This is a genomic window from Acinetobacter bereziniae (assembly GCF_016576965.1).
Taxonomy (GTDB): domain Bacteria; phylum Pseudomonadota; class Gammaproteobacteria; order Pseudomonadales; family Moraxellaceae; genus Acinetobacter; species Acinetobacter bereziniae.
Window position 1 is genome coordinate 288,358 of sequence record NZ_CP066119.1, and the last position, 57,671, is coordinate 346,028.

The following is a 57,671-nucleotide window of genomic DNA, read 5'->3' on the forward strand; positions in this document are numbered from 1 at the left end:
CAACAGCAGTAATTAATGAACCGAAGTGTAGAGGACCTGTGGGCGAAGGTGCAAATCGTCCTTTATATTGGTCATGCTTCCTCCCTTCCTTAACATCAGGAAGGGTCGGGGAGGAATGTGCAGACACAGTGTTTAACCGTTGTTTTGCTTCTCTTTGATCTCTGCAAGTGTTTTACAGTCGATACATAAAGTTGCAGTAGGACGTGCTTCTAAACGACGTAAACCGATTTCGATACCACAAGTTTCACAGAAACCATAGTCATCATTTTTAATGGCTTCGATAGACTGTTCGATTTTGCGAATCAATTTACGTTCACGATCACGAGTACGTAATTCAATTGCAAACTCTTCTTCCTGTGTTGCACGATCGTTTACATCAGGTAAAGAAGAAGATTCGTCTTGCATCGTATTTAAAGTGCGATCCACTTCCGACATTAACTCTGCCTTCCAAGCCAGCAAAATTTGACGGAAATGTTCGAGCTGCCCCTCAGACATATATTCTTCATTTTTCTTTGGCTGATAAGGCTCGATACCGAATAGACTTGCTGTAGTACCGTTTTCATTGGTCTTTGGCTTGGCTTTGCGTACACGCTTTGCAGACTTATCATCCATCATTGCTGTTTGCTCATCCAAGACTTGATTTTGGTTGTCATTCGCCATAAAGGGCATTCCTCATCATATACGTACTATCTATACGCAAAAAATATGGTGATATGCAAGTATTTTTATCACTACCAACAGAATGAATCTATCGGGGGCGTCATCATATAGATTTTTTTACAAAGATGAAAGTCACCTCGCCCTGAATTCGACTTTCTGCATATCTTGTTGGACGAATAACTTAATGGAAAAAAAACAAAATGAAAAGCTAGTAACCTGAAATTTCTTCATTAATTGTAACATTGAAGTGGTCAAGTCGATGTACATAGGTCTCAAACTCACCATTGGCTTTTAAATGTAAGCAACGGTAACCAGGTGCAATTGGGTCAAATGAAAACTCTTGGCTAAGCGGTTTAAATTGGACACAGGTGGCTGGTGTAGAAATAAACTGTATGCCATTCCACTCGTTATAAGACTCTTGATGTACATGCCCATGTAATAATAGCTTGATATTGTTAAATGGTTCGAGCACTGCTTTTAATTCATCGGCATTTTTTAATTTGTGTTGATCTAGCCATTTTGAGTGCATTTCAAAAGGATTGTGATGACAGGCAACAATCACAAACTTGTCTCGAAGTTGCTCTAAGCGTTGTTTTAGGCGAACCAATTGTTCAGGTTGAATCTTTCCATCTGTACGCCCACTCACTGTACTGTTAAGCAGAATAATGCACCATTGATCAAGCTCAATCACTGTGGGTTCTGGTTCAGGTACATGAAAGGGGAAAAAACTCAGATTGTCATGATTTCCTGGGATATGATAAAAATCAATGCCAAAGCCCCGCATATAATTTAAATAGCGTGCATAGGTTTCCGGATAAGCTGCTTGGGCCAAATCCCCAGTATGTAGAATCAAATCAGCATTTGGAAAGCGCTGCTGAACATCTTCCATAACGGCATGAAAGCTTTCCTCAGGGTTGATCCCGACAAACTTTGCATCAGGCTTATCCATTAAGTGTGTATCTGTGATTTGTATGATCACTTTATCTTTATCGGTTTGCTGCAATATCTTTGATTGCATGTCTTTCCCCTAGACATTTTCAAGTGTACGCAAGTGCTGTTGTAGCCATTGTAAAGCCATTATCACTGGTGCATTTTTTAAACGATTACTTTGTAATAATATACTAAGATCTGCATAGTCGATGATATGAAGTTGAATATTTTCACCTTCATCGGGCATTCCAAAAATACCGCCTTCGGCAGGCAACTCCGCTTGAGCAGTATAAAGATGAAAAATTTCATCACATGCGCCAGCCGATGGATAGAAACTAAAAAGAGCTTGAATATGTTCAAGCTCACAGCCAGATTCTTCAAGACTTTCTCTTCGAATACAGGTTTCTGGAGATTCATCACCATCCAATACCCCTGCAATAATTTCTAATTGCCAAGGTGAAATTGGGTCATCAATTGCACCAACGCGAAATTGTTCAATCAGTGCGAATTTTTGTCGTTGATCATTATAAATCAAAACACCCGCGGCTTCTTTGCGACGAACTAACTCACGTTGGATGTTTGATGTATATTCGGTTTGGTTAAATAATCGGTGCTGCAAGCTGACTTTTTCGACTTGAACAAAGCCCTGAAAAGCATATTCTCGAGATTTAATTTTTACATCGTTATGGGTGTAAGTTGCTTGCTGAATGATGTTCATGTGTGTAGTTAGGATGAAACATATTCACTTCATCCTAACTGAGAAATAGGCAAAGGCAAAAGTTTTTTTTAACTTTACACTTTGTGGTACAACTTTTGTCCTTGCTCATGATAGACAGATTTCATGGTTTTAAGACCATCCTCTATCACCGTTTGGCTTGAAGTGGCTTGCTCAGCATGTTGCTGATTTTGTGCGTAGTCACGAACATTTTGGGTGATTTTCATCGAACAAAACTTCGGTCCGCACATGGAGCAGAAATGCGCTGATTTATGTGCTTCTTTCGGCATAGTTTCATCATGCATAGAGCGAGCGGTATCAGGGTCCAAACTCAGATTGAATTGATCCTCCCAGCGGAATTCAAAACGTGCTTTAGAGAGCGCATTGTCGCGTACCTGTGCGCCTGGATGACCTTTAGCTAAATCTGCTGCATGTGCGGCGATTTTGTACGTGATGATGCCGTCTTTGACATCTTTTTTGTTGGGTAATCCCAAATGCTCTTTTGGTGTGACATAACACAGCATTGCTGTACCATACCAACCAATCATTGCCGCGCCTATCGCAGAGGTAATGTGGTCATAACCAGGTGCAATATCCGTTGTTAGTGGTCCAAGTGTATAGAACGGTGCTTCCTGACAAACTTCAAGTTGCAAGTCCATATTTTCTTTGACCATATGCATTGGAACATGCCCTGGACCTTCAATCATCACTTGAACATCATGTTGCCATGCACGATGGGTGAGTTCACCCAAGGTGCGTAATTCTGAAAATTGTGCTTCATCATTGGCATCTTGGATACAGCCTGGACGTAAACCATCACCTAGACTGAACGAGACATCATAAGCTTTCATGATTTCACAGATTTCATCGAAATGCGTATAAAGGAAATTTTCTTCATGATGCGCCAAACACCATTGCGCCATAATTGAGCCACCACGTGACACAATCCCCGTCAAACGATTTGCGGTTAATGGAACATAGCGCAATAACACACCTGCATGAATAGTAAAGTAGTCCACGCCTTGTTCAGCTTGTTCGATCAAGGTGTCTTTAAAGATTTCCCACGTCAGGTCTTCTGCAACCCCATCGACTTTCTCAAGTGCTTGATAAATCGGAACAGTACCAATTGGTACAGGAGAGTTGCGAATAATCCATTCACGTGTTTCATGAATATTTTTACCCGTCGACAGATCCATAATGGTATCTGCGCCCCAACGCGTTGCCCATGTCATTTTTGCAACTTCTTCATCAATCGATGAACCCAGTGCAGAGTTACCAATATTGGCATTGATCTTAACCAAGAAATTACGTCCGATAATCATCGGTTCACATTCTGGATGGTTAATATTTGCAGGAATGATGGCGCGACCTTCAGCGACTTCTTTGCGCACAAATTCAGGCGTGATTTCCATCAGATTATGTGCACCAAAATTTTGTCCTGCATGTTGACGCATATCGACGCCTTCACGTTGACGTTGATTTTCACGAATCGCAATATATTCCATTTCAGGGGTAATGATTCCTTGCTTGGCATAATGCATTTGGCTGACATTATGTCCTGCTTTGGCGCGACGAGGCTTTTGAATATGTGCAAAACGGATTTCAGCTGTACGAATATCTTTGAGGCGCTCTTGTCCGAACTTAGAAGTTAGGGTGTTTAAGCGTTCAGTGTCGTTACGTTCAGCAATCCATGTTTCACGAACATTGGGCAAACCTTGATTGAGGTCGATCTTGACATTCGGGTCGGTATAAACCCCTGATGTGTCATAAACCATCACTGGTGGATTTTTTTCCCCACCTAAACCTGTAGGGGTATCGGTGAGTTCAATTTCACGCATCGGAACCTGAATGTCAGGGCGTGAACCTTGAATATAGACTTTTTTAGACGCGGGTAAAATTCGAGTGAGATCTTTGGCTTCTTGCTCATGTTGAGCCAATTGATCAGCAGGGGATAGATTCGTTAATTGGTTCATTACAATGATCCTTATGAATGACATCAACGAATCAAGCACGACCAAAAACGGTGGCAAATTTAGTCTATTTGATGCAACACAATGACCATAAGCATGGCGCTGTATTTCTAAAAAAATAGATAAACTTTGGGCTGTCAGTTTTTAGATGCTTGATTCCTACGCAGGTCTTAACCTGATCAGGTTCAACGGTACTTTAGTTTAAGTTTTGGCAAGGAGATGCAAAACTGACTAAATCTCAGCGAGGAATTACTCGCGCTCCGTCAAGCGATGTTTAAATATTAGCATGTTCTCATCGGGAATGTGATGACATACTCCTATCAAATTTAATTATTTTTTTGAGCAAGAATTTCTTCAACCTGCTTCCTTATTTTTTGTTCAAATGCTGTACGTTGCTCTTGAATGTTTTGTTGTTCAGGGGTTTCATCTTGAGTATTTTCTCTAGATGGCTTTGGCATTTGTTGCCAAAGCGTTTCACTCTTATTGATCAAATTTAGGAAGCTTTGTGCAGTCTGACGGCTTGCCGTTTGGCTTTTGGCAACTTTCTCAATGGCTTTCATGGCTTCTTCATCTGCAATTTTGTCATCATCAAACCATAGGGTACGGGTATTGTCATCGCCTTGAAAAAGAGCACGACGATATTGTTCAATGTTTTCTGAAACTTGAGGTTTATAATGGTTTTTAGGGTAGTCTTTATTGAATTTTTCCCAAAATAATAAGCGGTTGGCGACTTCATTAAAACTAATTGCCAATCCAGCATCCAGTATATAGTTTGCTCCTGTATACTCTTTACGGATTTGTTTAAAATAAACTTGATCTGATTTTTCTAAAGAGGGTGCAAAAATATCGAGATCATATTGTGGATTTCGGGTAAACGTATATTCACCTTCACCCACATAAAATTTTTCTAAATATAAGTCTTTTGCATGATCTACCAAGTATTTCTCACTCGGTTTTAACTTTTTATATAGTTCTTGTTTTTGCTTTGCTGTCATAGACTGACCTTCTGCAAGAGAATCAGTCAAATATTGGAATACTTGAGGTGAAGCATCCATCACAAGTTTCTGATAAATGTCTTCAGATTTTGCTTGCCATTGATAACGAGTTTTTAAGGGTACAGTTGATAAACAGTTTCTAAACCATTGATTGAGATCATGCAAATCCTCAGCAACCACTGTTTTTTCTAACTTTTGAATACTTGAATCGATTTGGCTACAATCTTGAGCAGGTCCTTTAGGACGAGAGGCTTCAGTGGCATCAATCTCAGATGTAGATGTTTTAACGGCTTCAGTTTTTTGATTATTTTCATGTTTTTGACAAGCACTGAGCAAGGTAAAAATAAAAATAGCAGCAAATGGAACACTTTTTTGTAGAAAGTTCATGGTATGACAATTGTTGTGAGTTTTTTGAATAGTGAAAGGATAATAAAAATTGAGCTGAAAAGAAATCTATGTATTAGAACAAATTGCATCACTAAAGCAGTCTTTTTTGACATGTTTAAAATCAATTGGACTTAAATTTAAATATTGATTGAGTTGAGAAAGTGCCAATAATTGAGGGCGATTTTCTAATTTTAAGCGTTCTTTTTCACTGATTTGAATTTTTTGTTGGCGTTGTTCAGGCGTCATTTGTACGAATTGTATAAATTTCTTGGCTTGGACTGAAAGCTCCCCTTCATTTGTTTTAGACAAATGTTCGATGACCAACCAACTTGAGACATCTATATCATTTTGATTTTCAAAATTCATCGAAATGGGCGAGCCTTCTGTACCTAAAAATAACAAGCTGCTGTAAGCATTTTTTAAAAAGCGCGCGTCATGTAGAAAAATGGTATTTGGATACGTCACAAGATATTCTTGCCAAAATTTAGCGCGCTTGGCAATTTCATCAGGCTCAAGGTTCAATTTATTATTTTTGAAAAGCGGTTGCGCATTTTGCTCTGCCAGATTTTCGATAAATACTTGTTCAGGTGCTTGCAGATAAGGTGCAAAAACTTTTGCCAAATACTGCGGGCTTCGGCGATAGTTGATTGCATCCTCAGTCTGGTCTGTTAACTCAATATAAGCCTGTCCTTTATGGCGCAATAAATATTGATCGCGCAAATTGAGTTGTTCAAATTTATTCTGCTGAATGGTGGGATATGCTGCCTGATCTAACACATAGTTTTCAAATGCTTGCTGTTGTTCTGATGTTCGATCTATTTGTAGAAATTGTTGGTACATCTTTTTGGATTGATGCATGAGTTCCATTTGTTCTGTAGATTTTAACAAAGGTAAGCACATGCGAATGTCTTGATTCACCTGTTCAATCGCTAAAGTTGTTCTTTGCGGATTAATTGCCAACATTTCATTTTTTAGATTTTGACAAATTTGCGTCAGATCAGGAACAGGATTTTCTGTTTTTGGTGCTTCCTTTGACTCTTGTACGATATCCGTTGTTGGTTTTTGACACGCGACCACCACCAAGCCACTCAAAACTACGAGTATGCTCGAAATGAGATAATGAATAGGGTTGCGAGGAAATTTCATTAGACCGATATAACAAGGAAGCTCAATGTGGTACTTTGCTATTGTCGCTGAATCAAAGCTAAATAAATGAAATATTTTGTAGTTTTGTGATAATGAAACGTTACGATTTTAACGGAAATGGCAAATTTTTTCATGGCTATGCAGCGTTCATTTATTGAATAATTTGCCTAAAAATAAGCCTGCGGTTTATCTTAAATTAAATGTCAGTATATATAAATTATATAAAGTGAGTGCTATGATTTGAGCTAAATCTTGAAGATGAAAAATCAACATTGCTTCAATGAAAGTTCATCTAAAAGAAAAATACTTGTCATAAAATGTTCATCATTGCTATGGTTTAATATTAAGTCTAAAAAGTCGCATTTGTTGCCTGTGGAGTATCAAACTTTGAGCCCAAGTAATCCTGTATTAAACCATCACATTTCTTCACAATTCAATGAAGATCTACAGGATGTAAATACCAAATTTATGACCATGGGTGGTTTAGTAGAGCAACAAGTGGCAAATGCGGTGCATGCTTTGTTAGATACCAATGCCAATATGGCAATAGATGTGCAGTTTCAAGACAATACCGTCAACCGTTATGAACGTGAAATCGATGAAGCACTGACCTTGATTTTGGCACGTCGTCATCCCGCGGCAATTGATTTGCGCATGGTGATTGCGATGAGTAAGGCAAACACGGATTTAGAACGGATTGGTGATGAAGCCGCAAAAATCGCCCGTATTGCACAGACATTGTGCGAAGAAGGTGAGTCACCTCGTGGCTATATGGAAACACGCCATATTGGCAATCAAGTTCGTGTCATGATTCATGATGCTTTGGATGCTTTTGCCCGTGTCGATGCTGAACAAGCATTAAAAGTTTTGTTGGCAGATGCAGATATTGACCGTGAGTATCAGTCGGCAACACGTACACTCATGACGTATATGATTGAAGATCCTCGACATATTAGTCGTGTTATTAATGTGATGTGGGTATTGCGCTCATTGGAGCGTATTGGTGATCATGCACGTAATATTTCAGAACAAGTCATTTATATGGCGAAAGGTTTTGATGTGCGTCATACCAACATTGAAGAAATTGAACAAAAAGTTCAAGGAAAATAATTTAACGTAGCCTAAAGACTTAAACAAAAAGACCTGGATTATTCAGGTCTTTTTGTTGGGGCATCGGTTTTGAAAAAACGTCAACTCAACGAATTAAACTTGTGCCAAGGCTTGCTCTAAATCTGCAATCAAATCATCAATATGTTCAATGCCTACAGATAAGCGAACCATATCAATACTGACCCCAGCCGCTTTTAATTCTTCTTCATTGAGTTGGCGATGAGTCGTGGTTGCTGGATGACATGCCAAGCTTTTGGCATCACCAATGTTGACTAAACGAGTAAAGAGTTGTAGGGCATCAATAAAACGAGTTCCACCTTCACGACCATCTTGTACTCCAAAAGATAAGATGGCAGATGGTTTACCTTTGACATATTTTTGAGCTAAGGCATGTTGTGGATGGTCTTTTAAACCGGCATAGTTGACCCATTGCACTTTAGGATGTGCTTGCAAGTATTCTGCAACTTTTTGTGCATTCTCGGTATGACGTTCCATACGTAAACTGAGCGTTTCTAAGCCCTGTAAAATAAGGAAAACACTGAGTGGGCTAATCGCAGCACCAGTGTTACGTAAAGGCACAACACGCGCTCGCGCTATATATGCGGCTTCACCTAAGGCTTCTACATAATTGACACCATGATAACTTGGATCAGGTGTATTTAAGACTTTAAAACGTTCAGGATATTTACCCCAAGGGAATTTCCCACTGTCTACAATGGCGCCGCCAATGGAGTTGCCATGACCACCAATGTATTTCGTCAAAGAATGTACGACAATATCAGCACCATGTTCAAAAGGCTTGAGCAAGGCAGGGGTAGCAACAGTATTATCAACAATGACAGGAACGCCGTATTCGTGCGCGATTTTGGCAATCGCCTCAAGATCGATAATATTGCCCAATGGGTTGCCGATTGATTCAACAAAGACCAGTTTGGTTTTTTCATCAATCAGGTTGCGCAGTGCTTCAGGATTTTGGTAATCAAAAAAACGTACTTCAATGCCTTGTTTCGGCAAAGTATGCGCAAATAAATTGTATGTTCCACCATATAGCGTCGATACTGATGCAATATTATCACCAGCTTCGGCAATGGTTTGAATCGAATAGGTGATTGCTGACATGCCCGAAGCCAATGCTAAAGCACCGATTCCACCTTCAAGTGCAGCCAGACGTTGTTCAAGCACAGCTGTGGTTGGATTCATAATACGGGTATAAATATTGCCTTGAACTTTGAGATCAAATAGATCTGCACCATGCTGGGTGTTATCAAAGGCATAGGATGTCGTTTGATAAATTGGAACAGCAACGGCTTTGGTTGTTGCTTCTGGTTCATAGCCTGCGTGAATGGCAAGTGTTTCGTCTTTATAAGTCATATTCCGTCAACTTTTTATTAAAATTCAATAGAGTGTAACAAATAAATATATGAAGTAAACAAGGGTTTCTATATTTTAAAATCATAAAAAAAGATAAAGACAAAGTCTTAGCGATGTGCCGTTTATACAGAATTGAATATGTAAATACCGAATATCGCTTAGTTGAGTCACTGTCATGTTGATGTCACTTGCCGAAATTAGTATTGGAATTTCCATTAAATCAGGCACTAAGTACAATGAATAAAGCACAGATAAGTAAACTGACAATTCGTAAAACCACTTTAACTTTAGTTTTATGTAGTTTATTCGGCTTAACAGCATGTTCAGATGATGATAATAAAGACTCAACCAACAGCAAAACACTTACTCAAAGTATAAGTTTAGCCTTTGGCGATGAGGCTTGTGTGATGGGAGGAACACGTGTTCAAAGCGGGGTAGATAGGAATGGAAATGGTAAACTGGAAGCCAGTGAAGTCACAAAAAATGAGGACAGTTGTAAACCGAATTTATTTGCTCAAGGCGTCGCATTACCATTTACTGTACTCGCACGACATGATGCAAATGGCACGACCATTGATAGTAGCTTTGATATTCGTCAAGGTGGTTTTGGTTCTGATGCCACTGCTCACCCGACAAATAAAAAGCAATTCTATGCTTTGACAGATCGAGGACCGAATGCTGACTTTACTGACAAGCTGTATGGTGCAGGTAAAGTGTTTGCGATTCCCAATTATGTTCCCAAAATTGGTTTGTTTGAAATTCAGGACAATGGCACCGTCAAACTAATCAAAACCATTAATTTGAAAGACCGTAATGGTAAAGATATTTCAGGTTTACCCAATACCTCAGCTTTTGGGGGGACGGGAGAAACCCCTTATGATGTGAATGGTAAAGTGATTACTGTAGATCCAACCAAACCGTTTGATGCAGTGAATAATCCCATCAAATTGGATGATTATGGCTTAGATAGTGAAGGGCTAGTTGCACTTCAAGATGGCACGTTTTGGGTCAGTGATGAATATGGTCCACATATTGTACATTTTGATGCCAATGGCAAGGAAATCGGGCGAATTAATCCATTCAAAGCAGATCAACGTAATCAATGGACGCTACCTAATGAATTTAGTTATCGCCGTGCCAATCGAGGAATGGAAGGGCTCACCATTACACCAGATCAAAAAACTTTGGTGGGCATTATGCAGTCGACCATGAGTTTGCCGAATAAAAGTGTCAATAAATCAACATTGACTCGTATAGTGACCATTAACCTTGAGACAGGTAAGGTTGCACAATATCTCTATCAGCAAGAACTTCCTGAGAACTCCAACTCTGGGATTATTGCATTAAGTGCAACACAATTTTTAGTGCTGGAACGGGACGGTCTTTTTTATAAAGACACCACAAAGGTAATTAAAAATGTTTATCGTATTGATTTAACTCAAGCCACCAATTTAGAAGATATTAAAGATCAAAAGGATTTCAAACAGGATGACAAGATCGGTTTAACGATCGCGGGTAAAACACTGGAAGAATTCCAGTTGGAAAAAGGCTGGGATGGTTTAAAAGCATTGAATATTGTTCCAGCACCCAAAACATTGGTACTCGATATGGGCAAAGCGGTGAAATATCCACATGACAAAATAGAAGGCATATGGTTGATTAATAACACCACTTTAGGTGTATTAAACGATGATGATTTAGGATTGTGGAGTAATGCAAAAGGAATGGAGCAAAAATACCTGGATACAGCGCGAACAAGAGTCGATATCAATACCTTATACATCATGGATAAATTGAATTTGAAAGGGCAATAAGCACTTTGAAAGAGTTGTCAAATTGACGGCTCTTTCAATCTTATGTGTTGAATAACAACAAGCATTAAAATAAAAACGATACTCATACCTTGGTGCAATGTATAGCCACCAGTTTTAGTCCTGTACAAGCCTTAATTTGGTTGTCATCCAACCAACACATCCAGACTGCATCTACAGTTTATATCGCAATATCAGGCGAACTTTGATTTCATATCTCGTTTGAATAAAACTCAAGGTCGAACTCTTTTGAAGAACGAATCTGAAAAAGCGTGTTTGAAAATATCTCCATCTAATTGGACAAATCTGAACAAAAATAGATAAATTCAGCGTATAATTAACAGCATTTATTTAAGGATTTGTCCGCATTTCATCTGTGGATTGCCTTGTAAGTTAAAACAAACAATGAATGCTGTGAAACGAAGAAAACCGTAAACATGTTTTTGAGTTTTATCGCGCAGACTGAGTGAATTTGAGTTGCAAGTGGATATAAACAAAACCATGTTTTTGTTTATCAAGTCGCTACAGATGACATTCGAGTAAAGCCTATTCGCATTTTGCGAATTTTTATTCATTATAGAGGAGTCCTACGTGGCCCAATATATTTACACGATGAACCGTGTGTCGAAGATGGTTCCGCCTAAACGCGAAATCTTAAAAGACATCTCTTTATCATTTTTCCCAGGTGCCAAAATTGGTGTGCTTGGTTTAAACGGTGCTGGTAAATCTACTTTGCTCCGTATTATGGCTGGCGTAGATAAAGATTTCTCAGGTGAAGCTCGTGCACAACCAGGTATTAAAATCGGTTATCTAGAGCAAGAACCACCATTAGATCCAAATAAAGATGTCCGTGGTAACGTTGAAGATGGTTTACGTGAGCCATTGGATGCCTTGGCACGCTTAGATGAGGTTTTTGCTGAATACGCAGCAGAAGATGCCGATTTTGACGCACTTGCAAAAGAGCAAGAGAAATTAGAAGCAATCATTCATTCTTGGGATGCCCATAACCTGACCAATCAAATGGATCAGGCAGCCGCTGCATTAAATCTTCCTGCTTGGGATGCAGATGTAACTTTGCTTTCAGGTGGTGAGCGTCGTCGTGTTGCACTATGCCGTTTATTGCTGTCTAAGCCAGATATGTTATTGCTGGACGAACCGACGAACCATTTGGATGCAGAGTCTGTATCTTGGTTAGAACGTTTCTTGAAAGACTTTGCTGGTACAATCGTGGCGATTACCCATGACCGTTATTTCTTGGATAACGTGGCAGAGTGGATTCTTGAGCTTGACCGTGGGCATGGTATTCCATACCAAGGTAACTATTCGTCTTGGTTAGAGCAAAAAAATGCCCGTTTAGAGCAAGAACAAAAGCAAGAAGAATCTTTTGCTAAAGCATTGAAAAAAGAACTTGAATGGGTTCGTTCAAATGCCAAAGGTCAACAAAAGAAAAATAAAGCACGTATGGAGCGTTTTGAAGAGCTTAACTCGCGTGAGTTCCAACAACGTAATGAAACTTCAGAGATTTATATTCCACCTGGTCCACGTCTAGGGAATAAAGTGGTTGAAGTTGAAGGCATCAGTAAATCTTTTGATGGTCGTTTATTGTACGAAAATCTAACCTTTACTGTGCCACCTACAGCGATTGTGGGTATTGTGGGTCCAAACGGGGCAGGTAAAACCACCTTATTCCGTATGATGACAGGTGAGCAGCAACCTGATACAGGTACTGTGACACTGGGTGAGTCTGTTAAAGTCGCCTATGTTGGTCAGATTCGTGACACCTTAGACAACAATAAAACAGTCTGGGAAGAAGTTTCAGGCGGTTTAGATATCTTAAGAATCGGTGAATACGAGATTGCTTCTCGTGCCTATATCGGTCGCTTTAACTTTAAAGGTCAAGATCAGCAAAAACGTGTTGGAGAATTATCTGGTGGTGAACGTAACCGTTTACAACTTGCTAAGATTCTTCAAATGGGCGCAAACGTGATCTTACTGGATGAGCCATCAAACGATTTGGATATCGAGACTTTACGTGCGCTAGAAGATGCGATTTTAGTCTTCCCAGGTACAGTGATGGTGGTATCGCATGACCGTTGGTTCCTCGACCGTATTGCAACGCATATCTTGTCATTTGAAAATGAACAGCCAGAGTTCTACGAAGGTAACTATGCTGAATACGAAGCGTATCGCTTGGCTCGCTTAGGTGATGCAGCTGTGCAGAAGCGTACTAAATACAAAAAAATTGGTGGCTAAACACTGACTTTACTGTAAAAAACCAGCTTTCGAGCTGGTTTTTTATTGCAGGTAAGCATGGTGAAGTTGATTTTGCGCTTCGATATGCCCTTGATTGGCTGCAAGTAACAACCATTTTCTGGCTTTATATTGATCAGGAGACAGTCCCAGTTGACCCTGTAGATAAATCATTCCGAGTTTATATTGTGCTTTACTATAACCTTTCAATGCGGCATGTAAAAAATACCAAATCGCATTACGCTGATAGGTATAAACGCGCTCATGACGATGTAAATCATAATGCACACTATAGTGATTATTCAGGGCGAGATGTTCATAACTGGTTGCACGATGATAAATATGCATGGACTCAGACATCCCAAATAAGACATGCCGATGTGTATAATCGTATGAATAAGTCATGAGCTGATTAATCCTCCTTATTTATTTTTATTAACTCCATCATCAACTACAAAATTTAACGCTTATTTCAATCAAGATTAAATGAAATAAAAAGAATATGAAATACCTTGTTTTCATGATTTTTTTTCATAGTAAAAATACTGGAAAAATATAGGAGTTTCAGTAAATAGGGTTAATTCCCTGATTTATATTGAAGGATGGGCTTATTTTAAGACGCTGATATTAAAAATGGAAATGTGACTATTTTCATTTATTTTATCATTACTGAGTGAATTCTCTATTTAAAAATCATGACAAATAAATTGTAAAATTTTATTTGAAAATAAATATTATTAATTGATTTCTTTATGTTGTTTTAATTTAGACTTAATAAAGGTGATATAAAACCATGAATAACTCATCACTTTAGAATGCTTTCATTTTCTTATTCAATAGAGCATTCGAAATAAAATAAGCGCTCAATACAACCCTCTCCCAGTGGAAGAAGGCGTTTTCAGCATGATGCAGTATGTTGATTGAAGTATGAGATTATTTATATAGTTTTTAATCTAGATAAAACGTCATTCATCAAAGACGCATTTCAATCCCTTGTTCTGCGAGATATTGTTTTGCTTCAGGAATCGTATATTGACCAAAATGGAAGATTGAAGCTGCCAATACCGCATCTGCTCCACCTTTTAAAATACCATCTGCAAGGTGTTGTAAATTACCTACGCCACCAGAAGCAATCGTTGGAATGGTGACACGATCATTAATTTGACGCATGAGACCAATGTCATAACCTGCTTTGGTTCCATCAGCATCCATAGACGTAACCAATAGTTCACCTGCGCCGTATTCCGCCATTTTTACTGCCCATTCAATGGCATCAATCCCTGTAGGTTTACGTCCACCATGAGTGAAAATTTCCCACTTATTTTCCGCAGTTTTTTTGGCATCAATCGCAACGACAATGCATTGTGCGCCAAAGCGCTGAGAAGCTTCTTGTACAAACTCAGGGTTAAACACGGCAGCGGAGTTAATACTGACTTTATCAGCGCCTGCATTTAACAATAGGCGAATATCTTCAACTTTACGCACACCGCCACCGACAGTTAAAGGGACAAATACACTTTCCGCCATACGTTCTACAGTGCGATAAGTCGTATCACGACCATTGGAGGTTGCAGTGATGTCTAAAAAAGTAATTTCATCGGCACCTTGTTCATTATATCGTCGAGCTACTTCTACAGGATCACCTGCGTCACGAATATCAAGAAATTGAACACCTTTCACCACACGACCATTATCTACGTCTAGGCAAGGAATAATACGTTTAGCGAGCATAATTTTTTCCAAAAAATAACAGTCGATGATGAAACTTCGTGACTTAGCTATAGCACCACAATAGCCGAAGCGGTTATTCTATCAAACTTATGTAAGTTTTTTCGCAGGTTTTCTATGTCGGTTTATACCACTTTGAGTTTACAAGAAGTTCAGGTCTTTGCAGCACCTTATGGATTAGAGGTGGTTGAGCAGAACCCAATTCAAGGCGGTATCCAAAATACCAACTATTTTATCATTTGTCGTGATGGAACACAGTTTGTTTTAACCTTATTTGAAAATATGGATGCGCAAGCGGCAGGTGAGTTGATCCCTGTATTAGAGCATTTAGGCGAATATGGGCTGGCTGTCCCTGTACCACTCAAATATGAAGGTCAATCTATTCATACGTTGAAGGATAAACCTGCGCAGATTGCACCACGTATGATCGGCAAACATCCTATGCCATCAAGCATTGCTCAAGTTGAACAGATTGCGATGGCTCAGGCAAAGATGCATATCGCATTAAAAGATTTTCCACTACAGCGCAAAATCGCCCGCGATCATGACTATTGGTACAACGTGGCGAAACAAATCAAACCGACTTTAAGTACAGCCGATAAAGCGGTACTTGATAATCTCTTGGGATTGTATCAAGCATTAACACAGATGTATCCAAATAGACCTAAAGGTTGGATTCATTCAGACTTGTTTCGCGACAATACGCTGTTTGAAGGGGACAACCTCAAAGGAATCCTTGATTTTTATGAAATGAATCAAGATGAATTGTTGTTTGATATTGCCATTACATTAAATGATTTTTGTACAGAATATCCTGAAGTTACTTTAAATGAAGCCAAGGCAATGGCATTTTTAAATGCTTATAGTTCAGTTCGTCCACTGACTGAAGATGAAAAGGCATGTCTAGAATTATATTTGGCAATGGCGGCAGGACGCTTTTGGATGATGCGTTTGCAGATTGCACAAATCAATGCTGAATCAGCTCGAACAGGGGATGATATCTTGCAGAAAAATCCACAAGAAATGCGTAATATGTTGATTGAAAGATTGAAATTTGTAACAGCTTAATAAATGTGTGGGATAAAAAATGCGTGATCAAGGTCGGTTAGTTGAGTGGTTTGATGACAAAGGCTATGGCTTTATTCAACCCAATGATGGACTAAAAGAGCGTGTATTCCTGCATATCAAAGACTTTGCGCAAAAAGGTCCACGTCCCATAGTGGGCTGTGCACTTGAATATGTGGTGCAGTTAGATGGACAAGGACGTTATAAAGCCAAGCAAGTGACTTATTTGAAAGCAACTCAAACTGTTCATGCCAAAACAAATCGAACCAGTCAGAATAAACTGAATGCCCAAAAAGCCTCCTCATTACAGCCGATGCAAATCATATGTATCGTTTATATAGTGGTTTTGGCAATCTTAAGCATAAGTGGTTTATTAAATGGCATGATTCTGTTTTTTGTCAGTATTATCAATGTCATGACTTATTGGTTCTATTCGCAGGACAAAGAAGCTGCACAAATGAATCAGCGTCGGGTGCCTGAAAATACCTTACATATTTTAGCCTTTTTAGGCGGCTGGCCTGCTGCATGGTTGGCACAACAACGCTTACGACATAAAACACAAAAACAACCTTTTCGAAAGATCTATTTCTGTACCATAGTCTTTAATATTTTATTGATTTTATGGTTAATTTCACCTTTAAATGTATTCCACATTTAGTGTGAATTCGCCAAGTTTTAAAAAAGGGCTTGCGATGAGTAATTATGTCGATTCAAACAATAGTAAATCTCTCACCTTAATCTTATACATTCTTTACATTATTGCGATTTTCTCCGCTGGAATTCTAGCAATTGTTGCATTGATTATTAATTACGTAAAATTAGATTCTGTTCGAGGTACGATTTTTGAAAGCCATTTTAAGTGGCAAATCAGAACATTTTGGTGGTACTTGATCTGGACCATCGTTGCATTTATTCCATTTCTTTTTCTCTTTTTCACGATGGATAATGTCAACGCATTTGCAGGTGTAGCACTCGGCGCTACAGTGTTTTGTGGTGTGACTTTATTTCTTTCTTGGATATGGATTGTTTATCGAGCGATTCGAGGGATTATCGTTTTGAATGATGATCAAGCTTTACCGCTATAAACCTGACTAAAAATTGAAAGAATGACTGAAGTAAAAAAACAGCGCTTACCTTGAAACGCTGTTTTTTTTATATGGTGTGAGTACTTTTTTGATGTTGTTTTCTGTTTAAAAATCGAGGTCTCCATTCGCTGAGGATAATGCCCGAAACCACAAGTAATCCACCAAAAAGTGCAACTAAGGGAAGGCGTTCACCTGCAATTCTGCCAAATAATGCCGCCCATACAGGTTCGCCAGCATAGATCACTGCTGCTTGAGATGGATCAACTGAACGTTTTGCCCAGTTCATGGTCAGTTGCAATATAGAACTGGTCAAGCCTAATCCTACAGCCAGTATAAGCAGTTCCCACGAAAAGGCGGGGATATGATGTTCTCCAACGAAGGGCATTGATGCAAAAGATAACACTGAGGCAAAAGCCAACTGAATGACAGTCACTCGCTGAATGTTCACTTTCCCTGCAAAGTAACCAATCAAAATAATTTCCATTGCAATCGCAAAAGAACCGAGTAGGGTTACAATTTGCCCTGTATTGAGATTGATTTGGTTGAAGCCATTGCCTGTTAAGAAAATTAACCCGATAAATGCCAGTAAGACACCTAACCATGTCATCACGTGAGGTCTTTTACGAAAAATCAGCCAAATTAAGATGGGTACCAAAGGGACATACAACGCCGTTAAAAATGCAGACTCACTACTGCTGATGGTTTGCATTCCTACGGTTTGTGAGCCATAACCTCCAGCAATCATGCTGCCAATCAGTGCTCCAGCAATAATTTCTTTTAGATGAATGCCTCTGAGATATTTATATGACAATAATCCGACAGCGATGGTTGCCGCTGCAAATCGGCAACCTACGAAGAACATTGGAGAACTATAATTCAAGGCATGATGCACAACGACAAAAGTACCTCCCCAAATCATAGTCATGATGATCAGGGCAATCTGAGGTATTTTCGATTTTAAAAATAAAGCAAAGGGAGAGGATGACATAAAGAACAAGAGGGCAAAAGAAAGCATCGCTATTTTACGCGAAAGCACAGAATTATGCTGATGTTAAGTTTGGTAATAAATGAGAGGTGATCATTAAATTGTCACCTGAAAGCGTTATACTTTAACTATTAAAATATGCATAAAGAGAAATAAGCCATGGTCATTGAACAAGCTTTATTTCATATTATTGAGGGTCAGCAATCGGCTTTCGAAAAGAAATTTTATGAATTATCCGACATTTTTAGAAATGCACAAGGGTGTGAAAAATTTAAATTGATTCGTGGAATAGAGAATAATCAACAATATATTCTACAAATTCACTGGACTGATTTAAAAGCACACACAGATGTTTTTATGAAAACAGAAGAATTTAAACATTGGTTTAATGCTTTAAAACCCTTTTTAGCACAAAAAATAGAAATGCAGCATTTTGAGAATACATTAGTCTAGATTTTTGTTGTGATTGAAAGAATAAAAAAGAGAACCTTACGGTTCTCTTTCTACAAATTAACTGAAGTTAGAATGCTTGGTCATCCAACAATAATTGAGCTTCACGTAGATTGAGCGTGCCTTCATAGATTGCTCGTCCAGTAATTGCACCTAAAATACCTGGTTGACCTTTTAAGTTGCGTACATCATCTAAGTTAGTAACACCACCTGATGCGATGACAGGAAGACCTGAATATTGTGCAAGATTAACAGTCTGCTCAACATTGACACCTTGCATCATGCCATCACGTGCGATGTCTGTATAAACAATGCTTGATACACCTGCATCAGCAAAACGTTTTGCAAGATCAGTCGCTTTTACATCAGTCACATTTGCCCAGCCATCTGTAGCAACCATACCGTTCATTGCATCAATACCGACGATGATATGACCTGCAAATTTTTGACATGCTTCTTCGACAAACTCAGGGTTTTGAACGGCTTTGGTTCCAATGATCACAAAAGACACACCTGCATCTAGGTAATGCTCAATCGTCTCTAAAGAGCGGATACCACCACCAATTTGAATCGGTAGTTCAGGTTGCGCTTTGGCAATTGCTTCAACCACAGGTTTATGGATTGGTGTACCAGCGAAAGCACCATTTAAATCAACCAGATGTAAACGGCGTGCACCTTCATTTACCCAATGTTGTGCCGTTGCAACTGGATCATCAGAAAATACAGTATCGTCTTCCATACGACCTTGTTTTAAACGTACACATTTACCATCTTTCAGGTCTATTGCAGGGATGATCAGCATGCTTTCGCTCCTTGCCTATTCTCATAGAAATTCATTGGCGTTCATCTTAGCAAAAACTTGATCAATTTCTAAGTGTCAGTTGGGGCTTTTATTTTCATTGATCCCCAATTCAGTCGTGATTTTGATGATATCAGCTGGGATTAAATTTAAATCGAGAAGTGCCTTAAAAATAAGAACTGGCGCATAAGCGTCTGCTGCGGCGTACAGAATTTGAGGAATGGTCAGATTCTTTTTCGCCCAGTTCGAGGTGCTTATTGATTTACTTTTAGGAAAATGAACCTGAAATAGGAGCGCCATCGCATTTTTAATGCCTAATGGACTGGTCATTCCGAAGCTTGAGAAAAGTTTGGAAAGCTCAATCACACGATGTAGTTCTACCCCTTTTTTACGAAATAAATGTAAGTCATTTTTTAGACCAAAGCCCACTTTGAGTTGATTTGTGTTTTCTAAAAAGGGTTTTAAAAAGTTTAGAATTTCAGGCGAAACCTGAAATAAATAAGCTTTCTCCGCAGTGGCAAGTTGAATCAAATGAGGTCCTGTCTGAACTTCACCTTTTGTAAAAGTTGGCTTTGACTCTGTATCAAAGCCGAGTAAAGTCGCTTTTGCTAATTCTTCTGAAATTTCATGACACTGTTCCAGCGTATTAATCACCACAATTTTATTTAAAGGCAAATTTTCAAAACGTGGAAAGCTTAGAATTTGTTCCTTGCTTGGGATTTGTTGGCTTTGATCATTCACAAATTTTAGCTCTCAGTTTTCAGGGGTAGCTGAAATTTCATAAATTACTTGCTTTGTCGACTAAAATTGAGCAGGTAAGGCATAAAAAAATTTAACGATATTGTGTTATAACAAACTTTGAATAAAAGATGATAGTTTTGTGAGATGAAATTACAGGAATCAAGCAGATGGTAGAAAAAGAGGATGATCTTTTTATCGAAGGTGCAAAACGTTTAAAGCAATTGATTCAAGATAAAAATATAAAGGCCAGTGATATTGTCAATGTGCTGGAAACTTCAAAAGGTACAATGAGTAAATGGCTACATAATTCTACACCTTCAAGCGCACAAAGTTTAATTGAATTGGCACGTTTAGTGGGTATGACTGAACGTTGGAATATGGAAGCTAAACAGCAAGACAAAACGGAACTTGTGAGTAAGGCATATGCTGAATCTGAACTGGATTTAAGCCATGCCACCATGGAGCAGTTAATCAATGAGATTAAAGATCGTTATGCCGCTTTAAACTTAAAAGCAGAGATTAAAATCAATGTTGAACCGTTAGAAGGTGGCTTTGTTACCAAAGATTAACGTGATGGTTGCATCACGTGATGAGATCCTTCAAATTCGATTTGCGGATCAGTTTTCGGTGGGGGAGAGATCGCCAAAATATAGATGACCACGATGGTTAAGATGGGGGTGAAAATGATTGAGATCAGTGCAACGGTTTTTTCCCAAATAGGTGTTAATCTACTGCTACCGTATTGATTATCATGAAAAGAGCCAGGTGTGACAAAGATTAAAAACAAAAAAAGCACCTGTACAATCGGGATCAAAATCAACACACTCCACCAACCAGAACGATTAAGATCATGCAGTCTACGAATGATGAGTATAAAAAATGTATAGATACATGAGATGTGTAAGGTCGCCCATAAAAACAAAGCCAAAGGTTCAATTTGCTTAAAATCTTCGTCGGTATTCAACATCTGTAATGAGATATAAAGATTTAGGGAGCATAAAATAAGGGTGAGAATGGTTAACCATGCAATGAGTGATAAACGCCCAAAACGTCCATTGGGATGAAGCAGTGCATCATTGATAAGCGTGTTGTTTTTCATCTATAAGCCATTGAATCAATAAGTATTAAAGTTTTTATTGGAGTGTGTCTAAAAGACCAAGTAGTCAAAAGTTTAAAACTTTATTTTTTGTAGCAATTTGAGTTATCAGAGCCAATTTAAATTGGCTCTGATTTTTTTTATCTTGAGGTGTTAAATATTCCATTCCACAAAGTTTTTCAGCAATTGTAAACCTGCTGTATGGCTCTTTTCTGGATGGAATTGTGTAGCAAATAGATTTTCTTTATGAATTGCGGTACAGAACTGCAAACCATAATCACATGTTGCTGCAATCAGTGTTGAATCTTTAGGTTCAACATAATAGCTATGCACGAAATAGAAGCGTGCATCTTGTTCGATATTTTTCCACATTGGATGGCTAGGATCAGCTTGGTGGACTTGGTTCCAGCCCATGTGAGGAACTTTTAATCCCTCCATATCTGGAAAATGTTTGACCATGCCATCAAAAATACCCAGCGCTTGAGTGCCACCATTTTCTTCAGATGACTCAAGTAAAGCCTGCATACCGACACATATTGCCAGCACAGGTTTATTGAAGGCAGCTTGACGTACAACTTCATCGATTCCTGCTTCATGCATGCCTTGAATGCAGTCACGCATTGCTCCCACACCTGGAAATACAATTTTATCTGCTTGAGCAATCAGCTTTGGATCATTGGTCACATCTACAGTTGCACCGACATGTTCGAGTGCTTTAGCTGCTGAATGAAGGTTTCCCATGCCATAATCAAGAAGGGCAATACGGGTCATTACAAGGTTCCTTTGGTAGAAGCAACAGTATTTTCAGCGCGAGGATCAACTTCGCATGCCATACGTAGTGCGCGAGCAAACGCTTTGAACACACTTTCGATCTGGTGATGGCTATTTTTACCTTTTAAGTTGTCGATATGCAGGGTCATTAAGGCATGATTAACAAAGCCTTGGAAAAATTCTGAGAATAAATCGACATCGAAGCTACCAATTCGTGCACGAGTAAATGGAATATCCATCCACAATCCTGGGCGACCTGATAGATCAACAACGACACGGCTTAAAGACTCATCAAGTGGTGCATAAAAATGACCATAACGTTTTAAGCCTTTTTTATCGCCAAGCGCTTGTGCAAAGGCTTGTCCTAGCGTAATCCCACAATCTTCTACGGTGTGGTGATCATCGATTTCCAAGTCGCCATCACAATGAATATCAATATCAAATAAACCATGACGCTTGATTTGATCAATCATATGGTCTAAAAAGGGAACACCTGTATTGAGCGTGCCTTGACCAGTACCGTCAAGATTCACACGAACTCGAATTTTAGTTTCGTTGGTGTTTCTTACCACTTCACTGATACGTTGCGCCATAGACACGTTCCTCAAAAAACGTCAAAAATTAAAAGTTTGATGTAAAGATGTTTCGCTGTGACGAAAGTGACAGCATATTAGATTGCTCAGGAGGGTTAATCAATGCCTATTACCGTACATGCTAAAACTTCACTAGAAAATGAAGAAGTTCGCGATCAGCTTGAGCGATTATATGACACCAGCCCCGAATTTGGGGATGGTCATGACGCCATAGAACAACTTGAGCAAAACTTGGCTCATTATACCCTACTTTATGTCGCAGAATTTAATACAAAGATTATTGGGGCATTATGGTGTACTGGACAAGGTGAAAGCAGAACTTTAGAAAATATTGTGGTACATCCAGCCAATCGAGGGCGAGGAGTTGCTGAACGTTTGGTTGAGGAAGTTTGCCGAATTGAAGAAGAAAAGGGTGTAAAGAACTTTGAGCCAGGTTGCGGTGCAATACATCGTTGTTTAGCACATCTCGGTAAAATCTAAGCGATTTGAGTTTTCTGAATGCCTAAAGCAGCTTGAGTCATTGCTTTTGCTTGCTTTGCTCAAAAACAAGTTGCTCAAGAACAAGGGATGGTGAAATGGTTAGTTTTAAGTGCATTTTGCACAGATTCAAAAACGGAATATGCGCAAATTGGTTATGCTAATCGAGATCATTCAAACAATGTATGGCTCAAATATGTGTGAAAAAGCATCCATTAGCGCGTAAATAGGCTGATTTTGTTGTAAAAATAGACTGTTGAATGATTTTAATGCTTTCTATACTTGACGGCTTATGGATTAAATTGTTTAATACGCCCCATCGGCGTGATAGCTCAGTAGGTAGAGCAACGGATTGAAAATCCGTGTGTCCCCAGTTCGATCCTGGGTCTCGCCACCATATTTAAAAATCTTTAAGATTTCAATCCCTGATCCCATCAGGGATTTTTTTTTGGGTAAAAAATATTCGCTTGAATAAAAAAGTCATGATTTTTATTGACTATTGAATACAGATACGGCTTAATACACCGCATCGGCGTGATAGCTCAGTAGGTAGAGCAACGGATTGAAAATCCGTGTGTCCCCAGTTCGATCCTGGGTCTCGCCACCATATTTGAAAAACCCCAAACATTGTTTGGGGTTTTTTATTGCCTATTTTTAGCGTTCAATGTCATTGTGAGCGTTCTAGAAAATAAACCGATTAAAATACGGTGCAGAGGAATGATTTTAATTGTCTTACAAAATGCCTTGAGCTGATGTGGAAATGACGTAGAATAAATTTTTATAAAACGAATAGATTGTTATAAAAAAACAATGAAAGATTTATTTTCATCAGGCAGTGCGCTTTATCAACAAGCACGACCCAGTTATCCACAGGATGTGGTTCAGGAAATATTAAATCATGTTCCTGAGCGTAGCTTTGCATGGGATTGTGGTGCAGGTTCAGGACAATTCACTCAACTACTGACTCCTTATTTTGATCATATTGTTGCCACCGATTTGAGCGAAAAACAACTACAGCTTGCACCTTATTTTGATAATGTTAGCTATCAGGTTCAATCGGCTGAACACACCTCATTTGCAGCTCACAGTTTTGATTTAATTTCGGTAGCGCAGGCAATTCATTGGTTTGATTTTGACGGGTTTTATAAAGAGGTTCAAAGAACACTTAAACCGCAGGGAATCCTTGCTGTCATCGGATATGGTTTAATTCAAGTTGAGAATAAAGTCATTCATTCCATGATTCAAGATGTATATTTTAAAAAATTAAACGGTTATTGGGATGCTGAGCGCCGTTATATTGACGAAGAATATCAGACGATTCCATTCCCATTTGAAGAAATAACCGTTGCCAGTTTTAAAATGCAGTATCAATGGTCAGCAGCACAACTGTTAAAATATTTATCGACATGGTCGGCAATTAAACATTATTGTGAAAAAAATCAAGATCATCCCTTACTTGAACTGGCTGAACAACTAAGTAGTGAATATGAAGATTTAAAAATAGAATTTCCTGTATTCTTGCGCCTAGGTCGAGTGAAACAAGTCAAGAAAAAGTGTTTTATGAAAAAATAGAATAATGATCTCATTTTATCTTGGATTACAAGATATATGGCTAACAATATACTTAGTTATATATTATTTAAAGATAAGATGATTCAATGAAATTTATATCTCAAGTTACGGGGCTGGCAATTGCTGGGGTTTTATTTAGCTCGAATTCTTCTGCGACAACAGGCTATTTTATGCATGCCTATGGTGTAAAAGCCCAAGGTAATGCAGGTGTATCGATCGCTCAATTTCAGGATGCACTCAGCATCGCTAATAATCCAGCAGGTTTAAGTTGGGTTGGAAACCGTATTGACATTGGGGTGAGTATTTTTTCACCTGATCGTTCTGCAAACATCACTGCAAATCAACTGCCGAATGCGAATGGCTCATATGATGGCAATGGACGAGCGTATTTTGTATTGCCAGAAATTGCTTTGAATCATCAAATCAATGACCAAGTGGCATTAGGTTTAGCAGTGTATGGCAATGGTGGCATGAATACAGGCTATCAGGATAATCCGTTTGCTGCATTTGGCAATAGGGGCACGGCTGGGGTCGATTTAACGCAAGTTTTTGTCTCTCCTGCGGTATCTTGGAAATATGCTGCAAATCAATCTGTGGGTGTTGCAACGAATATTTTATATCAACGTTTTGAGGCAAGGGGAATTCAGGGTTTTGCTGGATTTTCTTCAGATGCTTCAAACCTCAGTAATCGAGGAAAGCAGAGTGCTACAGGTCTAGGAGCACGAGTGGGCTGGTCAGGCATATTCTTCAATGATCGCTTAACTTTAGGTGCGAGTTATGCTTCAAAAATCAATGCTGATCGTTTTGATCAATATCGGGGATTATTTGCTGAACATGGAGATTTTGATGTTCCTGAAAACTATGCAGTGGGTGCAGCATTAAAAGTAAGCCCTCAATTCACCATTGCAGCAGATGTACAACGGATTAACTATTCAGATGTGAAATCTGTTGGACATTCATTTGATGTTGGGCAGCTACAGCAGGGGCAGCTTTTTGGTTCTCCACAGGGTCCTGGATTTGGTTGGAAAGACATCAATGTCTATAAATTGGGGGTATCTTATCAAGCACACCCTCGACTGCTTTTAAGGGCAGGCTATAGCCATAATGATCAGCCCATTCCAGAGCAAGAGGTCTTTTTAAATATTCTTGCACCTGGTGTCATTCAAGACCATCTCAGTGTTGGTGCAACATGGAATATTGATTCTCATCAAGAACTCAGTATTGCCTATACACATGCCTTGGAAAATGAGGTGAAAGGACCAATTTCTCCCGCATTTGGTGGTGGTGAGGCTAAAATTAAAATGAGTCAGGATATTTGGGGAATTACTTATGGTTATAGGTTTTAAGTGTATTTAGCTATACGTACAGCTCTGAAACTTCGACAGCATTGCAATAAATACTTTTAACGCGGTGTAGATGATGCCTCACTTTTAACCGATAGCATTAGACCCATGATGAGGTTAATTTGATGAGGCTGTTCTTAATCCTGAATCAGCCGCTTACCTAAGCAAACCACCTCAATCTCTTCATAGCCCAATTGCTCATAAAAACTTTGTACATCAATATTGTCTTTACGGATCAACAGTTGCAACTTTGGACAGCCCAATGCAACCAAACGCTTTTCAAGCTGTTGTAAGAGAGCTGTTGCCACACCATTACGTTGATCATGTGGATGTACGGCAAGATAATTTACCCAGCCACGATGTCCGTCATAACCGCCCATCACGGTAGCAATCAGCTGTTCATCTTTGACCGCCAATAAAAATAATCCATCTTTTTGAGCGACTTTTCGGAAGATATCAATCTCTGGGCTATTCCATGGACGTGTTAAATCACATGTCTCCCAAAGTGCAATGACATCATCTAAGTCGGTTTCCTGAAACTGCCTAATGATAAACATAGCTTTCTTTTATCTCTTGTTTTTAAAAGAATGTTTGCATCAGATTAATATAAAAAGTGCATCTTGATAAGTTGATTTTTTAGACAATGCGTAAATGTTTGATAGACTTTCTAAATTTGGAATGGAATGGTGCGGTTACGAATGATTATTTTTTATTGCTGGAAAATATGCATAATGATTGAGGAATAATTTAAAACAAAAATGGAATTTCATATGAATAAACAGGAATTTGATTATATTATTGTTGGTGGTGGAAGCTCAGGTTGTGTTTTGGCTGGTCGTTTATCTGAAAATCCACAGGTTTCTGTTTGCTTGCTTGAAGCAGGTGGTACAGGAGATGGCTGGAAAGTCGAGGTTCCCTGCGCAGCGGTCATTAGCATTCCTACAAAAATTAATAACTGGGCATTTGAAACTGTTCCTCAGAAAGGTTTGAACGGTCGCAAAGGCTACCAACCACGTGGTAAGTGTCTGGGAGGATCATCTGCAATCAATGCAATGGTCTATATCCGAGGACATCGACAAGATTATGATGATTGGTCGGCTTTAGGGAATACAGGCTGGTCATATGATGAGGTTTTACCTTATTTCATTAAATCAGAGAATAATCAAAGAATTAAAAATCAATATCATGGTAATGATGGTCCATTGTCTGTGATTGATTTACACAGTGACAATCCACTTCAACAAAAATATCTTGCAGCTGCGAAACAGCAGGGCTATCGAATTTTGGATGATTTTAATGGCGAAGAGCAGGAAGGCTTAGGCATTTATCAAGTCACTCATATTAATGGTGAGCGCTGTAGTTCAGCTCGGGCTTATCTCTTTCCACATCTTAAACGAAAAAATTTAACAGTTGAGACCTCGGCGCAAACCCAGCGAATTTTAATCGAAAACGGTGTGGCTGTGGGTGTGGAGTATAAGCAGAATGGTCAATTGAAACAGATCCACGCGCGACGTGAAGTGCTACTCAGTGCTGGTGCAATGCAGTCACCTCAAATCTTGATGTTATCTGGCATCGGTGACCAGCATGAGTTAATGGAACATGGGATTGAGGTGAAAAAACACTTACCCGGCGTGGGCAAGAATTTTCATGATCATCCTGATTTTATCTTTGGCTATAAAGTACGTGAAATACAGGGAACTTTTGGGCTATCCATCCCCGGGTCTATTGATTTAATCAAGCAAATAGGACGTTATCGAAAAGAGCGGCGTGGTTTGCTTACGACTAATTTTGCTGAATGTGGCGGTTTTATTAAAAGCTCAGCAGAGCAAAAAGTACCGAATTTACAATTACACTTTGTGATTGCATTGGTTGATAACCATGCTCGGACTTTACATACAGGTCATGGCATTTCTTGTCATGTATGCTTACTGAACCCAAAAAGTCGTGGCACGATCAAGATCAGTGGTCCAAGTATCGACGATCCAATATTGATTGATCCAAATTTTTATGGAGAAGAGTCTGATTTAGAAGAAATGGTCAAAGGTTTTAAGCTCACGCAAACTTTAATGCAGTCTGAAGCGTTTAAAAGCATGATCAAAGAAGATTTGTTTACTGCAAATGTCCACACGGATGAGGAGATTCGACAGGTTTTACGAGATCGCTCAGACACGGTTTATCACCCTGTAGGTAGTTGTAAAATGGGCGTGGATGAAATGGCTGTGGTTGATCCACGATTACGTGTTTATGGTATTCAGAACTTACGTGTGGTGGATGCGTCCATCATGCCTAAAGTGGTCAATGGAAACACCAATGCACCTGCCATTATGATTGCTGAAAAAGCCGTAGATATGATTAATCAGGATCAGTCAGGTGTAGCATTTATTGAGGAAAAGATGGTCGTCTAGGCAAGATCATTTAAGCTTTGTGAGCAAGTGGATATGTATAGATCGCAGAGCTATTTTATTTGATTGCCATTTTTTGCAACGAACATATCAACCTGTTAAAGCAACAGACAATAAAAAACGCCCGTTGGGCGTTTTTTATTGAGCTAAAAGATTATGCAAAAAGATCGTGCAGAAAGATTATGCAGATTTTTTAGCTTGATCTTGTGTAGTTAACATATGACCTGTTTCTTCAAAGTTGCAGTGCCAAGAAAGCGCTTCACGAAGAATATGAGGTGTTTGACCGCCTTTTTCACATGCACGATCAAAGTAATCATTTAAGGCATCACGATACATTGGGTGAGCACAGTGATCGATTACAGCGCGTGCACGTTCACGTGGTGCTAAACCACGTAAGTCTGCAAGACCTTGTTCAGTAACCAGAATATCAACATCATGTTCAGCATGATCAATATGTGAGGCAAATGGTACAACAGAAGAAATGTCACCGCCTTTTGCAATTGATTTGGTTACGAAAATAGCCAAATGTGCATTACGCGCGAAGTCGCCTGAACCACCGATACCATTCATCATCTTGGTACCACAAACGTGAGTTGAGTTGACGTTGCCGTAAATATCGAATTCAAGTGCCGTGTTGATACCAATGATACCTAAACGACGAACTAACTCAGGATGGTTTGAAATTTCTTGTGGACGTAAAACCAATTTATCTTTGTATTGTTCAAGATTGTTAAATACTTTTTCGCCATATTTAGCAGAAAGCGTAATTGATGAACCTGAAGCAAATTTCATTTTACCCGCATCAATCAATTCAAAAGTACAGTCTTGAAGTACTTCTGAGTACATCACTAAGTCTTCAAAGTTTGATTCTTTCAGACCTGTTAATACTGCATTGGCAATAGATCCAATTCCTGCTTGTAATGGACCAAGGTTCGCAGGCAAACGACCTTCTTCAACTTCTTTCTCAAAGAATGCGATCAAATGGTTTGCAATCGATTGCGTTTCATCATCCGGTAAAGTCACTGTTGATGGAGAGTCATGGAATTCGCTGTTAATCACGATACCGACAATTTTTGTAGGATCGATATTGATTGCAGGTGTACCAATACGTTGATCAACATGTGTTAATGGGATGGGTTGACGAGTAGGGCGATACGTTGGGATATAAATATCGTGTAAGCCTTCAAAAGCAGGGCTTAAATTGGTGTTGATTTCAACAATCACCTTTTCAGCAAAAATTGCAAAGCTTGCAGAGTTACCTACAGAAGTGGTTGTAATGATGCCGCCATCTTCAGTAATTGCAATGGCTTCAATCACAGCAACATCAGGTTTTTTCAATTGAAGATTACGCATTTGCTCAACAGTTTCTGACAAATGCTGATCGATAAACATCACTTCGCCTTTGTTGATGGCTTTACGTAATGTGTTATCGACTTGGAACGGTAAACGACGAGCAAGTACACCTGCTTCAGTCAATTGTTTGTCTAGATCATTACCTAAACTCGCACCAGTGATCAATGTAATCTTGAGAGGATTTACTTTGGCTTGTTTTACAAGTGCTAAAGGTACAGCTTTTGCTTCGCCTGCACGAGTAAAGCCGCTCATCCCCACAGTCATACCATCTTGGATAAAAGTTGCAGCTTGTTCTGCGCTCATGACTTTGTCATGGAGAGATGCTAAACGGATACGATCTAAAGACATGGTTTACGCTCAATTCTTGTTCAAAACTAGACGGATTGTACCGCCCTCAAACTAAATTGTGCATGCCTCTAATGCTAAGGTCTAATTTTTTCAATAAATGCGGGTATAAATTTTAGTGATGGTTTTTAAGTTATTATTTATTAATGAAATAATGTTGTCTGTTTGATAAATAAACAAAACTGTTTGTTTGATTATTGAGCGATCACTAAAAATGATCACTCAAACTTTGCTTAATTTTTTGAATAGGGTTTGTAGGTGTCGGTTCTTCCTCAACTTTTATCGAAAGTGGTAGGGAGACGATGGCTTGTAAACCACCTTCAGGGCGGTTGGAAATAGACAGTTCACCTTGATGAATATCGACAATTCGCTTCACAATTGCCAGCCCTAAACCACTGCCTTGAACTGTACGTGCAGCATTTCCGCGTACAAAGGGTTGCATTAAGTCTTCAATCTGATCTTCAGGGATACCTTCACCATTGTCCGCAACACAGATTTTGATATGTTCATTTTCAACCAGTGCACTCAATTCAATGGGTTCTGCACCATAGCGCTTAGAATTGTTGATCAAATTACCAATCAAGCGTTTGAGGGAGAGCGAACGTGCGGTGATGATTGGCAACTCTTGAGGTGTAAAGCGAATATCCAAAGGCTTAAACTGAATCACTAGTTCTTGTAGTAAGCTGTTGATATTGGTGTCTTGTAGCTCTTCATCTGAACCATCACGCATATAAGAGATAAATTGGCTCAAAATGGCATCCATATCATCGACATCATAAATCAGTCCTTCTTTTAAGAAGTCATCATCAGACATCATTTCTGCACTTAAACGAATCCGAGTCAACGGTGTTCTTAAATCATGTGAAATTCCAGCCAACATGATTTGACGATCTCGTTCAGTTTGTTCAAGCGTATAGATCATATGGTTAAAAGCTTGATTAACTTCACGAATTTCTTGTGGTCCATGGTTGGTTTCAAGATAAGGCGCTTTACCTGTTTTACTGTAATTATTTGCAGCATGTTGTAAGCGACGTAATGGGCGATTCAACTGTCTAACCAATGTCAAAATAATGGCTGCAGCAATTAAAGGAATCCCCAATAACCAAGCTAAAATAAGTTCTGGACTATAATTCGCATAGGTATTTAACGGTTCACGAACCCAATTCCCATTCATTTCAGGCGTTTGTACCCAGATACGTGGACTAGGTTTAAACTGGAAGTAAACCGTTACGTCCTTAATTTTTAATTCTTCTGCCAATTGCTTTTCAATGCGATTGGTAAAGAAATCAGCAATAATTTTATCTTTAACATTTGGATAGTCTTTAGAGTCTGTAACATATTCCACACCAACACGCTGTTTTAACCACTCATCAATATCTAACTGAATATCGTCGTGGTAGATCTGCAAGCGAGGATTGTTGACCATCTCAAGCTCAACTGCCAGAAAGCGTGCATGTTGTTGAATTTCTGGGAGATAGAGTGTTTTCCAGAAAAACCAAAGAGACATAAATAGGCTAAAAAAAACCACAAATATGACCAGAACCGTAGTTCGCATTGCTGCTGAACGTGGTTTGATTTTATCGAGAAAGCGTTCCCAAGGTGTGCGTTTGCGTTCTTTGTAAGCGACAAAGTCAGTAAATTCTTGTGGGTCTATGGGTTCTAATTTCACAGATTGATCCTGTTACTCGATAATATCGTGTGATGCAATGATTTTAGTTTAATCAATGGTGAATTTATAGCAATAATAAAACTGTGATTTTATCTATGCTTGATCTAACACTTGTGATTTGAATAAAAATAAACTCATAAAATTTAATCTAGTCAAAATAGATTGTTTGATTGAATAAGAAAGCCTAATTTTTATGATGATTTGCTTCTTTTATTATTTTTATTAACCAATTCGACTTTTTGAGATGGTCGAAAAATGCGCATTGAATGTTTACATACATTTTAAATGCTTCTGAAACATAGATGGTCTTTCTATCGTGAGGCGACATGGATGTTGCCATCTTGGGGGGATGAGCAAAAAACAAAGTATTGCTTTGTTTGCAGTGCAAGACCCCTGTTAAACAGAAGTTTTTTGTCATCTTTTCATCTCTGAAAAGTGAGATAGCGCCTACGCAAAGCGATTTAAACTTTAAATGTAAAGCGGTGCATTGCAAACTTGATCTTCATACAATTATTTCTATGTAATGGCAGAGGTTTCATGGCTGATAAGATTAACCCCATTTATAAGTCATCTAAAAGCTTAATTCATAAAAGCATTATTCTGTGCAATAAAATATGGGTGACATTCCTTATTCAAAAATGTCACCCATAAGTCAATATCTCATGCGTTCAGCAAATAGAGATACCATATATCGCTTTATTATTCCGCACCATCTGGAACAAAGACATAACCTACGCCCCATACAGTTTGGATATAACGTGCGCGTGCTGGATTCTCTTCGATTAATCGACGCAAACGTGAAACTTGAACATCAATTGAACGTTCCATTGCGCCCCATTCACGACCACGCGCCAAATTCATCAATTTATCACGGGTCAATGGTTCGCGTGGATGTTGTACCAGTGCTTTCAACACGGCAAACTCACCTGTGGTCAAGGTGACTACTTGCCCTTCACGTGTCAAAGTGCGCGTTGAAAGATCTAAAGACCATGGACCAAACGAAACCACTTCTACATTTTGGCTTGGTGCACCTGGAACTTCACGAACTTGGCGACGTAAAACAGCACGGATACGTGCCAATAATTCATTTGGATTAAACGGTTTTGGCAAATAGTCATCCGCACCAGCCTCTAAACCAGCAATACGGTCAGAGTCACTGCCACGTGCTGTGAGCATGATGACAGGTGTATCAATATTGGATGCGCGTAAGCGTCTGCAAATGCTTAAACCATCTTCTACAGGAAGCATGAAGTCTAAAACGATGAGTGAAAATAACTCACGTTGTAATAGACGGTCCATTTGTGTTGCATCGTGGGCTGTCTTAACAACAAAGCCTTTATCTTCAAGGAAACGCTGTAAAAGGGTACGTAAACGCACATCATCATCGACCACTAAGATGCGTTCGACACGGTCAGTTTCGTTTTGTACGACATCTGTATTTTCAGCAGGTACAACCAAACTCATGATGTACTCCCTTAATGTTGTAAATTATAAATATTCATCAATCTCAGTATAATGCCTAAGCGCTTGTTAAGACTATGTATCAAATTGCTCAAAAATACAATTTTCCGGCTGTTTTGAAACCAAAAGACAACATCTACAAATATTTGAGATCGTTCTATGTTTATAAATAAAAAAACATACCATTTGCAAATGAAACTTTTATGTATTTTAGCAATAAGCTTTTGTTTAAGTGCATGTATTAGCCGGTTATCTCGACCAGAGATCTCTGGACAAGTGATTGATGGTCGTGGACAACCGATTGCATATGTTCAAGTGGGAGAAACTCAAACCAATCAAAATGGCGATTTTCAGTTAAAAGAGCAGCGCTATTCTGCTTTTTTGTTGAAAGAAATCATGTATATGGAAGCGCCACCAGTGTTTGTTCAAGAGACAGTCACTAAACCGGGTTATCAATCGTGTTCTTTACAATATTTCAACCGTTTTGGTGGCGGTCAGAGAAAAGGGGCGAAATGGCAGCTTGGAAAAATTATTTTACAAAGCAATTTGAACGCACAAGGTCAGAGTGAAATACCCGATTGCATGATAAAAACTCAAGAAAAATGAACTTTTATCACTTTTTTCATTACTAATTTGCAAAACAATTGTGGATTTTATGGTCTCGGTCTTTATAATCACTAACTTTTAGTCCTTATCCTTGTGGAATTAAACACGATGACTGACTTAGTTCAGCAGTTGGCAAGTGAACTTGCCGTACGTCCAAACCAAGTAGAAGCTGCCATTAAACTGATTGATGAAGGCTCTAGTGTTCCATTTATTGCACGTTACCGTAAAGAAGTAACACAGGGTTTAGACGATATACAATTACGCCAACTCGATACGCGCCTTGTTTATTTACGTGATTTATTTGAACGCCGTGAAAAAGTAATCGAATCTTTAAAAGAACAAAATAAACTTTCAGATGATTTGCTCGCTCGTGTAAATGCCGCTGAAACAAAAAATGCCTTAGAAGAGCTTTACGCACCGTATCGTCCAAAACGTACCAGTAAATCTTTTAAAGCAAAAGAAGCGGGTCTTGGTGTTATCGCAGAAAAAATTATTGCAGAGCAAGTTGATCCTACAGAAGCTTTGGCTGGTTTTAGCCATGAAGAATATCCAGATGTTGAAAGTCAATTAGATGCGATTCAACACATCATTATTGATGATTGGGCACAAAATATTCCTTTGACAACAGAGTTGAAAACGACTTTTGCAAAAACTGCTGTGTTGAAGAGTTTAGTTGCATCTGAAGAGAAAAAAGAAGTTGGTAAGAAATTCCGTGATTACTTTGATTTCTCTGAAAACCTAAATAAAGTACCTTCACATCGTCTATTGGCGATGCTGCGTGGTCGTCAAGAAAATGTGCTTGGTCTTAAAGTTGATGGTGAAGATCATGCACCACTTTCACGTATTGAAACTGAATATAATCTTGAGACAGTTCAACCACAATCTCGTCAAGACTTTTTAAAACAAACAGCAAAACTGTTTTGGTTAGGCAAAGTTCGTCCGACCATCGAGCATTCATTATTGACTGAAAAACGCCTTGCTGCTGAATCAGAAGCAATGAATGTGTTTGCTGAAAACTTACGTCATTTGTTGCTTTCTGCACCTGCTGGTTCTCGTACCACACTGGGTGTTGACCCTGGTATCCGTACAGGTGTGAAACTTGCTGTAGTTTCAAATTCAGGCGATGTTTTGGCACACAGCACCATTTATCCTTTTGCACCTAAAGAAGATAAAGCGGGTTCAATTGCAGAACTGGCAAGACTGTGCCGTGAATTCAATGTAGATTTAATCGCTATTGGTAATGGAACAGCAAGCCGTGAAACTGAAGCAGTTGTCGCTGAAATGATGGCTGAGAATACTGATCTTAACTTAACCCGTGTTTCAGTCAGTGAAGCAGGTGCATCAGTATATTCTGCTTCAGAGTTGGCTTCTGCTGAACTTCCTGAACTTGATGTAGCGATTCGTGGTGCGGTGTCTATTGCACGTCGCTTACAAGATCCTTTAGCTGAGTTGGTTAAAATTGATCCGAAATCAATTGGCGTAGGTCAATATCAGCACGACGTGAATCAAACCAATTTGGCAAAAACACTGGATGCAGTGGTAGAGGACTGTGTGAATGCTGTAGGTGTGGATGTCAATACTGCTTCTCCTGCAATCTTGGGTTATATCGCTGGTTTGAATAAGGCGATTGCACAGCAAATTGTCGATTACCGTAAAGAAAATGGTCGTTTTGATAATCGTCAAGCATTAAAGAATGTCCCTCGTTTGGGTGAACGTACCTTTGAACAAGCTGCAGGTTTCTTGCGTATTCAAGACGGTTCTGAGCCTTTGGATGCATCATCTGTTCATCCAGAGTCTTATGGCTTAGTCAATAAGATTGTTGAAGCCAAAGCGACTACAGTGAAAGATATTATTGGTAATACTGAAATTATCCGTCAGGTCAAAGCGGAAGATTTTGTGAACGATCAATTTGGTTTACCGACTATTCAAGATGTGTTAAGTGAACTTGAAAAACCAGGTCGTGATCCACGTCCAGAATTCCGTACGGCTAAATTCCGTGAAGATATTACTGAAGTGAGTCAGTTAACCGAGGGCATGCAGCTCGAAGGTGTAATTACCAATGTGACCAACTTCGGTGCATTTGTTGATGTTGGTGTACATCAAGACGGTTTAGTCCATATTTCTGAACTTGCCAATGAATTTGTTGCAGATCCACATAAAGTTGTTAAACCAGGACAAATTGTACAAGTGCGCGTGTTGACAGTAGATGCTGAACGTAATCGTGTGAATTTGTCGATGCGCCCTGAAGGTTCTGAAGCACCTGCTAAAGCACCTCGTCAAAAGCGTGAGTTTAATAACAATGAACAACGTGCTGAACGTAAGCCACAAGGTAAGCGTCCACCGCAAGGTCGTCCAAATCATGACAATAAGGACAAAGCACCTCGTCATGACAAAAAGCCTCAGGCAGCAAAACCTCAAGAAAATAAAATTGGTGGTTTAGGCGCATTATTATTACAAGCAGGGATTAAAGGATCTAAATAAGCCTTAATTTCTCAAAATGAAACCGCCGTAAGGCGGTTTTTTTATGGACTAGACAATCGCAGAAATATCACAATCTTTTTTAAAGGGGCATGCTTCGCCAATCACAAGATTTTCAAGCAGATGCTGAATGTTTTGTAGTTGATGGATTTTTTCACGAATGAGATTAAGCTTGTCGGTTAAAATCTCATGGAATTGTTCCGCTGGAATTTCATTCACATTGACCAAATCTAAAATTTGTTTAATTTCAGCCAAAGTAAAACCTAAATTTTTAGCAACTTGGATCAACTGTAATTGTTGTACATCCTGTTCTGAATAATCTTTGTATCCATTATTGCGTATCAAAGGATGAATAAGATCCAGCTTTTCATAAAAACGAATCGTATCCCGACTGAGATTGAGGTGTTTTGATAACTCACTGATTAACATCACTGGCTCCAAATTTGAATGCACTTGCAAGAAACACTTGACTGTGGAGTGTACTCCATCCTTTAGATTAAGTGTGAACATAAGGAGCGTAGCAAGTGATGCAAAATAATCAAAGTACAGAAAAAATTACCTTAGTCGCAGGTGCGACAGGATTTATTGGTAAATTTCTGGTGGCACAATTACTTCAAGACAATGATCAGGTTTTTGCGCTGTGTCGAAATCGTGAGCAGCAAGAGCCTAGGTTGAAAGCTTGGCTAGAAAAGCAAGGAATAAATCATCAAAAATTGCAATGTATACAAGGTGATATCACCTTACCAGACTTGGGTATTTCAACTGGGGACTGGAAACGGCTTGCAACGGTGACACATTTGTTCAACACCAGTGCGTTATTTGCATGGAATCTGTCGATGCAACAGGCACATGAAGTGAATGTTCGAGGAGTCATCAACTTACTTCAAACTGTGAATGCTCACTGTCACTTGAAACGGGCAATTCATCTTTCTGGCTATATGTTGACACTTACTCAGCATTTGGAAGATGCTGGAGTTGATCTGAAAAATATAGAAAAAACAGATTGGCAGTGTGTCTATCAAAAACTAGGTGCTTATGAAGCTTCCAAAATTGAAGCACATTTTGCTTGGATCAAATCTGCACAAGCGTTGAAAATTGATTGGACTGTGATACACCCTGCAACTGTCATAGGAGATGAAAATTCTGGAGAAATCGCAAAATATCAGCCGATTGAACATCTCATTACCCAATTGATACAACGCAAGTTGACTGCAATTCCTGCCACCCCTCAGCATTATTTGCCTTTAGTTTCAGTGACCATGTTGATTCATGCGATATGTAAAGCCTCACAGGATCAATTGGCAGTAGATCAAGAGATACTGATTGTTAATCCCACCCAGATTTCTTTACAGGTATTGATTCAACATGCGGCAGATCGCTTAAATCTTAAGGCACCACACTATTTTGTTTCTCTCAAAATATTAAAATTAATTTTAAAATGGAAATGGCTTGCTCAAAAGTTGGAGTTATCTGCGGAAATGTTAAATTTCATTCGTACAGAGCAATTGAATATTGATGCATTTTTAAAATTGAATCAAAACTGGAAAATACCCGAAACCAATCTCAAGCAAACCATTGAACGGACGGCTGAATGGGTCAAGCAAAATTATGACGACTAAGAAAAAAGTGCCCATTGAATAAAATGGGCACTTTTCTCGAGCAGCATTATCGTGTTGTATAACCACCATTGGCAAAAATAGTCTGTCCTGTAATCCACCAGCCTTCTGTGACTAAGAAACGTACCAAAGGTTCAATGTCTTCAATTTTGGTTAAGCCCCCCAGTGCTGAGGCAGATTTATGGTACGCCACAGCTTCAGGTGCTTCTTGACCATAGAAAAATGGGGTATCCATTGGACCAGGCGCAACGGCTGTAACGGAAATACCACGTGTTCCGTATTCTTTTGATGCCGCGCGAGTGTAGTGCTCAACCGGTGCTTTTAAGCCTTCATAGGTGGAATACAAACCGGTATAGGCTGCCAAAAGACTGGTCACGATTGAGCAAATTTTTCCACCATTATTGAGATGTTTTCCCGCAGATTGAATGAAGAAATAAGCGATTTTATTGTTAATGTCATTCATTGAATCAAACTCTTGTTCTGTGGTTTCAATCAATGGTTTTTTTAATACTCGACCGACTGTATTAATTGCAATATCGATATCACCAAAAGTTTCTTTGGCTTTGATGAACAAGGTTTCAATATTCTCAATATTAGAAAGATCTGCTTGTATCAGTGTTGCATGAGCACCCAATTGTTCAACAGCTTTAAGTGTTTCTTCAGCATCCTTTCGGGTTTCTGGGCTGTTATAGTGAATGACCAAATTTGCGCCTTGTTCTGCAAATTTACGAGAGATCAAACCACCTAAATTTTTTGCGCCACCCGTAATAATAACGGTTTTATCTTTTAAGTCATGTGAGCTCATTTTTATTTTCCAATGTTAACCAGTGATGTTGAAATTCTAGGTGCTATTTTTTATTCTACATAGTGGATAGAATCGAATGGATTGTTTGAAAAATTTGAATAATAGATGGATAAAATAGAGCGGTTTAAAATTTTTTGTCTTGTTGCAGAAAAACACTCATTTGCACAAGTAGCAAAAGAGTTAGACTTACCACGTTCCACCATTACCTATGCCATACAAGCTTTAGAAAAAGAATATGAAATTTTGCTGTTTAATCGAACTACTCGAAAAGTCAATTTAACCAATGACGGAATGCAATTTTTTCTAGAGGTTAAACACTTAATTCTACAGTCTGAAACATTAGATCATTTCAAATTAAAAAATCGTGAGCATATAGGAAAAATTAAAATTGGTTTGCCGTTGCGTATAGCAACACAATACCTTATTCCTTATCTCAATGAGTTTTATGAAAAATATCCAAATGTTAAAATTTCAATTTATAGTCATGATCATTATTCAGATTTAATCGAACAGCGTTTAGATTGTGTCGTTCGTGTGGGTAGGGTGGAGGATGAAAATTTAATTGTAAGACCGATTGCCAATGTTGATTTATATACCTTGGCTTCTCCTGATTATCTAAATAGGTTGCAACAGCCATTGCGCTTGACGCATTTACAAGAGCATTTTCTGATCGGGTATCAAATCAAAAATTTAGATACTGATTTTGAGCGCCTGTATTTTAAAAATATTCAGGTCAATCTTCCCTACAAACTGTGTGTAGAAGACACAGAAAGCTATCTACATGCTGCTTTACAAGGATTGGGGATCATTCAGATTCCAGCGTTCGATGCAGTGCCTTTTATTGCACAAAATAAATTAATTCGAATTTTTGAAGATGAACCTTGTCTCAAGATTCCTGTTAATTTTTTATTTTTAGAAAGAAAATATAGACCTGCCTATTTTCAATTTTTTATTGAGTGGCTAGAAAGCTTACTTAAAAATAAGCTTTCTAAGATGTTTTAAACTTACCAATGTTCACCAGGGAATAAACGCGCATAGGCACGTTGTACTAGATTAAGTTTCTGTGGTTCACCCACAGAGGCAGTTGAGCTTGGGAATAAATTAAAACCAATCGACATTAATTTATTGTTGATTCCAGGTGCGATTGAATAGGTAATTGAAGCTAAACGTCCTAAGTTGGTTGCAACTTTTTTCGGACGTTTAACAATCGCATAAGCCACCAAATCTGCAGCTTGTTCTGGAGAGAGCGTCGGAACGTACTTATAGATTTTGGTTGGTGCAATCATGGGTGTACGCACTAAAGGCATATACACCGATGTGATCGCAATTTTATGTGAGTGGACTTCGGCAGATAAGCAACGGCTAAAGGCATCTAAAGCCGCTTTTGAAGCAACATAAGCAGAGAAACGGGTTGCGTTTGCCAATACACCAATCGAGCTGATATTGATGATATGACCATCTTTGCGTGTCACCATTTGCGGTAAAATGTTCAATACTAAGCGTACAGCACCAAAATAATTCAGCTGCATGGTACGTTCAAAGTCATGGAAACGGTCGACAGACTCATGTACAGCACGGCGAATCGAACGTCCTGCGTTATTAATTAATATATCAATATGATCAACCGAAGCAATGATTTGCTTAGAGACCCTATCAATTGCATCCATATCATTTAAGTCGCACGGAAAAATGTCCGCTTGACCACCTTCTGCCTGGATTTCCGCTTGAACTTCTTTGAGTGTTTCTTCTGTACGAGACACCAAAAGTACATGTGCTCCTGCCGCAGCAAGTTTTTTTGCAACCGTTAAACCAATACCACTAGATGCACCAGTGATTAATGCAATTTTACCTTGAACCTTTTCTTGAAAAAGTTGCTCCAATTTCTGATTCATAGCTATTTTCCTGATTTTGCTAAAATGAATATATGAGCTGTATTTTTAGTTTCTGGGTGAAGCTATCCTTGTATAAAAGATAGTCAGTTTTATTGGGGGCAATAATATACAAAAAAAATAAAATTACTAGTAGTAAGCCTCTGAATTTAAAAAATATTTTAGAGTAAATACTCTATAGTTTTTTTATTTATTTAGTGATTTTTACCATATTGAAATCAATTTTTAAAGTAAAAATAATCAATGTTTGCGTGAAAAATAAACAAATGAATTCAGGTGGATAACCCAGTATAATTGATCAATAAACAGAGCCAGTTTTAGCTCTGTTTATCGCGCGATATATACAATACAATTAACATAATTTATGAGAATGCAAGTTCGTCATAGGCTTTCTTTAACTGTTCTTTTGCATGAAGATGACCTTGATGCGCCGCTTGTTCAAGCCATTTTTCAGCATGACTATAACTACGGTCTAAACCCAGTTGCCCATTGAGATAACTCAGCCCCATTTTATATTGGGCTTCCTGATCTCCGCGTAAAGCGGCTCTGAGATAACACCACATTGCATTGCGATTTGCGATTTCATCTGAACTTAAATGTTGATCTTCAAAATCATGTGCTTGCGCTTTTTCGAGCGTTGCTTCAGATGCATTTTGTTCAAATGCTTGGCGAGATGTGGAATCTCCTAAAAAACGGTTAAAAATATGCACCAACATATAAAACCTCCTTGCTAATCCATTAACAAAGTAAAAGAGATTGCTAATCATAAAAAATTGATTAGATATCAGTAAATCTAGCTGATTTTGTAAACTTTGCAAATAATTTTATGTAATTTGTCAATTGCTTTTTATATACTTTTGTTTGTGTTAGTCCTAGTTAATAAAAGATTTAGAATTTTTAAAAATTACCTTTCTGTAATTTGAATAGCTCAACAAAGTTGCTATATTCATCATGTATTTTGATTTCGAGTCTCAATCTGTGAAACGTTCAGCTGTTTTCATCACAGTCTTGCTAAGTTTGTTCATGTTCCAGAGCCTTTGGAATGTGGCAGCGGCTTTTTGTGATCATGAAAAAAGTGCTGGAGCAGCTCAGAAATCGGTCATTCAGCATTTTGGTCATCATAGTGCGCCTGATTGTACGCAAGATCAGTTACTACATCCTCAATTATTGGGAAGCTATGGGTCTGAGACTCAAACAGATCATGGGGCTTCTCCACAGAAAGCAACCCATCAGCATGATGTACGCGTTAACGATTTTCTAAATCATTTCAATGATGATCATAGTGATCATTTGCCTTCTTTAGTCCATTTTATTGTCGTGGATGATCAGCAACATGCTGAACAGCCTAAATTTATAGGTTACCGAGAAGCGCCATTTGTTGGCTGGAACAACTTATACCAGTCGCCTGATCTATATTTTCCTAACCCACCGCCCCTCTTATCCCCGCTATAAGGTGGGGTAGCCGAAAAATCACTCACCGCTAATATTTGAATTTAGTGGAGCATTTCTATGCCTAAAAAAACATGTAAAACCTTACAAAAGTCTAGATTGAGCTTTAGATCGTCTCTTCTTGGCGCGCTCATGGTGAGTATCATTACATCTAGCGCTTGGGCGAATGATTCAAAACAGTCATTAACCTTGCAACAGGCAATCGCGAAAGCAGAGCAGTACCAACAAACACAAAATGTGTGGCAGACTCAGCAGCAGATTGCGGATGCGAATATAAAACAAGCAAAACTGTGGACAAATCCAGAGATATCCATACAGCAAACAGGCTTTGGTTCAAATGATGATAAAGAGCTTGCGATAGGTGTTTCTCAGCGCTTGGATATTTTTGGTGAGCGAAAATCTGTTCAAAAATTGGCGCAACTTTCTAAAGATCAAAGCGATTTAAATCAGCGAATTTATCAAGCTCAACTTGAGCTTGCTGTTAAATATCTATGGTCACAACTGGCAATTTTTGAACTCGAACGTAGTGTAGTTCAAGAGCAACTTAAAGTCAGTGAAGAAAATTTGAATGCCATCCAGAAGCGTTATCAAGCAGGTGGTGTTGCCCAAGTCGATGTGGATCGGGTGCGATTAAGTCATGCTGAAAATGCGCGTCTGTATCGCCAAGCGGATCTACAAGTTCAGGTTGCTAGACAGCAATTATCAAATTTATGGGGAGATTCAGATAAATCGATCAGTATCAATCTGAGTCCACAATCATTGTGGCCATCTTCTTCTCATCAACAAGTGCAAGAATATTTATCGGATAATTTGTTTGAAAAATCACGCCGTTTACAAGTGTTGCAGGCAAAAGCGACCGTAGATCAGCTCAAAGCCTCAGCGCGCCCAAATCCTACTGTGAATTTTGGGGTAAACCGCACACGATCACCTCAAGCACAAACGGATAATGCACTTGTGGTGGGGGTGTCGATTCCATTGAATATTTTTAACCGCCAACAATATGGTGTGCAAATTGCGCGTGCGAAAGAAGATTTATTAAACAAACAGCAAGAATTCTATCTTCGTCAAAATGCTTTGCAGGTCGGTACATTATTGACTGAACTGCAAGGATTAGAAGTGCAATTTAATGCTGTGGATCAGTCGCAAATTCCACTTGCCGCTCAGGTACAACGTAAAACTTTAATGGGTTTTACAGTAGGTAAGTTTGCTGTAACGGATGTACAGCAAGCGACTTTACAATTGCAGGATGTACGTTTACGCAAGGTGCAATTACTCAAAGATGGATGGCAACGTGCCATTGAAGCAGAAAGTTTGAGTCTAGGCGTTGAACCAAGTCAAATCATGGCGAAAGATGCAATCGCACAAATTAATCAAAACTTATGGCAAGAGACTCAAGCACTACCAGTGATTGGTGGGAGAAATTAATATGCTAAATCAATTTAAATCGTTTCAGCATCAGCAGGGCAAAATTTCTCAACGCCTACTGATCATTGTTGCTATTGTCGTGACAGCACTTATTGCAACAGCTTTACTTTTTTCATCGAAAAAAAGCACATCAAAAGAAGAAGGGCATGGTGAGGAAGGACATGCGCATGGTGAAGAAGGTGCAGCAGAATCAGCTGAGGGAGGTGCAAATGAAGGTGGGCATAGTGAAGAGGAGGAAAAAGAAACCATTAGCCTGACTGCACAGCAAATTACTGAGCAAGGCATACAACTCGCCAAAGCGGAAATGGGAGCTGTTTTAAAGTCAGCTTCTTATCCTGCAAAAATCATGGTCAATACCGATCGACAGGCGCATGTATCTCCTGCTTTTAGTGGACAAGTGATAGCGGTAAATGTAGAGCTAGGGCAGCGTGTGCAAAAAGGTCAGGCATTGGCAACGCTCGTTGTTCCAGATTTGGTTGACCAACAAGCGAATTTGCAGATTGCACAAACTGCAATGGAGTTGGCGCATCAAGATTATGAACGTGAGCGTCAATTGTGGTCACAAGGCATCTCTGCCAAACAGGATTATCAGCGTGCATACAATGCCTATAAACAGGCTCAAATACAGGTACAAGCAACCAAATCTCGTCTGTCTGCTTTAGGGGCTTCTTCTGGAAGTCAGGGACGTTATGTCATGACAGCACCGATTGCGGGAATTATTAGCAAAAAAGATTTAGTCATGGGGGAAAATGTTCAGCTTGCCAGTCAATTGTTCGTGATTGATCAGTTGGATCAATTGTGGCTTGAATTTATTGTTCCAAGTTCCGAGTTTTCATCTATTGCACCGAATCAACAGATTGAGTTTAAGTCGTTACAAACAGGTAATACTTTCAAGGCTCAGATTCAAAGTTTAAATACTGAAGCTGATGCTCAGACTGGACGTTTACAAGTGCGTGCCAAAGTATTGTCCAATGCTGCTGAATTACGTCCAAACTTAATGGTCAATGTTCAGCTTCAACAGCCGGGTTCTGCTCAAGCGTTACGTGTATTAAAAAGTGCAGTACAAAAAATAGAGGATAAAGATGTTGTATTTGTTGCCAATGAACATGATAAAAAGCTTGAATTTAAAGCACAGCCTGTCGTCTTGGGGCAGGTATCCAGTGATGGACAGTGGATTGAAATTCAGTCAGGTCTGAAGCAAGGGCAGCAATACGCGGGGCAAGGCAGTTTCTTACTCAAATCTGAACTAGAAAAGGGAGAAGCGAGCCATGACCATTAAGGATTCTCCAGATTCTCAATTAGATTTAGACAAAGATCAGGAATTGCCTCAGGCAGAGGGTTTGTTTGATCGACTCATTCAATTCTCAATCAAAAATGCGATATGGGTGATACTGTTTATCGTGGCTTGGATTGGTGTAGGTGTTTATAGCTATCAAAAATTACCGATTGATGCGGTACCTGATATTACCAATGTCCAAGTACAAGTGAACACACAGGCAGCTGGGTTTACTGCATTGGAAGTTGAGCAACGAATCACCTATCCCATTGAAACTGCGATGGCGGGGCTACCTAAACTTGAGATGACCCGCTCAATTTCTCGTTATGGCTTATCACAAGTCACCATTATTTTTAAAGATGGCACAGACATTTATTGGGCGCGTCAACAAATTAATCAGCGTATCCAAGAAGCTCAAGCAGCACTACCTGATGATATTTCACCTACGATGTCACCCGTATCGACAGGGCTGGGAGAAATTTATCAGTGGGTGGTCAAAGCTGAACCCAATGCCAAGAAACCTGATGGTACACCTTATACCGCCATGGACTTGCGTGAAATTCAGGATTGGATTGTAAGACCGCAATTACAACGAGTACCTGGTGTTGCTGAGGTAAACTCGATTGGTGGCTTTAATAAAACATATGTGGTCACTCCAGATCTCAATCGTTTACAACAATTGCAAATCCCTCTCAGTGATTTGCAAAATGCTTTGACTTTAAACAATGAGAACCGTGGTGCTGGTTTTATTGAAACCAATGGTCAGCAATTGACTGTACGTGTTCCGGGAATGCTCAGCAGTATTGAAGATATTCAAAATGTCAGCATTGGCAATAAAAATGGTTTTCCGATCCGTGTTGCTGATGTTGCGACCGTAGCGATAGGGCATGATCTTCGAACTGGTGGGGCGACTTATAACAGTCAAGAAACTGTACTGGGTATTGCCATGATGATGATGGGAGAAAATAGCCGTACAGTTGCACGTGCTGTGGATGCCAAAGTCAAGGAAGTCCAGCAGTCTTTACCGAAAGGCATTGTGATTGAAACAGTTTATGACCGTACTGATCTGGTTGAGCGAGCGATTAAAACTGTACAGAAAAACCTTGTTGAAGGGGCGATTCTGGTTATTGTTATTTTGTTCTTATTCCTAGGTAATTTCCGAGCGGCTTTAATTACTGCCTGTGTAATTCCATTGTCCATGTTATTCACTTTAGCAGGTATGGTGGAACAAAAAATCAGTGCTAACTTGATGAGTCTAGGTGCATTAGATTTCGGGATTATTGTCGATGGTGCAGTGGTGATTGTGGAAAATTGTATTCGTCGCTTAGCAGAAGCTCAACATGCTAAAGGGCGTTTGTTGTCACGATCAGAGCGCTTTAAAGAAGTATTCCTTGCAGCAAAACAGGCACGTCGTCCATTGATTTTTGGTCAATTGATTATTCTGGTGGTGTACTTACCTATTTTTGCTTTGTCAGGGGTTGAAGCTAAACTCTTCCATCCAATGGCAATGACAGTTGTATTGGCTCTTCTTGGCGCGATTATCCTTTCTGTGACATTTATTCCAGCAGCGGTGGCGCTGTTTGTAAATGGTGAGGTGAAGGAAACAGAAAGTCGCTGGATGCTTTGGTTAAAGCGTAAATATGAAGCAGTGCTGAACTTAGCCTATCATTTTAAAGTATTGGTCATCACGCTTGCGCTGTGTATTTTATTTTTGACAGGTCTACTTGCAACACAGATTGGAAGTGAATTTGCACCAACGTTGAGTGAAGGAGATTTTGCAGTACAGCAAATGCGTTCCCCAAGTACCAGCTTGGAGCAATCTTTAAGAATGCAAGAAAATACGGAAAAATTGTTGTTAAAAGAGTTTCCAGAAATTAAAGCCATATTTGCCCGTACTGGTACTGCAGAAGTGGCAACAGATGTGATGCCACCGAATATTTCAGATGCTGTGGTCTTGTTAAAACCGCAGAAGGAATGGAAAAATCCGAAAGAAAGCATAGATGAGTTACGTCAACGCATGATTGCATTTCTGGCAACATTACCCGGTAATAACAGTGAGTTTTCACAACCGATTGAACTACGCTTTAACGAATTGATTTCAGGTGTGCGTAGTGATGTCGGGATCAAAATATTTGGCGATGACATGGATGTATTGAACCAACAGGCGAGTAAAATTGCCCAACAAGTTCAAAGTATTTCAGGCGCATCCGCAGTTAAGATCGAGCAGACATCGGGTTTACCTTTGCTTAATGTTGAAGTGAATAAAGCAGCAGCAGCGCAATACGGATTATCTGTAAGAGCTATTCAGGATTTGGTTGCAACAAGTGTGGGTGGGCAGAATGTTGGGCAAATTTTACAAGGAGATCGTCGTTTTGACTTTGTGATCCGTCTGGATGATGCGCAACGTACTCCAGAACACTTGGCTGTGCTGCCGATTCAAACACCAAATGGTGGCTTAATTCAGTTACAAGATGTCGCTAAAGTAGAAAATATTTTAGGTATCAATCAGGTCAGCCGTGAAAATGGTAAGCGTCGGGTTGTTGTCACTACAAATGTAGAAGGACGTGATTTAGGTTCTTTTGTTGCAGAACTTCAATCTACTTTGGCTAAACAGGAAATGCCTGCAGGGTATTGGTTGAGTTATGGTGGGCAGTTTGAAAACCTCACTTCAGCCAAAGCCAGAATGCAATTGGTGGTTCCATTGGCATTGATTACGATTTTTATTTTGCTAATGGCAGTTTTCCATAACTTCAAAGAAAGCTTATTGGTCTTTACTGGTGTTCCATTTGCACTATGTGGCGGTTTGATTGCATTGTGGTTGCGAGGAATACCATTGTCTATGTCAGCAGGTGTTGGTTTTATCGCACTTTCTGGTGTGGCGGTGTTGAATGGTCTGGTCATGTTGACATTCATTAAGGAATTGCGTCAGCAACTTGATGTTTATCATGCGACTTGGCAAGGTGCAATTTTACGTCTAAGACCTGTATTGATGACAGCCTGTGTTGCTTCTTTAGGTTTTGTGCCGATGGCATTGGCAACTGGGACAGGTGCAGAAGTACAGCGTCCATTGGCAACAGTGGTCATCGGTGGAATTATGTCATCTACGTTGTTGACCTTGGTGATTTTGCCTGTGATCTATCGTTGGATGAATGAGCGTAAAGAGCGAAGTAACTAATTGCTTGTCTAAAAAACAAAGCCCTCTTTTTGAGTAAAACAAGAAGAGGGTCTCTATATTTTTAAGGTTGTATTATTTGCCAGCAGGTAATACGCCTAAGCTAATAATGGTGTAGTTTTGATTGACTGGTTTTGCGGTTGAATTGAAAGGTTCACTGACTTCAACAAGATATTGTCCAGAATATGGGAAAGTAAGTGTGGCAGAGCCATCCGTAGCGACAGGAACTTTTAACGCTTGCTTATCGGTTTGACCTTGAGCTCGAATCAGTAGCTCCGCATTTTTGAGTGCTTGCCCTGATTTTTTAATTAGAATTTGTACAGGTTGTTGTGCAGTGATGTCATTGGGATGGGTTTTAAACTCAACCTGCATGACTGCATCAGTTTTGTTTTGAAAAGCAGAGGATTTATCTTTTGAAATATAGCTTTGGATTGACCATTCACGCTGAATACTGACGGGTACAGGGGCTTTTTTGAAATCAGACGGGACGACATAGTCACGTTCGGAAATATTTCCTGCTTTATCTGCGGCAACATCAAAAAGCATTTTCCATTCTTTATTATGTTGTACATATTTGAGCGGGAAAGAAACTTTAGTACCCAATTGATAAGTGCCTGATTGTGGTAGAGCTAAGTCAAAAACAGTCGCAGATTTTAAAGTGCTGGTAGGTTGAACTTGTAATTGGTTTTGATCAGGTTGAATGACCGTTAAAGTTGTTTGTTTAAGTGCATGTTCAGCATTGAGCGCTTCTTCTGCATAACCAGCAATGACAGGAATTTGTGTATTTGCAGTGAGGTAACTCAAAGGAGCAACATAGGGTTCATGTGCATGGCTATAAGAACAAAACAGTAGGGCGAGCGCAAGATATTTTTTCATTGTAGACATCCTGTTAGAAGGGGTATTGTCAAATCTAAAAATGTTGTGCAGGCATTATATAGAGAAAAAGTATTATTGATAATAATTATTATTATCAATAATTGAAAAAGAAATGAATTGCGAATACATCAAATAAAGAGAGGTGCGAAATGAGTGAACAACAAGGGCATGATCATAGTCACGCCATGGTCACCGAGGGCAATGTTAAAAAACTAAGCTTTGCATTGCTATTGACTGGTACTTTTTTGATTGTTGAAGTGGTGGCTGGGTTCATTACACAGAGTTTAGCGTTATTGTCTGATGCTGCGCATATGTTTACCGATGCAGCTGCACTCGCAATTGCATTGGTCGCGATAAAAATTGGAAAATTACCCGCGGACAATAAGCGTACCTTTGGTTATCAGCGTTTTGAAATTTTGGCGGCATTGTTTAATGCGCTGATGTTGTTTGTGGTGGCGATTTATATTCTTTATGAAGCTTATCAACGCTTTAGCCAACCTCGTGAAATTCAAAGTGTAGGCATGATGATTGTCGCCGTTATTGGTTTGGTGATTAATCTGATTTCGATGAAGATTTTATTTTCAAGTTCCCAAGAAAGTTTAAATATCAAGGGAGCTTATTTGGAAGTCTTGAGTGATGCGCTTGGTTCAGTTGGTGTTATCGTCGGTGGAGCAATTATTTATTTCACGGGTTGGATGTGGGTTGATACAGTCATTGCTGTGCTTATCGGGTTTTGGGTCTTGCCAAGAACATGGATTCTACTCAAACAAAGTATCAATATTCTCTTAGAGGGTGTACCTGAGGAAATTGATATTGAGAAGTTACGGAATGACCTGTTATCAATCAAAGGCGTGAAAAGTATTCACCAACTCAAAGTCTGGGCAATTACTTCCAAAAATGTTCATTTAACTGTCCATTTGTATGCACCTGAAGCAGATCGCAACCAGCTATATCAACAAGCCATGGAAATGCTGAGTCATCAGCATGGGATCACCGAAATGACTCTACAAATCGAGGATGATGCAGATATGGTAGATTCACATACAACACAGAACCATGCTCAAGATTCACCTATAGCTCAAGAAAAAAACCATTCACATTAATGTGAATGGTTTGATTTTTAAATCTGTTAAGTAATGGTTTTAGATTTGCCATTCATGATTACAGTCGCGACACTTCCAATTTTTATTGGCTTGCATAAAAGATTGCATGGAAATTTTAAAATCAGGAAGATCACGCCAAAAAAGCACGCCAGCAATCACTGTTGCAATAAAAACCACAACTGTTGCAATCTGCAATGTCTGACCTGCACCGTTACTGAAAATCCACATCACAATACTGATGACAACCAAAAGCAATAAAATAAAGAGTAGTGGAATCAAGAATACCAAGCTTTTAGGTACAACTGGGCGAGCTGCAGGTGTGTTGCCATTTGCAACTGGGAGAATTTTCCGGCTTTGACACTTTGGACATTGGTATTGCATGGTGACTCCATATTAATCATCTTGCTATTATTCTAATCGTTCTCATTCAGAATGCAAAAAAGACTGGATGACTAAACTCATGATCTAAGATGATACTCGAAGATATTGTCCGCAATTGTTTTAGGCAGAATTCTATTTGTAATCGTTGTTTTACTAGTGATTGAGTGTTTTTACAGTTCTCTAATAAGTTTTACGGTCAACTGTGAAATTATTAAAAGTGAGCTATGCACGTGCGTATCAACTCTTCACGATGTTTTTTTAAAAGTTAAAGATATGTTTAAGTCGAAGTCCCATTCTATAGTTTTTTAACCAAATCCTCGGAGATATTTGTAAACTTTTCATAGGGAATAAATATTCCTTTGCTTGTCATCCGATCGTGAAAATAAAAATCAATATGATGGGAAATTAAGTAGTCAAATTTGAGCTGTTCTTGCCAAATGTAGTGAATTAGATTTAGGTGATAACTCAAAAATTGATCTATTCCTAAAAAATGATTGGATGGACGTAATAACTCACTGACACTATCCCAGAAATGAATATCTGGGTTCATGTTTGCCATCAATGCGACTAAATTCATCGTCTCAATTTCTTGAATTTCAATATTTTCATAACTGATGTTGATTTCTAAAATAGCATCTTTCTCAAAATTTTTACCTGCTGTACGGTGATTCGCAATCAGCAATATTGTTGTGATTCCTGAAAAGTGCAGAATTCCTTTCATATTGCAATATCTATGATAAGTATCTTGAAGGAGTTCTTCTAAATTTCTTTTTTTTGGCATTTTTCGCATACATTCAGCATAAAAACACGTTGTTATAAAATAATCACCAGCTGCCGCAAAAAAACCAAAGGGTACTTTTCTAATTTTTTGATAATGATCATTGATATTCAGAGTGATATGTTTTTTTGTATCGCTGTATTTTATGACTCCACGTCTATCTGTAGCAAGTATTGCATAACGATCTAAGTTGAAGGCGATGACTAATGACATAAAAAATCAGGACTATTAAAAGATTGTGATGTATAATTTAACAAATAATTAAATTATGATAAACAATGAGGTGAAAATGGGTAGGGAATTTGTTGTTAGAGCTGGTCAGCATAAGTTTGAGAGTGGGGCAAAAATACAAACAGTCTTTCCAGCACTTCCTGTGATGATTGATCAACCTTATTCAGCTGCTGTGACTTTTCTTGATGATGCCAAACAACCGATGGCGAATTATAACTATCGACTAATTGCTGAAAATGGGCTTGAAGTTGCGGGAATCACGGATGAGTTTGGAAAAACTCAACCGATTCAAACTGATCAGCGGGAAAAAGTCGATTTGTATATTGCAGATTTACCAAATAATCACCAACAAAATTCAGGCGAATCTCCGCTTCTCAAAAAAACATATGAAGCCTTGTTTTATGTGGAAGATCCAGAAGATGAATTAGATGATATTGATCATTTAGAAGAATAAGAGGAAATTATGGTTGCTCCAATTGTTGCAGCTGCATATGTGGTCATTGCATTTTTGTTGAGAGTATTACTCCACGTACTCAAAAAACTCCTCAATCAGGCAGCAAAAGTGACCACTGAATTGGTCAAAAAGTATCTTGCACCTTTTTTAAAAGATATTGGCGCAACGATTGCTCAAGAGTTGATTGAGTTTATATTTTCTTTTGCAACTGAAGTTGCGACTGATATTAAGCGAGAACAAAGAGCTTCTACGACACCCAAACCAAGCGGTTCAACAAAACCAACCACACCCTCGCAAGCTTCAAGAGTTGGCGCTTGGTATGAGGTTTACACCAAGAAACCAATTTTATTTAAATCTGTGATTTGTAAAGTTTGCTGTTTTAGTAATCAAATTGGTGGTGCAACAGGGAAAGCGTCTAAAAAAGAAACGATTGCTGATAAAGTGATTAATTTATGGGGCGGATTACGCCACCTTAGACAAAAAGCCGTGCAAGTCATTTTTGCACTCGTAGATATTGTGATGGAACATAAATGTCCGATTAAAGCCGAAGTGATATATGACAAAAAAACCAAACAACCGTTGATGGTTGCTGGGACAAATCCGCCTCGACATAAGTTTATGGAAACCCCTGGGGGAGATCATCGAATAGGGGCGGATATTCTTATAGTGAAAAATATGATGAAAGCACCAACTCTTGATAATATTTTACATTGGGTGGAAATTAAATTTTTAGACAGTAAAGATCCACCTGACAAAAAACAAATGGATAAATATTTATTATTTTTAAGTAGTAGCTCAAAATTAGCGATGATTCGGGTATCGGCAAATCCTAAAGATAGTGACTGTGGTTGTAAGGCAAAGACAGTACCGCAAAATACGCAAAAGCCAAGCAGCACCCCGCAAGGCAAAAAGACCAGTAAAGTGAATCAAATGCGTGAAGTGTGGGACATAGTGGTCAGCAATGCAGAAAATCTTTGGAAATAAGAAGGAAAAGATGATGGGTGAGTTATTTCAACAAGCAAAAGCTTGGTTAGATCAGATTGAACAGACACAAAATTATACTTTGCCTTATGTGGACGTTGAATCCAAAACGGAACCAGTGCGCTTAAATCTAATGATGTCTTTTTGGTTTTATGACGGTGATCAATTAGAAATAAAAGAATACTTTGTAAAAAAAATACAAGATTATATTGCATTGACGGGTGTTGAATTTCAGCGAGAAGCTTCTGTAAAAAACCAACGCGAACGTAAATTTCGTAAAGAGGGTTTTCCTGAAAATTTATTAGAAGATATAAAAAAAGAAAAAGATTCAGTTATTTATTATTTTTCAGATCAATCGAAAATGAGTATTGCTCCTAAGTTTGGTGTCAACAGTAAGTTCCGCCCAGATTATTCAAATGGTGAGTGGTACTCATGGATAAATTTTATTTTTCCTTTTGATTTTGCCAATAACAGTGATCGACGATTAAAGTGTATTGAATTTTTTAAATCGATTGTTCGAGAAATAAAAGTAGAACAAGCCTATTGTGGTTATCGCGTCGGACAACCCTTAGATTTTACTCAAGCTGTACCGTGGCAGGCTTTTGAAACCGCAGCCAATTATCGTTTTTTAGGCTTGGATATTGAAAAAGATATGACGCAGACCAGTGCTGTAACCAATGATGAGCCTTCTTTAGAAAAAGGTGTGCGTTCAACAGCTTGGTTGGTATATCTCGGTCAGCCGTGGCTTGAAAAACTCGATAAAGTACAAGCCATTCAACAACAAGACCCGAATACGCCGTTACGTTTAGAGCCGATCAATGGTGGAGTATTTTTTAGAGCAGATGAATCACCACAATTGGCAAGAATAGGTTTACCACGCCCACAAGGTTATCAAGCGTTAAACAATATTATTAAACCAATTCGAGAAAAAATGCTTCCGTTAACGCAATATGCCGATTCATTGGCAGAGTGGGAACCTGTATTTTTTCAGCCTGAACAATGTGATTGGTGGCTTGAACGTTGGGATCGAGAAGATGATGCTGAGTTATTAAAAAAATATCCTGTTCCTGAAAGCTTAAAGCCGCAGGATTAGATTTGATTTATGGGATGTTGATAAATAATGGATGAGTTATTTCAACAAGCGGAAGCGTGGTTAGATCAGATTGAACAGACACAAGATTATACATTGCCTTATGTGGACATTGAATCCAAAACAGAACCAGTGCGCTTAAACTTAATGATGTCTTTTTGGTTTTATGATGGCGATCAACTAGAAATTAAGGAAAAATTTGTCAAAAAAATACAAGACTATATTGCTTTGACAGGAGTTGAATTTCAACGAGAAGCATCCGTAAAAAATCAACGTGAACGTAAATTTCGTAAGGACGGTTTTCCTGAAAATTTATTAGAAGATATAAAAAAAGAAAAAACCTCTGTCATTTATTATTTTTCAGATCAACCCAATATGAGCTTTGCCCCTAAGTATGGAGTTAAGGCTTCATTTAACCCTGATTTTGCAAATAACGAATGGTACTCATGGATAAATTTTATTTTCCCTTTTGATTTTACCAATAACAGTGATCGACGATTAAAGTGTATTGAATTTTTTAAATCCATCATTCGTGAAATTAAGATAGAACAAGCCTATTGTGGTTATCGCGTCGGACAGCCCTTAGATTTTACCCAAGCTGTACCATGGCAAGCTTTTGAAACCGCAGCCAATTACCGTTTCTTAGGTCTAGATATTGAAAAAGATATGACGCAGACCAGTGCTGTAACCAATGATGAACCTTCTTTAGAAAAAGGTGTGCGTTCAACAGCTTGGTTGGTGTATCTTGGTCAGCCGTGGCTTGAAAAACTCGATAAAGTACAAGCCATTCAACAGCAAGATTCGAATACGCCATTACGTTTAGAACCGATCAATGGTGGAGTGTTTTTTAGAGCAGATGAATCACCACAATTGGCAAGAATAGGTTTACCACGCCCGCAAGGTTATCAAGCGTTAAACAATATTCTTAAGCCAATTCGAGAAAAAATGCTTCCGTTAACGCAATATGCCGATTCATTGGCAGAGTGGGAACCTGTATTTTTTCAGCCAGAACAATGTAATTGGTGGCTTGAACGTTGGGATCGAGAAGATGATGCTGAGTTATTCAAAAAATATCCTGTTCCTGAAAACTTAAAGCCACAGGATTAGATTTATTGATTAAATGAAGTGATATTTTACTCTATGAGTTTTTCAACAGCTTGTCTATATCACTAGGTTGAAGTCACATTGAGTGAATCAAAATTTAGATAATAAAAAACCCAAGTCATTATGCTTGGGTTTTTTACAAAGATGTCGCCATCTTGAATATGGCGTCCCTACGGGGATTCGAACCCCGGTTACCGCCGTGAAAGGGCGATGTCCTAGGCCTCTAGACGATAGGGACAGATGAGGCAACACAGGTAAAACTTTTGGTGGAGTCAAGGAGGATCGAACTCCTGACCTCTACAATGCCATTGTAGCGCTCTACCAACTGAGCTATGACCCCCAGTCTGTGTGAGCGCAATATTAGGGATATTGCGCCTTCACGTCAACAGAAAAATGAATTAAGCTTCGTCGATTGCATCATTTTTCGGCAATTTGATGCTTTCGTTGAGTTTTTCCCAAACTTTTGCTTCTTTTTTACTCGGACCACCCACAATTTCAAGTGCATGGCGTAAACGTGCAAACGTTAAGTCTGGACCAATCGTCACCATTGATTGCATAACAGGTGTCGATGAAGTCGAACCCGCAATCGCGATAAAGAATGCAGGCATGAAATCACGGAGTTTGATTTCCATTTGATTCGCCAAATCCATGAGCGTTTGGCTCACGGTATCGTTGTTCCAAGTAAATAAGCTTTCTAAACGCCAGATGGCAAACTGCAAACTTTGACGAACTTGTTCTTCACTGAGTTTTTTACTTTCGAACTGTTCTTTTGACAAGGTAGGGAATTGATTGAAATAGAAACCTGCCCAGTTAACAGCTTCAGAAAGTAAATTAATACGTGGCTGAATGGCTGCAGCAATGTCTTCAAGGGTTTTACGGTCTGCTTTCCAAGCAAGCAAAGTATTGAGCAACTCAGCAGGTGTAAGCGCTTTAATCCACTGACCATTTAACCAATTGAGTTTTTCAACATCGAAAATTGGACCGCCTAAAGAGACACGTTGAATGTCAAAATGCTCAATCATTTCAGCTAAAGTAAACTTTTCGCTTTCATCTGGCATTGACCATCCCATACGACCTAAATAATTGAGTAATGCTTCAGGAAGTACGCCGATATCTTTGTAATAATTGATCGAGGTTGGGTTTTTACGCTTCGACAATTTTGATTTATCAGGATTACGCAACAATGGCATGTGACATAATGTTGGCATTTCCCAACCAAAATATTGGTAGAGTAACTGGTGTTTTGGCGCAGATGGTATCCATTCTTCACCACGGATTACGTGGGTAATATCCATTAAATGATCATCGACCACATTGGCCAGATGATAAGTTGGTAAGCCATCGGTTTTCAGCAAAATTTGCATGTCTACCTGTGCCCATGGAATCTCAACTTCACCACGCAATAAGTCGTTGAATTGGCAAATCCCTTGTTCAGGTACTTTCATACGAATCACATGCGCTTCACCAGCAGCAAGACGTTGTTGTACTTCTTCTTGAGAAAGTTTTAAACCACGCCCATCATAACGCGGTGTTTCACCACGAGCCTGTTGCTCGGCACGCATTTGATCAAGCTCTTCAGCCGTCGCAAAACAATAGAAGGCATGCCCTTTTTCAACCAGTTCTAAAGCATATTGTTTATAAATTCCCATACGCTCAGATTGGCGATAAGGTGCGTGTGGACCACCGACATCTGGACCTTCTGACCAATTTAATCCTAACCAACGCAATGAGTCTAAAATCATTTGTTCAGATTCAGGTGTAGAGCGAAGTTGGTCTGTATCTTCAATACGAAGAATAAATTCACCACCATGTTGTTTGGCAAAACATAAGTTAAACAAAGCGATATAGGCAGTCCCTACATGTGGGAAACCTGTTGGAGAGGGTGCAATACGAGTACGGACTTTCATAACCAAATATTATTCAGAATGTAAATTGAAACTATTATAACGAAAAAGCCCAATCGCTTAAGGGTTAATTCACCAATAAAGGACTGGGCTTCTAAATTCTTTTGAGGAGTAAAGAATTTATTTTCTCAAATCAAGCAACTATGAGGTATGTGGTTGGAAAATTGCTTGTACAAAACGCGAAAACTTTTGATGTTGTTCAGCTAAAAAATTTTGTGATGGTGTAGTTTTAAGTGAAGTTAAAACTTTGATTTGATCTTTGTCTGAAATCAATTTGCTTTCACCACGTTTTTGCTGATTCAGCGCTTTTTCAATCGGTGATTGTTTGTCGGATACAACAATCATAGATTGTATTGGTCGAGTAGTATCTTTAGTGACAGCACTATGACCTGTTTGCGCCATGATTGTTAGTCCTATACTGATACCTAACAATTTTAAATGTGGATACTTCATTCCATCTACTCCCCCGGATGGTCGATTTTTTTTCTTTAACAAGGTGTGTTTAACATGGTTATTGTAGCAAAATAAGTTACAAAAAGCTTAACTACGTCACATTTTTTAATAATACTACACAAAAAATGTCTAAAAAACAACCATTGAAACGAAATGTAATAATTAAATTAATATCATATAAATATGGATGAATCGTGAAGAATTCAAGTCTACATTAAGTTGTTTAGAAAATATTCGAAATTATTAAGCTGTTTATTGCATATATTTGAATATCTTAAAATATGAAAAGAATAGAGTTTATTTTTATAAGTGATTGATTG

54 protein-coding genes, 4 tRNA genes and 1 riboswitch (1 of these 59 running past the window's edge) are annotated in these 57,671 nt (G+C 38.9%); of the genes, 27 read left to right on the forward strand and 31 right to left on the reverse strand.

Annotation, left to right across the window (positions count from 1 at the left end; all coding sequences use genetic code 11):
* The 7 genes from gluQRS to I9192_RS01345 form a co-directional block, all read right to left on the reverse strand.
* On the reverse strand, window positions 1-127 hold the start of the coding sequence (gluQRS, locus tag I9192_RS01315; RefSeq protein WP_005034435.1) for a tRNA glutamyl-Q(34) synthetase GluQRS. 791 nt of this gene lie to the left of the window's left edge; 127 of the gene's 918 nt are visible here — the first part of the coding sequence; the start codon lies at window positions 125-127; its stop codon lies off the left edge, out of view.
* 5 nt (window positions 128-132) lie between these two features.
* Entirely contained in the window at window positions 133-660 is a 528-nt protein-coding gene (gene dksA, locus I9192_RS01320; RefSeq protein ID WP_005034432.1) for an RNA polymerase-binding protein DksA, read from the reverse strand.
* A 208-nt stretch (window positions 661-868) separates the two neighbouring features.
* Entirely contained in the window at window positions 869-1,678 is an 810-nt protein-coding gene (gene cpdA / locus I9192_RS01325; protein WP_005034429.1) for a 3',5'-cyclic-AMP phosphodiesterase, read from the reverse strand.
* Window positions 1,679-1,687: 9 nt separating this feature from the next.
* Window positions 1,688-2,308, reverse strand: coding sequence for an NUDIX domain-containing protein (locus tag I9192_RS01330; protein WP_005034427.1), 621 nt, complete (start codon window positions 2,306-2,308; stop codon window positions 1,688-1,690).
* Between the two features lie 74 nt (window positions 2,309-2,382).
* On the reverse strand, window positions 2,383-4,278 hold the full coding sequence (gene thiC / locus I9192_RS01335) for a phosphomethylpyrimidine synthase ThiC (protein ID WP_004825518.1): 1,896 nt from the start codon (window positions 4,276-4,278) through the stop codon (window positions 2,383-2,385).
* A 136-nt stretch (window positions 4,279-4,414) separates the two neighbouring features.
* Window positions 4,415-4,548: riboswitch (TPP riboswitch) on the reverse strand.
* 53 nt (window positions 4,549-4,601) lie between these two features.
* Window positions 4,602-5,657: a hypothetical protein gene (locus I9192_RS01340; protein ID WP_005034425.1), complete on the reverse strand. Its 1,056-nt coding sequence runs from the start codon at window positions 5,655-5,657 to the stop codon at window positions 4,602-4,604.
* Window positions 5,658-5,723: 66 nt separating this feature from the next.
* Window positions 5,724-6,803: a hypothetical protein gene (locus I9192_RS01345; protein WP_005034423.1), complete on the reverse strand. Its 1,080-nt coding sequence runs from the start codon at window positions 6,801-6,803 to the stop codon at window positions 5,724-5,726.
* A gap of 387 nt (window positions 6,804-7,190) precedes the next feature.
* Here I9192_RS01345 and phoU point away from each other — a divergent pair, with 387 nt between their 5' ends.
* Window positions 7,191-7,913: a phosphate signaling complex protein PhoU gene (gene phoU, locus I9192_RS01350; RefSeq protein WP_009584000.1), complete on the forward strand. Its 723-nt coding sequence runs from the start codon at window positions 7,191-7,193 to the stop codon at window positions 7,911-7,913.
* A gap of 93 nt (window positions 7,914-8,006) precedes the next feature.
* Here phoU and I9192_RS01355 read toward each other — a convergent pair whose 3' ends face one another.
* The gene (locus tag I9192_RS01355; RefSeq protein WP_005034422.1) at window positions 8,007-9,284 is read right to left on the reverse strand and encodes an O-acetylhomoserine aminocarboxypropyltransferase/cysteine synthase family protein; all 1,278 of its coding nucleotides are present in this window, start codon (window positions 9,282-9,284) and stop codon (window positions 8,007-8,009) included.
* A gap of 236 nt (window positions 9,285-9,520) precedes the next feature.
* Between I9192_RS01355 and I9192_RS01360 the strand changes: the two genes are divergently transcribed.
* On the forward strand, window positions 9,521-11,098 hold the full coding sequence (locus I9192_RS01360; RefSeq protein WP_005034420.1) for an esterase-like activity of phytase family protein: 1,578 nt from the start codon (window positions 9,521-9,523) through the stop codon (window positions 11,096-11,098).
* A gap of 588 nt (window positions 11,099-11,686) precedes the next feature.
* The gene (ettA, locus tag I9192_RS01365) at window positions 11,687-13,348 is read left to right on the forward strand and encodes an energy-dependent translational throttle protein EttA (RefSeq protein WP_004825504.1); all 1,662 of its coding nucleotides are present in this window, start codon (window positions 11,687-11,689) and stop codon (window positions 13,346-13,348) included.
* Between the two features lie 42 nt (window positions 13,349-13,390).
* Here the strand turns inward: ettA and I9192_RS01370 are convergent, their stop codons facing one another.
* The gene (locus I9192_RS01370) at window positions 13,391-13,750 is read right to left on the reverse strand and encodes a tetratricopeptide repeat protein (protein WP_004825502.1); all 360 of its coding nucleotides are present in this window, start codon (window positions 13,748-13,750) and stop codon (window positions 13,391-13,393) included.
* Between the two features lie 567 nt (window positions 13,751-14,317).
* Window positions 14,318-15,076: an imidazole glycerol phosphate synthase subunit HisF gene (hisF, locus tag I9192_RS01375; RefSeq protein ID WP_004825500.1), complete on the reverse strand. Its 759-nt coding sequence runs from the start codon at window positions 15,074-15,076 to the stop codon at window positions 14,318-14,320.
* A gap of 114 nt (window positions 15,077-15,190) precedes the next feature.
* Between hisF and I9192_RS01380 the strand changes: the two genes are divergently transcribed.
* Genes I9192_RS01380 through I9192_RS01390 form a run of 3 tightly spaced genes read left to right on the forward strand, consistent with a single transcriptional unit; the run spans window position 15,191 to window position 17,223 of the window.
* Window positions 15,191-16,141, forward strand: a complete 951-nt coding sequence (locus I9192_RS01380) for a homoserine kinase (RefSeq protein WP_200150069.1) — start codon at window positions 15,191-15,193, stop codon at window positions 16,139-16,141.
* A 19-nt stretch (window positions 16,142-16,160) separates the two neighbouring features.
* Window positions 16,161-16,796: a DUF1294 domain-containing protein gene (locus tag I9192_RS01385; RefSeq protein ID WP_005034416.1), complete on the forward strand. Its 636-nt coding sequence runs from the start codon at window positions 16,161-16,163 to the stop codon at window positions 16,794-16,796.
* A gap of 34 nt (window positions 16,797-16,830) precedes the next feature.
* Window positions 16,831-17,223, forward strand: a complete 393-nt coding sequence (locus tag I9192_RS01390) for a DUF4870 family protein (protein ID WP_005034414.1) — start codon at window positions 16,831-16,833, stop codon at window positions 17,221-17,223.
* Between the two features lie 67 nt (window positions 17,224-17,290).
* On the opposite strand, the gene I9192_RS01395 is transcribed toward I9192_RS01390, so the two are convergent.
* Window positions 17,291-18,211 (reverse strand): DMT family transporter, encoded by a 921-nt coding sequence (locus I9192_RS01395; protein WP_200150070.1) that lies wholly within the window; start codon window positions 18,209-18,211, stop codon window positions 17,291-17,293.
* A 156-nt stretch (window positions 18,212-18,367) separates the two neighbouring features.
* Here I9192_RS01395 and I9192_RS01400 point away from each other — a divergent pair, with 156 nt between their 5' ends.
* Entirely contained in the window at window positions 18,368-18,661 is a 294-nt protein-coding gene (locus I9192_RS01400) for an antibiotic biosynthesis monooxygenase family protein (protein WP_005034410.1), read from the forward strand.
* Between the two features lie 67 nt (window positions 18,662-18,728).
* Here I9192_RS01400 and hisA read toward each other — a convergent pair whose 3' ends face one another.
* Window positions 18,729-19,460 (reverse strand): 1-(5-phosphoribosyl)-5-[(5-phosphoribosylamino)methylideneamino]imidazole-4-carboxamide isomerase, encoded by a 732-nt coding sequence (gene hisA / locus I9192_RS01405; RefSeq protein ID WP_005034409.1) that lies wholly within the window; start codon window positions 19,458-19,460, stop codon window positions 18,729-18,731.
* Between the two features lie 75 nt (window positions 19,461-19,535).
* A complete protein-coding gene (locus tag I9192_RS01410) occupies window positions 19,536-20,198 on the reverse strand; it encodes a 3'-5' exonuclease (RefSeq protein WP_005034407.1) in 663 nt (220 codons plus the stop codon).
* Window positions 20,199-20,365: 167 nt separating this feature from the next.
* Here I9192_RS01410 and I9192_RS01415 point away from each other — a divergent pair, with 167 nt between their 5' ends.
* Complete coding sequence (locus tag I9192_RS01415) at window positions 20,366-20,767, forward strand: transcriptional regulator (protein WP_004825483.1); 402 nt, start codon at window positions 20,366-20,368, stop codon at window positions 20,765-20,767.
* Here the strand turns inward: I9192_RS01415 and I9192_RS01420 are convergent.
* The 3 genes from I9192_RS01420 to hisB form a co-directional block, all read right to left on the reverse strand.
* Entirely contained in the window at window positions 20,764-21,297 is a 534-nt protein-coding gene (locus I9192_RS01420) for a DUF805 domain-containing protein (RefSeq protein ID WP_004825481.1), read from the reverse strand. The genes I9192_RS01415 and I9192_RS01420 overlap by 4 nt on opposite strands.
* A 150-nt stretch (window positions 21,298-21,447) precedes the next feature.
* Window positions 21,448-22,065 carry an imidazole glycerol phosphate synthase subunit HisH gene (hisH, locus tag I9192_RS01425; RefSeq protein ID WP_004825479.1) on the reverse strand — a complete coding sequence of 206 codons (618 nt, stop codon included), beginning with the start codon at window positions 22,063-22,065 and terminating at the stop codon, window positions 21,448-21,450.
* A complete protein-coding gene (gene hisB / locus I9192_RS01430) occupies window positions 22,065-22,658 on the reverse strand; it encodes an imidazoleglycerol-phosphate dehydratase HisB (RefSeq protein WP_004825477.1) in 594 nt (197 codons plus the stop codon). The genes hisH and hisB overlap by 1 nt, the downstream gene beginning before the upstream one ends.
* 102 nt (window positions 22,659-22,760) lie before the next feature.
* Here hisB and I9192_RS01435 point away from each other — a divergent pair, with 102 nt between their 5' ends.
* From I9192_RS01435 to I9192_RS01455, 5 genes are all read left to right on the forward strand, one after another.
* Complete coding sequence (locus tag I9192_RS01435; protein WP_005034402.1) at window positions 22,761-23,138, forward strand: GNAT family N-acetyltransferase; 378 nt, start codon at window positions 22,761-22,763, stop codon at window positions 23,136-23,138.
* A gap of 318 nt (window positions 23,139-23,456) precedes the next feature.
* A tRNA-Phe gene (locus I9192_RS01440) sits at window positions 23,457-23,532 on the forward strand.
* Between the two features lie 134 nt (window positions 23,533-23,666).
* A tRNA-Phe gene (locus I9192_RS01445) sits at window positions 23,667-23,742 on the forward strand.
* Between the two features lie 203 nt (window positions 23,743-23,945).
* Window positions 23,946-24,707: a class I SAM-dependent methyltransferase gene (locus I9192_RS01450; RefSeq protein ID WP_005034399.1), complete on the forward strand. Its 762-nt coding sequence runs from the start codon at window positions 23,946-23,948 to the stop codon at window positions 24,705-24,707.
* An 86-nt stretch (window positions 24,708-24,793) separates the two neighbouring features.
* Entirely contained in the window at window positions 24,794-26,053 is a 1,260-nt protein-coding gene (locus I9192_RS01455) for an OmpP1/FadL family transporter (protein WP_005034396.1), read from the forward strand.
* Between the two features lie 134 nt (window positions 26,054-26,187).
* On the opposite strand, the gene I9192_RS01460 is transcribed toward I9192_RS01455, so the two are convergent.
* Window positions 26,188-26,607, reverse strand: coding sequence for a GNAT family acetyltransferase (locus I9192_RS01460; RefSeq protein ID WP_004825465.1), 420 nt, complete (start codon window positions 26,605-26,607; stop codon window positions 26,188-26,190).
* Between the two features lie 213 nt (window positions 26,608-26,820).
* Between I9192_RS01460 and I9192_RS01465 the strand changes: the two genes are divergently transcribed.
* A complete protein-coding gene (locus I9192_RS01465; protein WP_005034394.1) occupies window positions 26,821-28,455 on the forward strand; it encodes a GMC family oxidoreductase in 1,635 nt (544 codons plus the stop codon).
* 177 nt (window positions 28,456-28,632) lie between these two features.
* Here I9192_RS01465 and I9192_RS01470 read toward each other — a convergent pair whose 3' ends face one another.
* The 3 genes from I9192_RS01470 to ompR all read right to left on the reverse strand — a co-directional run bounded on the left by I9192_RS01470 (window position 28,633) and on the right by ompR (window position 33,283).
* Entirely contained in the window at window positions 28,633-30,153 is a 1,521-nt protein-coding gene (locus I9192_RS01470; RefSeq protein WP_200150071.1) for an acetyl-CoA hydrolase/transferase family protein, read from the reverse strand.
* A 205-nt stretch (window positions 30,154-30,358) separates the two neighbouring features.
* Window positions 30,359-31,819: an ATP-binding protein gene (locus I9192_RS01475; RefSeq protein WP_005034388.1), complete on the reverse strand. Its 1,461-nt coding sequence runs from the start codon at window positions 31,817-31,819 to the stop codon at window positions 30,359-30,361.
* 699 nt (window positions 31,820-32,518) lie between these two features.
* Complete coding sequence (ompR, locus tag I9192_RS01480; protein ID WP_004825449.1) at window positions 32,519-33,283, reverse strand: osmolarity response regulator transcription factor OmpR; 765 nt, start codon at window positions 33,281-33,283, stop codon at window positions 32,519-32,521.
* Between the two features lie 189 nt (window positions 33,284-33,472).
* Here ompR and I9192_RS01485 point away from each other — a divergent pair, with 189 nt between their 5' ends.
* Together I9192_RS01485 and I9192_RS01490 are read left to right on the forward strand one after the other, a co-directional pair.
* Complete coding sequence (locus tag I9192_RS01485; protein ID WP_227565932.1) at window positions 33,473-33,886, forward strand: carboxypeptidase-like regulatory domain-containing protein; 414 nt, start codon at window positions 33,473-33,475, stop codon at window positions 33,884-33,886.
* Window positions 33,887-33,994: 108 nt separating this feature from the next.
* Entirely contained in the window at window positions 33,995-36,367 is a 2,373-nt protein-coding gene (locus I9192_RS01490; RefSeq protein ID WP_005034383.1) for a Tex family protein, read from the forward strand.
* Window positions 36,368-36,415: 48 nt separating this feature from the next.
* Here I9192_RS01490 and I9192_RS01495 read toward each other — a convergent pair whose 3' ends face one another.
* Window positions 36,416-36,793, reverse strand: coding sequence for a MerR family transcriptional regulator (locus I9192_RS01495; RefSeq protein WP_005034381.1), 378 nt, complete (start codon window positions 36,791-36,793; stop codon window positions 36,416-36,418).
* 98 nt (window positions 36,794-36,891) lie between these two features.
* Here I9192_RS01495 and I9192_RS01500 point away from each other — a divergent pair, with 98 nt between their 5' ends.
* Window positions 36,892-37,983 carry an SDR family oxidoreductase gene (locus tag I9192_RS01500; protein ID WP_005034380.1) on the forward strand — a complete coding sequence of 364 codons (1,092 nt, stop codon included), beginning with the start codon at window positions 36,892-36,894 and terminating at the stop codon, window positions 37,981-37,983.
* Between the two features lie 46 nt (window positions 37,984-38,029).
* Here the strand turns inward: I9192_RS01500 and I9192_RS01505 are convergent, their stop codons facing one another.
* Entirely contained in the window at window positions 38,030-38,785 is a 756-nt protein-coding gene (locus I9192_RS01505; protein WP_005034378.1) for an SDR family oxidoreductase, read from the reverse strand.
* Window positions 38,786-38,890: 105 nt separating this feature from the next.
* Between I9192_RS01505 and I9192_RS01510 the strand changes: the two genes are divergently transcribed.
* Window positions 38,891-39,787: a LysR family transcriptional regulator gene (locus I9192_RS01510; RefSeq protein WP_005034377.1), complete on the forward strand. Its 897-nt coding sequence runs from the start codon at window positions 38,891-38,893 to the stop codon at window positions 39,785-39,787.
* 2 nt (window positions 39,788-39,789) lie between these two features.
* On the opposite strand, the gene I9192_RS01515 is transcribed toward I9192_RS01510, so the two are convergent.
* Both I9192_RS01515 and I9192_RS01520 read right to left on the reverse strand, forming a co-directional pair.
* Window positions 39,790-40,677, reverse strand: a complete 888-nt coding sequence (locus I9192_RS01515) for an SDR family NAD(P)-dependent oxidoreductase (protein WP_200150072.1) — start codon at window positions 40,675-40,677, stop codon at window positions 39,790-39,792.
* Window positions 40,678-41,036: 359 nt separating this feature from the next.
* Window positions 41,037-41,390 carry an SEL1-like repeat protein gene (locus I9192_RS01520; RefSeq protein ID WP_004825435.1) on the reverse strand — a complete coding sequence of 118 codons (354 nt, stop codon included), beginning with the start codon at window positions 41,388-41,390 and terminating at the stop codon, window positions 41,037-41,039.
* Between the two features lie 307 nt (window positions 41,391-41,697).
* Between I9192_RS01520 and I9192_RS01525 the strand changes: the two genes are divergently transcribed.
* From I9192_RS01525 to I9192_RS01540, 4 genes are read left to right on the forward strand one after another with little or no spacing between them, the layout of a single operon-like run.
* Window positions 41,698-42,126: a cation transporter gene (locus I9192_RS01525; protein ID WP_227567152.1), complete on the forward strand. Its 429-nt coding sequence runs from the start codon at window positions 41,698-41,700 to the stop codon at window positions 42,124-42,126.
* A gap of 57 nt (window positions 42,127-42,183) precedes the next feature.
* Window positions 42,184-43,548 carry a TolC family protein gene (locus tag I9192_RS01530; protein ID WP_005034375.1) on the forward strand — a complete coding sequence of 455 codons (1,365 nt, stop codon included), beginning with the start codon at window positions 42,184-42,186 and terminating at the stop codon, window positions 43,546-43,548.
* A gap of 1 nt (window position 43,549) precedes the next feature.
* Window positions 43,550-44,827: an efflux RND transporter periplasmic adaptor subunit gene (locus I9192_RS01535; protein ID WP_005034374.1), complete on the forward strand. Its 1,278-nt coding sequence runs from the start codon at window positions 43,550-43,552 to the stop codon at window positions 44,825-44,827.
* On the forward strand, window positions 44,817-47,999 hold the full coding sequence (locus tag I9192_RS01540; RefSeq protein WP_005034373.1) for an efflux RND transporter permease subunit: 3,183 nt from the start codon (window positions 44,817-44,819) through the stop codon (window positions 47,997-47,999). The genes I9192_RS01535 and I9192_RS01540 overlap by 11 nt, the downstream gene beginning before the upstream one ends.
* Before the next feature lie 72 nt (window positions 48,000-48,071).
* On the opposite strand, the gene I9192_RS01545 is transcribed toward I9192_RS01540, so the two are convergent.
* Window positions 48,072-48,872 (reverse strand): DUF4198 domain-containing protein, encoded by an 801-nt coding sequence (locus tag I9192_RS01545; protein ID WP_005034372.1) that lies wholly within the window; start codon window positions 48,870-48,872, stop codon window positions 48,072-48,074.
* A 149-nt stretch (window positions 48,873-49,021) separates the two neighbouring features.
* On the opposite strand from I9192_RS01545, the gene I9192_RS01550 reads away from it, so the two are divergent.
* The gene (locus I9192_RS01550; protein WP_200150073.1) at window positions 49,022-49,975 is read left to right on the forward strand and encodes a cation diffusion facilitator family transporter; all 954 of its coding nucleotides are present in this window, start codon (window positions 49,022-49,024) and stop codon (window positions 49,973-49,975) included.
* Window positions 49,976-50,014: 39 nt separating this feature from the next.
* Here the strand turns inward: I9192_RS01550 and I9192_RS01555 are convergent, their stop codons facing one another.
* The gene (locus I9192_RS01555) at window positions 50,015-50,356 is read right to left on the reverse strand and encodes a hypothetical protein (protein ID WP_004825419.1); all 342 of its coding nucleotides are present in this window, start codon (window positions 50,354-50,356) and stop codon (window positions 50,015-50,017) included.
* 295 nt (window positions 50,357-50,651) lie between these two features.
* Window positions 50,652-51,347: a hypothetical protein gene (locus tag I9192_RS01560; protein ID WP_200150074.1), complete on the reverse strand. Its 696-nt coding sequence runs from the start codon at window positions 51,345-51,347 to the stop codon at window positions 50,652-50,654.
* 76 nt (window positions 51,348-51,423) lie between these two features.
* On the opposite strand from I9192_RS01560, the gene I9192_RS01565 reads away from it, so the two are divergent.
* Genes I9192_RS01565 through I9192_RS01580 form a run of 4 tightly spaced genes read left to right on the forward strand, consistent with a single transcriptional unit; the run spans window position 51,424 to window position 54,997 of the window.
* Window positions 51,424-51,819 (forward strand): hypothetical protein, encoded by a 396-nt coding sequence (locus I9192_RS01565; protein WP_200150075.1) that lies wholly within the window; start codon window positions 51,424-51,426, stop codon window positions 51,817-51,819.
* Between the two features lie 9 nt (window positions 51,820-51,828).
* The gene (locus I9192_RS01570) at window positions 51,829-52,803 is read left to right on the forward strand and encodes a hypothetical protein (RefSeq protein WP_200150076.1); all 975 of its coding nucleotides are present in this window, start codon (window positions 51,829-51,831) and stop codon (window positions 52,801-52,803) included.
* Window positions 52,804-52,816: 13 nt separating this feature from the next.
* Window positions 52,817-53,893: a type VI immunity family protein gene (locus I9192_RS01575; RefSeq protein ID WP_200150077.1), complete on the forward strand. Its 1,077-nt coding sequence runs from the start codon at window positions 52,817-52,819 to the stop codon at window positions 53,891-53,893.
* A 27-nt stretch (window positions 53,894-53,920) separates the two neighbouring features.
* Window positions 53,921-54,997 carry a type VI immunity family protein gene (locus I9192_RS01580; protein ID WP_200150078.1) on the forward strand — a complete coding sequence of 359 codons (1,077 nt, stop codon included), beginning with the start codon at window positions 53,921-53,923 and terminating at the stop codon, window positions 54,995-54,997.
* Window positions 54,998-55,156: 159 nt separating this feature from the next.
* Here I9192_RS01580 and I9192_RS01585 read toward each other — a convergent pair.
* The 4 genes from I9192_RS01585 to I9192_RS01600 form a co-directional block, all read right to left on the reverse strand.
* Window positions 55,157-55,232, reverse strand: a tRNA-Glu gene (locus I9192_RS01585).
* Window positions 55,233-55,258: 26 nt separating this feature from the next.
* Window positions 55,259-55,334 (reverse strand) — tRNA-Ala (locus I9192_RS01590).
* Window positions 55,335-55,392: 58 nt separating this feature from the next.
* Window positions 55,393-56,901, reverse strand: coding sequence for a glutamate--tRNA ligase (gltX, locus tag I9192_RS01595; protein WP_009587179.1), 1,509 nt, complete (start codon window positions 56,899-56,901; stop codon window positions 55,393-55,395).
* A 138-nt stretch (window positions 56,902-57,039) separates the two neighbouring features.
* Entirely contained in the window at window positions 57,040-57,351 is a 312-nt protein-coding gene (locus I9192_RS01600; protein WP_200150079.1) for a DUF4179 domain-containing protein, read from the reverse strand.
* Window positions 57,352-57,671: the final 320 nt, after the last annotated feature.

Excerpts from the sequence above, each read along its gene's own strand:
- dksA (WP_005034432.1), bottom strand. The coding sequence starts at position 660 with ATGGCGAATGACAACCAAAATCAAGTCTTGGATGAGCAAACAGCAATG.
- cpdA (WP_005034429.1), bottom strand. The coding sequence starts at position 1,678 with ATGCAATCAAAGATATTGCAGCAAACCGATAAAGATAAAGTGATCATA.
- I9192_RS01330 (WP_005034427.1), bottom strand. The coding sequence starts at position 2,308 with ATGAACATCATTCAGCAAGCAACTTACACCCATAACGATGTAAAAATT.
- thiC (WP_004825518.1), bottom strand. The coding sequence starts at position 4,278 with ATGAACCAATTAACGAATCTATCCCCTGCTGATCAATTGGCTCAACAT.
- I9192_RS01340 (WP_005034425.1), bottom strand. The coding sequence starts at position 5,657 with ATGAACTTTCTACAAAAAAGTGTTCCATTTGCTGCTATTTTTATTTTT.
- I9192_RS01345 (WP_005034423.1), bottom strand. The coding sequence starts at position 6,803 with ATGAAATTTCCTCGCAACCCTATTCATTATCTCATTTCGAGCATACTC.
- I9192_RS01355 (WP_005034422.1), bottom strand. The coding sequence starts at position 9,284 with ATGACTTATAAAGACGAAACACTTGCCATTCACGCAGGCTATGAACCA.
- I9192_RS01360 (WP_005034420.1), top strand. The coding sequence starts at position 9,521 with ATGAATAAAGCACAGATAAGTAAACTGACAATTCGTAAAACCACTTTA.
- I9192_RS01370 (WP_004825502.1), bottom strand. The coding sequence starts at position 13,750 with ATGACTTATTCATACGATTATACACATCGGCATGTCTTATTTGGGATG.
- hisF (WP_004825500.1), bottom strand. The coding sequence starts at position 15,076 with ATGCTCGCTAAACGTATTATTCCTTGCCTAGACGTAGATAATGGTCGT.
- I9192_RS01380 (WP_200150069.1), top strand. The coding sequence starts at position 15,191 with ATGTCGGTTTATACCACTTTGAGTTTACAAGAAGTTCAGGTCTTTGCA.
- I9192_RS01385 (WP_005034416.1), top strand. The coding sequence starts at position 16,161 with ATGCGTGATCAAGGTCGGTTAGTTGAGTGGTTTGATGACAAAGGCTAT.
- I9192_RS01390 (WP_005034414.1), top strand. The coding sequence starts at position 16,831 with ATGAGTAATTATGTCGATTCAAACAATAGTAAATCTCTCACCTTAATC.
- I9192_RS01395 (WP_200150070.1), bottom strand. The coding sequence starts at position 18,211 with ATGTCATCCTCTCCCTTTGCTTTATTTTTAAAATCGAAAATACCTCAG.
- I9192_RS01400 (WP_005034410.1), top strand. The coding sequence starts at position 18,368 with ATGGTCATTGAACAAGCTTTATTTCATATTATTGAGGGTCAGCAATCG.
- hisA (WP_005034409.1), bottom strand. The coding sequence starts at position 19,460 with ATGCTGATCATCCCTGCAATAGACCTGAAAGATGGTAAATGTGTACGT.
- I9192_RS01415 (WP_004825483.1), top strand. The coding sequence starts at position 20,366 with ATGGTAGAAAAAGAGGATGATCTTTTTATCGAAGGTGCAAAACGTTTA.
- I9192_RS01420 (WP_004825481.1), bottom strand. The coding sequence starts at position 21,297 with ATGAAAAACAACACGCTTATCAATGATGCACTGCTTCATCCCAATGGA.
- hisH (WP_004825479.1), bottom strand. The coding sequence starts at position 22,065 with ATGACCCGTATTGCCCTTCTTGATTATGGCATGGGAAACCTTCATTCA.
- hisB (WP_004825477.1), bottom strand. The coding sequence starts at position 22,658 with ATGGCGCAACGTATCAGTGAAGTGGTAAGAAACACCAACGAAACTAAA.
- I9192_RS01435 (WP_005034402.1), top strand. The coding sequence starts at position 22,761 with ATGCCTATTACCGTACATGCTAAAACTTCACTAGAAAATGAAGAAGTT.
- I9192_RS01450 (WP_005034399.1), top strand. The coding sequence starts at position 23,946 with ATGAAAGATTTATTTTCATCAGGCAGTGCGCTTTATCAACAAGCACGA.
- I9192_RS01455 (WP_005034396.1), top strand. The coding sequence starts at position 24,794 with ATGAAATTTATATCTCAAGTTACGGGGCTGGCAATTGCTGGGGTTTTA.
- I9192_RS01460 (WP_004825465.1), bottom strand. The coding sequence starts at position 26,607 with ATGTTTATCATTAGGCAGTTTCAGGAAACCGACTTAGATGATGTCATT.
- I9192_RS01465 (WP_005034394.1), top strand. The coding sequence starts at position 26,821 with ATGAATAAACAGGAATTTGATTATATTATTGTTGGTGGTGGAAGCTCA.
- I9192_RS01470 (WP_200150071.1), bottom strand. The coding sequence starts at position 30,153 with ATGTCTTTAGATCGTATCCGTTTAGCATCTCTCCATGACAAAGTCATG.
- ompR (WP_004825449.1), bottom strand. The coding sequence starts at position 33,283 with ATGAGTTTGGTTGTACCTGCTGAAAATACAGATGTCGTACAAAACGAA.
- I9192_RS01485 (WP_227565932.1), top strand. The coding sequence starts at position 33,473 with ATGAAACTTTTATGTATTTTAGCAATAAGCTTTTGTTTAAGTGCATGT.
- I9192_RS01490 (WP_005034383.1), top strand. The coding sequence starts at position 33,995 with ATGACTGACTTAGTTCAGCAGTTGGCAAGTGAACTTGCCGTACGTCCA.
- I9192_RS01495 (WP_005034381.1), bottom strand. The coding sequence starts at position 36,793 with ATGTTAATCAGTGAGTTATCAAAACACCTCAATCTCAGTCGGGATACG.
- I9192_RS01500 (WP_005034380.1), top strand. The coding sequence starts at position 36,892 with ATGCAAAATAATCAAAGTACAGAAAAAATTACCTTAGTCGCAGGTGCG.
- I9192_RS01505 (WP_005034378.1), bottom strand. The coding sequence starts at position 38,785 with ATGAGCTCACATGACTTAAAAGATAAAACCGTTATTATTACGGGTGGC.
- I9192_RS01510 (WP_005034377.1), top strand. The coding sequence starts at position 38,891 with ATGGATAAAATAGAGCGGTTTAAAATTTTTTGTCTTGTTGCAGAAAAA.
- I9192_RS01515 (WP_200150072.1), bottom strand. The coding sequence starts at position 40,677 with ATGAATCAGAAATTGGAGCAACTTTTTCAAGAAAAGGTTCAAGGTAAA.
- I9192_RS01520 (WP_004825435.1), bottom strand. The coding sequence starts at position 41,390 with ATGTTGGTGCATATTTTTAACCGTTTTTTAGGAGATTCCACATCTCGC.
- I9192_RS01525 (WP_227567152.1), top strand. The coding sequence starts at position 41,698 with ATGTTCCAGAGCCTTTGGAATGTGGCAGCGGCTTTTTGTGATCATGAA.
- I9192_RS01530 (WP_005034375.1), top strand. The coding sequence starts at position 42,184 with ATGCCTAAAAAAACATGTAAAACCTTACAAAAGTCTAGATTGAGCTTT.
- I9192_RS01535 (WP_005034374.1), top strand. The coding sequence starts at position 43,550 with ATGCTAAATCAATTTAAATCGTTTCAGCATCAGCAGGGCAAAATTTCT.
- I9192_RS01540 (WP_005034373.1), top strand. The coding sequence starts at position 44,817 with ATGACCATTAAGGATTCTCCAGATTCTCAATTAGATTTAGACAAAGAT.
- I9192_RS01545 (WP_005034372.1), bottom strand. The coding sequence starts at position 48,872 with ATGAAAAAATATCTTGCGCTCGCCCTACTGTTTTGTTCTTATAGCCAT.
- I9192_RS01550 (WP_200150073.1), top strand. The coding sequence starts at position 49,022 with ATGAGTGAACAACAAGGGCATGATCATAGTCACGCCATGGTCACCGAG.
- I9192_RS01555 (WP_004825419.1), bottom strand. The coding sequence starts at position 50,356 with ATGCAATACCAATGTCCAAAGTGTCAAAGCCGGAAAATTCTCCCAGTT.
- I9192_RS01560 (WP_200150074.1), bottom strand. The coding sequence starts at position 51,347 with ATGTCATTAGTCATCGCCTTCAACTTAGATCGTTATGCAATACTTGCT.
- I9192_RS01565 (WP_200150075.1), top strand. The coding sequence starts at position 51,424 with ATGGGTAGGGAATTTGTTGTTAGAGCTGGTCAGCATAAGTTTGAGAGT.
- I9192_RS01570 (WP_200150076.1), top strand. The coding sequence starts at position 51,829 with ATGGTTGCTCCAATTGTTGCAGCTGCATATGTGGTCATTGCATTTTTG.
- I9192_RS01575 (WP_200150077.1), top strand. The coding sequence starts at position 52,817 with ATGGGTGAGTTATTTCAACAAGCAAAAGCTTGGTTAGATCAGATTGAA.
- I9192_RS01580 (WP_200150078.1), top strand. The coding sequence starts at position 53,921 with ATGGATGAGTTATTTCAACAAGCGGAAGCGTGGTTAGATCAGATTGAA.
- gltX (WP_009587179.1), bottom strand. The coding sequence starts at position 56,901 with ATGAAAGTCCGTACTCGTATTGCACCCTCTCCAACAGGTTTCCCACAT.
- I9192_RS01600 (WP_200150079.1), bottom strand. The coding sequence starts at position 57,351 with ATGAAGTATCCACATTTAAAATTGTTAGGTATCAGTATAGGACTAACA.